The organism is Psychromonas algicola (genome assembly GCF_004378355.1).
Taxonomy (GTDB): Bacteria; Pseudomonadota; Gammaproteobacteria; order Enterobacterales; family Psychromonadaceae; genus Psychromonas.
In genome coordinates, this window is record NZ_SNUB01000006.1 from 1 (window position 1) to 57,671 (window position 57,671).

54 protein-coding genes (1 of these 54 running past the window's edge) are annotated in these 57,671 nt (G+C 37.2%); 22 read left to right on the forward strand and 32 right to left on the reverse strand.

Translation table 11 applies throughout. The annotated features are described in order from the left end of the window. Window positions 1-254 precede the first annotated feature (254 nt). The 5 genes from tkt to E2R67_RS04285 form a co-directional block, all read right to left on the reverse strand. Window positions 255-2,243: a transketolase gene (tkt, locus tag E2R67_RS04265; RefSeq protein WP_134289693.1), complete on the reverse strand. Its 1,989-nt coding sequence runs from the start codon at window positions 2,241-2,243 to the stop codon at window positions 255-257. A 328-nt stretch (window positions 2,244-2,571) separates the two neighbouring features. Continuing rightward, the gene (locus tag E2R67_RS04270; RefSeq protein ID WP_134289694.1) at window positions 2,572-2,922 is read right to left on the reverse strand and encodes a DUF6572 domain-containing protein; all 351 of its coding nucleotides are present in this window, start codon (window positions 2,920-2,922) and stop codon (window positions 2,572-2,574) included. 24 nt (window positions 2,923-2,946) lie between these two features. After that, the gene (gene glpE, locus E2R67_RS04275) at window positions 2,947-3,261 is read right to left on the reverse strand and encodes a thiosulfate sulfurtransferase GlpE (RefSeq protein WP_134289695.1); all 315 of its coding nucleotides are present in this window, start codon (window positions 3,259-3,261) and stop codon (window positions 2,947-2,949) included. Between the two features lie 50 nt (window positions 3,262-3,311). Next, window positions 3,312-4,106, reverse strand: coding sequence for a glycosyltransferase (locus E2R67_RS04280; protein WP_134289696.1), 795 nt, complete (start codon window positions 4,104-4,106; stop codon window positions 3,312-3,314). After that, window positions 4,096-5,391, reverse strand: a complete 1,296-nt coding sequence (locus E2R67_RS04285; protein ID WP_134289697.1) for an O-antigen ligase family protein — start codon at window positions 5,389-5,391, stop codon at window positions 4,096-4,098. Before E2R67_RS04285 ends, E2R67_RS04280 begins: the two co-directional genes overlap by 11 nt. Before the next feature lie 327 nt (window positions 5,392-5,718). Between E2R67_RS04285 and rfaD the strand changes: the two genes are divergently transcribed. Genes rfaD through waaA form a run of 3 tightly spaced genes read left to right on the forward strand, consistent with a single transcriptional unit; the run spans window position 5,719 to window position 8,970 of the window. After that, a complete protein-coding gene (gene rfaD / locus E2R67_RS04290; RefSeq protein ID WP_134289698.1) occupies window positions 5,719-6,654 on the forward strand; it encodes an ADP-glyceromanno-heptose 6-epimerase in 936 nt (311 codons plus the stop codon). Window position 6,655: 1 nt separating this feature from the next. Next, entirely contained in the window at window positions 6,656-7,711 is a 1,056-nt protein-coding gene (gene waaF / locus E2R67_RS04295) for a lipopolysaccharide heptosyltransferase II (RefSeq protein WP_134289699.1), read from the forward strand. Next, a complete protein-coding gene (waaA, locus tag E2R67_RS04300; protein WP_134289700.1) occupies window positions 7,705-8,970 on the forward strand; it encodes a lipid IV(A) 3-deoxy-D-manno-octulosonic acid transferase in 1,266 nt (421 codons plus the stop codon). Before waaF ends, waaA begins: the two co-directional genes overlap by 7 nt. A gap of 24 nt (window positions 8,971-8,994) precedes the next feature. Here the strand turns inward: waaA and E2R67_RS04305 are convergent, their stop codons facing one another. The 6 genes from E2R67_RS04305 to pgi form a co-directional block, all read right to left on the reverse strand. Continuing rightward, window positions 8,995-9,933 (reverse strand): glycosyl transferase family 90, encoded by a 939-nt coding sequence (locus E2R67_RS04305; RefSeq protein WP_134289701.1) that lies wholly within the window; start codon window positions 9,931-9,933, stop codon window positions 8,995-8,997. A 44-nt stretch (window positions 9,934-9,977) separates the two neighbouring features. Next, window positions 9,978-11,006 (reverse strand): glycosyltransferase family 4 protein, encoded by a 1,029-nt coding sequence (locus tag E2R67_RS04310; protein ID WP_134289702.1) that lies wholly within the window; start codon window positions 11,004-11,006, stop codon window positions 9,978-9,980. An 8-nt stretch (window positions 11,007-11,014) separates the two neighbouring features. Continuing rightward, window positions 11,015-11,794 (reverse strand): glycosyltransferase family 2 protein, encoded by a 780-nt coding sequence (locus tag E2R67_RS04315; RefSeq protein WP_134289703.1) that lies wholly within the window; start codon window positions 11,792-11,794, stop codon window positions 11,015-11,017. 10 nt (window positions 11,795-11,804) lie between these two features. Further along, entirely contained in the window at window positions 11,805-12,866 is a 1,062-nt protein-coding gene (locus E2R67_RS04320) for a glycosyltransferase family 9 protein (RefSeq protein WP_134289704.1), read from the reverse strand. Window positions 12,867-13,007: 141 nt separating this feature from the next. After that, window positions 13,008-13,718: a 3-deoxy-D-manno-octulosonic acid kinase gene (locus E2R67_RS04325; RefSeq protein ID WP_134289705.1), complete on the reverse strand. Its 711-nt coding sequence runs from the start codon at window positions 13,716-13,718 to the stop codon at window positions 13,008-13,010. 165 nt (window positions 13,719-13,883) lie between these two features. Further along, complete coding sequence (gene pgi / locus E2R67_RS04330) at window positions 13,884-15,536, reverse strand: glucose-6-phosphate isomerase (protein WP_134289706.1); 1,653 nt, start codon at window positions 15,534-15,536, stop codon at window positions 13,884-13,886. Between the two features lie 310 nt (window positions 15,537-15,846). Here pgi and ubiE point away from each other — a divergent pair, with 310 nt between their 5' ends. The 8 genes from ubiE (at window position 15,847) to hemB (ending at window position 22,377) form a co-directional block, all read left to right on the forward strand. Then, window positions 15,847-16,602 carry a bifunctional demethylmenaquinone methyltransferase/2-methoxy-6-polyprenyl-1,4-benzoquinol methylase UbiE gene (ubiE, locus tag E2R67_RS04335; RefSeq protein WP_134289707.1) on the forward strand — a complete coding sequence of 252 codons (756 nt, stop codon included), beginning with the start codon at window positions 15,847-15,849 and terminating at the stop codon, window positions 16,600-16,602. Window positions 16,603-16,630: 28 nt separating this feature from the next. Further along, on the forward strand, window positions 16,631-17,242 hold the full coding sequence (locus tag E2R67_RS04340) for a ubiquinone biosynthesis accessory factor UbiJ (RefSeq protein WP_134289708.1): 612 nt from the start codon (window positions 16,631-16,633) through the stop codon (window positions 17,240-17,242). 19 nt (window positions 17,243-17,261) lie between these two features. Then, window positions 17,262-18,902: a ubiquinone biosynthesis regulatory protein kinase UbiB gene (gene ubiB / locus E2R67_RS04345; RefSeq protein WP_134289709.1), complete on the forward strand. Its 1,641-nt coding sequence runs from the start codon at window positions 17,262-17,264 to the stop codon at window positions 18,900-18,902. A gap of 95 nt (window positions 18,903-18,997) precedes the next feature. Then, on the forward strand, window positions 18,998-19,228 hold the full coding sequence (gene tatA / locus E2R67_RS04350; protein ID WP_134289710.1) for a twin-arginine translocase TatA/TatE family subunit: 231 nt from the start codon (window positions 18,998-19,000) through the stop codon (window positions 19,226-19,228). Between the two features lie 64 nt (window positions 19,229-19,292). Next, window positions 19,293-19,727, forward strand: coding sequence for a Sec-independent protein translocase protein TatB (tatB, locus tag E2R67_RS04355; RefSeq protein ID WP_134289711.1), 435 nt, complete (start codon window positions 19,293-19,295; stop codon window positions 19,725-19,727). Window positions 19,728-19,730: 3 nt separating this feature from the next. Continuing rightward, window positions 19,731-20,501 (forward strand): twin-arginine translocase subunit TatC, encoded by a 771-nt coding sequence (tatC, locus tag E2R67_RS04360; protein WP_134289712.1) that lies wholly within the window; start codon window positions 19,731-19,733, stop codon window positions 20,499-20,501. Between the two features lie 2 nt (window positions 20,502-20,503). Further along, a complete protein-coding gene (locus E2R67_RS04365; protein WP_134289713.1) occupies window positions 20,504-21,286 on the forward strand; it encodes a TatD family hydrolase in 783 nt (260 codons plus the stop codon). Window positions 21,287-21,369: 83 nt separating this feature from the next. Continuing rightward, a complete protein-coding gene (gene hemB / locus E2R67_RS04370; protein WP_134289714.1) occupies window positions 21,370-22,377 on the forward strand; it encodes a porphobilinogen synthase in 1,008 nt (335 codons plus the stop codon). A 135-nt stretch (window positions 22,378-22,512) separates the two neighbouring features. Here the strand turns inward: hemB and E2R67_RS04375 are convergent, their stop codons facing one another. Further along, the gene (locus E2R67_RS04375; protein ID WP_208379459.1) at window positions 22,513-23,478 is read right to left on the reverse strand and encodes a helix-turn-helix domain-containing protein; all 966 of its coding nucleotides are present in this window, start codon (window positions 23,476-23,478) and stop codon (window positions 22,513-22,515) included. A 185-nt stretch (window positions 23,479-23,663) separates the two neighbouring features. Between E2R67_RS04375 and E2R67_RS04380 the strand changes: the two genes are divergently transcribed. From E2R67_RS04380 to E2R67_RS04390, 3 genes are all read left to right on the forward strand, one after another. Further along, complete coding sequence (locus tag E2R67_RS04380) at window positions 23,664-24,173, forward strand: TRAP transporter small permease subunit (protein ID WP_134289715.1); 510 nt, start codon at window positions 23,664-23,666, stop codon at window positions 24,171-24,173. Continuing rightward, window positions 24,170-25,489 (forward strand): TRAP transporter large permease, encoded by a 1,320-nt coding sequence (locus E2R67_RS04385; RefSeq protein ID WP_134289716.1) that lies wholly within the window; start codon window positions 24,170-24,172, stop codon window positions 25,487-25,489. The genes E2R67_RS04380 and E2R67_RS04385 overlap by 4 nt, the downstream gene beginning before the upstream one ends. A gap of 85 nt (window positions 25,490-25,574) precedes the next feature. Continuing rightward, the gene (locus tag E2R67_RS04390; RefSeq protein WP_134289717.1) at window positions 25,575-26,615 is read left to right on the forward strand and encodes a TRAP transporter substrate-binding protein; all 1,041 of its coding nucleotides are present in this window, start codon (window positions 25,575-25,577) and stop codon (window positions 26,613-26,615) included. A 64-nt stretch (window positions 26,616-26,679) separates the two neighbouring features. Here E2R67_RS04390 and E2R67_RS04395 read toward each other — a convergent pair whose 3' ends face one another. Beyond that, complete coding sequence (locus E2R67_RS04395; protein ID WP_134289718.1) at window positions 26,680-27,156, reverse strand: NYN domain-containing protein; 477 nt, start codon at window positions 27,154-27,156, stop codon at window positions 26,680-26,682. Window positions 27,157-27,397: 241 nt separating this feature from the next. Between E2R67_RS04395 and E2R67_RS04400 the strand changes: the two genes are divergently transcribed. Further along, window positions 27,398-27,709 (forward strand): SirB2 family protein, encoded by a 312-nt coding sequence (locus E2R67_RS04400; protein ID WP_445177029.1) that lies wholly within the window; start codon window positions 27,398-27,400, stop codon window positions 27,707-27,709. 10 nt (window positions 27,710-27,719) lie between these two features. Then, entirely contained in the window at window positions 27,720-27,992 is a 273-nt protein-coding gene (locus E2R67_RS04405; RefSeq protein ID WP_134289720.1) for an Rdx family protein, read from the forward strand. Window positions 27,993-28,042: 50 nt separating this feature from the next. Here E2R67_RS04405 and E2R67_RS04410 read toward each other — a convergent pair whose 3' ends face one another. After that, the gene (locus E2R67_RS04410; protein WP_243836952.1) at window positions 28,043-28,180 is read right to left on the reverse strand and encodes a siderophore-interacting protein; all 138 of its coding nucleotides are present in this window, start codon (window positions 28,178-28,180) and stop codon (window positions 28,043-28,045) included. A gap of 445 nt (window positions 28,181-28,625) precedes the next feature. Between E2R67_RS04410 and E2R67_RS04415 the strand changes: the two genes are divergently transcribed. After that, entirely contained in the window at window positions 28,626-30,503 is a 1,878-nt protein-coding gene (locus E2R67_RS04415; protein WP_134289721.1) for a methyl-accepting chemotaxis protein, read from the forward strand. 130 nt (window positions 30,504-30,633) lie between these two features. Here E2R67_RS04415 and E2R67_RS04420 read toward each other — a convergent pair whose 3' ends face one another. From E2R67_RS04420 to E2R67_RS04440, 5 genes are all read right to left on the reverse strand, one after another. Further along, window positions 30,634-31,413: a siderophore-interacting protein gene (locus E2R67_RS04420; RefSeq protein ID WP_134289722.1), complete on the reverse strand. Its 780-nt coding sequence runs from the start codon at window positions 31,411-31,413 to the stop codon at window positions 30,634-30,636. A gap of 148 nt (window positions 31,414-31,561) precedes the next feature. After that, the gene (locus E2R67_RS04425; RefSeq protein WP_134289723.1) at window positions 31,562-32,398 is read right to left on the reverse strand and encodes an energy-coupling factor transporter transmembrane component T family protein; all 837 of its coding nucleotides are present in this window, start codon (window positions 32,396-32,398) and stop codon (window positions 31,562-31,564) included. Beyond that, complete coding sequence (locus tag E2R67_RS04430) at window positions 32,395-34,095, reverse strand: ABC transporter ATP-binding protein (RefSeq protein ID WP_134289724.1); 1,701 nt, start codon at window positions 34,093-34,095, stop codon at window positions 32,395-32,397. The genes E2R67_RS04425 and E2R67_RS04430 overlap by 4 nt, the downstream gene beginning before the upstream one ends. 6 nt (window positions 34,096-34,101) lie before the next feature. Further along, on the reverse strand, window positions 34,102-34,650 hold the full coding sequence (locus tag E2R67_RS04435) for an ECF-type riboflavin transporter substrate-binding protein (RefSeq protein ID WP_134289725.1): 549 nt from the start codon (window positions 34,648-34,650) through the stop codon (window positions 34,102-34,104). Between the two features lie 282 nt (window positions 34,651-34,932). After that, window positions 34,933-35,661, reverse strand: coding sequence for an SDR family oxidoreductase (locus E2R67_RS04440; RefSeq protein ID WP_134289726.1), 729 nt, complete (start codon window positions 35,659-35,661; stop codon window positions 34,933-34,935). Between the two features lie 143 nt (window positions 35,662-35,804). On the opposite strand from E2R67_RS04440, the gene E2R67_RS04445 reads away from it, so the two are divergent. Then, window positions 35,805-36,719: a LysR family transcriptional regulator gene (locus tag E2R67_RS04445; protein ID WP_134289727.1), complete on the forward strand. Its 915-nt coding sequence runs from the start codon at window positions 35,805-35,807 to the stop codon at window positions 36,717-36,719. A 60-nt stretch (window positions 36,720-36,779) separates the two neighbouring features. Here the strand turns inward: E2R67_RS04445 and E2R67_RS04450 are convergent, their stop codons facing one another. From E2R67_RS04450 to E2R67_RS04460, 3 genes are all read right to left on the reverse strand, one after another. Further along, the gene (locus E2R67_RS04450) at window positions 36,780-37,346 is read right to left on the reverse strand and encodes a DNA-3-methyladenine glycosylase I (RefSeq protein WP_134289728.1); all 567 of its coding nucleotides are present in this window, start codon (window positions 37,344-37,346) and stop codon (window positions 36,780-36,782) included. A gap of 390 nt (window positions 37,347-37,736) precedes the next feature. Further along, on the reverse strand, window positions 37,737-40,634 hold the full coding sequence (locus E2R67_RS04455) for an insulinase family protein (protein WP_166739309.1): 2,898 nt from the start codon (window positions 40,632-40,634) through the stop codon (window positions 37,737-37,739). Between the two features lie 162 nt (window positions 40,635-40,796). Then, on the reverse strand, window positions 40,797-41,066 hold the full coding sequence (locus E2R67_RS04460; RefSeq protein ID WP_134289730.1) for a hypothetical protein: 270 nt from the start codon (window positions 41,064-41,066) through the stop codon (window positions 40,797-40,799). A gap of 768 nt (window positions 41,067-41,834) precedes the next feature. Between E2R67_RS04460 and E2R67_RS16590 the strand changes: the two genes are divergently transcribed. Further along, a complete protein-coding gene (locus tag E2R67_RS16590) occupies window positions 41,835-41,999 on the forward strand; it encodes a hypothetical protein (protein WP_166739310.1) in 165 nt (54 codons plus the stop codon). Next, window positions 41,999-42,592 carry a hypothetical protein gene (locus E2R67_RS04465; protein WP_134289731.1) on the forward strand — a complete coding sequence of 198 codons (594 nt, stop codon included), beginning with the start codon at window positions 41,999-42,001 and terminating at the stop codon, window positions 42,590-42,592. Before E2R67_RS16590 ends, E2R67_RS04465 begins: the two co-directional genes overlap by 1 nt. Window positions 42,593-42,898: 306 nt before the next feature. Here the strand turns inward: E2R67_RS04465 and E2R67_RS04470 are convergent, their stop codons facing one another. Next, window positions 42,899-44,182, reverse strand: a complete 1,284-nt coding sequence (locus tag E2R67_RS04470; protein WP_134289732.1) for a DEAD/DEAH box helicase — start codon at window positions 44,180-44,182, stop codon at window positions 42,899-42,901. A gap of 312 nt (window positions 44,183-44,494) precedes the next feature. Here E2R67_RS04470 and E2R67_RS04475 point away from each other — a divergent pair, with 312 nt between their 5' ends. Next, window positions 44,495-46,093 (forward strand): ABC-F family ATPase, encoded by a 1,599-nt coding sequence (locus tag E2R67_RS04475; RefSeq protein ID WP_134289733.1) that lies wholly within the window; start codon window positions 44,495-44,497, stop codon window positions 46,091-46,093. A gap of 54 nt (window positions 46,094-46,147) precedes the next feature. On the opposite strand, the gene chrA is transcribed toward E2R67_RS04475, so the two are convergent. The 3 genes from chrA to E2R67_RS04490 form a co-directional block, all read right to left on the reverse strand. Continuing rightward, complete coding sequence (chrA, locus tag E2R67_RS04480; protein WP_134289734.1) at window positions 46,148-47,323, reverse strand: chromate efflux transporter; 1,176 nt, start codon at window positions 47,321-47,323, stop codon at window positions 46,148-46,150. 101 nt (window positions 47,324-47,424) lie between these two features. Beyond that, window positions 47,425-48,402 (reverse strand): hypothetical protein, encoded by a 978-nt coding sequence (locus E2R67_RS04485; RefSeq protein WP_134289735.1) that lies wholly within the window; start codon window positions 48,400-48,402, stop codon window positions 47,425-47,427. Between the two features lie 12 nt (window positions 48,403-48,414). After that, on the reverse strand, window positions 48,415-50,835 hold the full coding sequence (locus E2R67_RS04490) for a tetratricopeptide repeat protein (RefSeq protein WP_134289736.1): 2,421 nt from the start codon (window positions 50,833-50,835) through the stop codon (window positions 48,415-48,417). Between the two features lie 201 nt (window positions 50,836-51,036). Here E2R67_RS04490 and E2R67_RS04495 point away from each other — a divergent pair, with 201 nt between their 5' ends. Next, entirely contained in the window at window positions 51,037-51,378 is a 342-nt protein-coding gene (locus tag E2R67_RS04495; protein ID WP_134289737.1) for an immunity protein YezG family protein, read from the forward strand. A gap of 22 nt (window positions 51,379-51,400) precedes the next feature. Here the strand turns inward: E2R67_RS04495 and E2R67_RS04500 are convergent, their stop codons facing one another. From E2R67_RS04500 to E2R67_RS04525, 6 genes are all read right to left on the reverse strand, one after another. After that, the gene (locus E2R67_RS04500; RefSeq protein WP_134289738.1) at window positions 51,401-52,627 is read right to left on the reverse strand and encodes a type II secretion system F family protein; all 1,227 of its coding nucleotides are present in this window, start codon (window positions 52,625-52,627) and stop codon (window positions 51,401-51,403) included. 49 nt (window positions 52,628-52,676) lie between these two features. Continuing rightward, window positions 52,677-54,359, reverse strand: a complete 1,683-nt coding sequence (gene pilB / locus E2R67_RS04505) for a type IV-A pilus assembly ATPase PilB (protein WP_134289739.1) — start codon at window positions 54,357-54,359, stop codon at window positions 52,677-52,679. A 6-nt stretch (window positions 54,360-54,365) separates the two neighbouring features. After that, window positions 54,366-54,779: a pilin gene (locus tag E2R67_RS16920; RefSeq protein ID WP_134289740.1), complete on the reverse strand. Its 414-nt coding sequence runs from the start codon at window positions 54,777-54,779 to the stop codon at window positions 54,366-54,368. A 517-nt stretch (window positions 54,780-55,296) separates the two neighbouring features. After that, window positions 55,297-56,739: a sodium:proton antiporter NhaD gene (gene nhaD, locus E2R67_RS04515; RefSeq protein ID WP_134289741.1), complete on the reverse strand. Its 1,443-nt coding sequence runs from the start codon at window positions 56,737-56,739 to the stop codon at window positions 55,297-55,299. Between the two features lie 195 nt (window positions 56,740-56,934). Next, window positions 56,935-57,618 (reverse strand): alpha-ribazole phosphatase family protein, encoded by a 684-nt coding sequence (gene cobC / locus E2R67_RS04520; protein ID WP_134289742.1) that lies wholly within the window; start codon window positions 57,616-57,618, stop codon window positions 56,935-56,937. A gap of 17 nt (window positions 57,619-57,635) precedes the next feature. Continuing rightward, window positions 57,636-57,671 carry the final stretch of an adenosylcobinamide-GDP ribazoletransferase gene (locus E2R67_RS04525; RefSeq protein WP_134289743.1) on the reverse strand. 762 nt of this gene lie beyond the right edge of the window, so the window shows 36 of its 798 coding nt (coding positions 763-798); its start codon lies beyond the right edge, outside the window; the stop codon is at window positions 57,636-57,638.

Consider the following 57,671-nt stretch of genomic DNA (forward strand, 5'->3'; position numbering starts at 1 on the left):
GGCACAATTTAAGTTGGAGGGAAAACGTGAGCGAAGTTATCCGAGGTGTTTAAAAGCGTCTAAAAATCGATATCCAGTGGCGAAAAGTAAATATGCCGTTCACCTTAAGTGAACGGCATTAGCATTGATAGCCGGTTTTTTAATGCCTAAAATTTATAGATAAAGGAAAATTCACACTTTCTTTTTGGCACAAAAAAGCCGCGTTAACTATTTAGAAGTCAATCGCGGCTTTCTAAACTAAGTAGTTTAACTAATTATAACGCGTTAGCTGTTTCTACTACGTTTTTAACAGTGAAGCCAAACATTTCAAATAGTTGATCTGCTGGAGCAGACTCACCAAATGTCGTCATACCAATCACAGCACCGTTTAGGCCAACGTATTTGTACCAGTAATCAGCAATACCCGCTTCAATAGCAACACGTTTAGTCACTGCTGCTGGTAATACAGACTCTTTGTATTCAGTTGATTGTAATTCAAACTGCTCTGTACATGGAATAGAAACAACACGAATCGCCTTGCCTGATGCTGTTAATTCAGCAGCAGCTTGAACCGCTAGCTCAACTTCAGAGCCCGTTGCGATTAAGATGATCTCAGGTGTTGTTGCTGAATCAATCAATACGTAACCGCCTTTTGCAACATCAGCCAATTGCTGTGCATCACGTGCTTGTGGTTTCAAGTTTTGACGGCTAAAGATCAGTGAACTTGGCGCATCAACAGATTCAATTGCAAACTTCCAAGCAACAGCAGATTCAACGCTGTCACATGGACGCCATGTGTTCATATTTGGCGTTAAGCGTAAGCTTGCAATTTGTTCTACAGGTTGGTGAGTTGGACCATCTTCACCTAAACCAATTGAGTCATGTGTAAATACTTGAATAGCACGTTGCTTCATTAATGCAGACATACGTAATGCATTACGTGCGTACTCCATAAACATTAAGAAAGTTGCGCCGTAAGGAACAAACCCTTTATGTAATGCAATACCGTTAATGATTGCTGCCATTGCAAACTCACGCACACCATAGTGTAAGTAGTTACCAGTTGCATCATCAGCAGTGATTGCTTTAGTGCCAGACCACATTGTTAAGTTAGAAGGTGCTAAATCGGCAGAGCCACCTAATAATTCAGGCAAGATTGCACCATAAGCTTCAATACAGTTTTGAGATGCTTTACGTGTTGCGATATTACCTTGGTTCGCTTGTAAGTCAGCAATGTAAGCAGAAGACTTAGCTTCCCAGTCAGCAGGTAATTCGTTGTTAACACGTCGCTTGTATTCACTTGCTAATTCGGGATAAGCCGCTGCGTATGCTGCGAATTTTTCATCCCAAGATTGTTCAGCCGCTTTACCTTGTTCTTTATTATCCCAACCAGCATAAACATCAGCAGGAATTTCAAATGGACCGTGGTTCCACCCCAATGCTTTACGTGTTGCAGCAATTTCATCGTGACCTAATGGTGCACCGTGACAATCATGCGTACCTTGCTTAGCAGGAGAACCAAAACCGATGATAGTTTTACAGCAGATAATCGTTGGTTTTTTAGTTTCAGCTTTTGCTGAGATAATCGCAGCTTTAATTTCTTCAGGATTATGTCCATCAACAGAAATAACTTGCCATCCGTAAGATTCAAAACGTTTAGGTGTATCGTCAGTAAACCAACCTTCAACTTCACCGTCGATAGAAATACCGTTGTCATCCCAGAATGCAATCAGTTTACCTAAACCTAACGTACCCGCTAAAGAGCAAGCTTCATGAGAAATACCTTCCATTAAACAACCATCACCTAAAAATACGTAAGTGTTATGGTCAACAATTTCATGGCCTTCTTTATTAAACTGCGCAGCTAATGACTTTTCAGCAATCGCCATACCAACAGCATTAGTAATACCTTGTCCTAATGGGCCAGTTGTTGTTTCGATACCAGGCGCATAACCGTATTCAGGATGACCAGGGGTTTTAGAATGTAATTGACGGAAGTTTTTTAGATCTTCAATTGAAAGTTCATAACCCGTTAAATGCAATAGAGAATAGATAAGCATTGAACCATGGCCGTTAGATAGAATAAAACGGTCACGATCTGCCCAGTTTGGATTAGTTGGGTTGTGCTTTAAAAAGTCTGTCCATAATACTTGTGCAATATCAGCCATTCCCATTGGTGCTCCTGGGTGACCTGAATTGGCTTGTTGGACAGCATCCATACTAAGGGCGCGTATTGCGTTAGCTAACTCTTGACGAGAAGGCATCTGTTTCTCCTGATTACATTTTGATTTAATAAGATTGGCGATTAACTAGGCTGCGGATTATCCCAAATAGGCGGTGCGGGGGCAATCGTTAAATTGCAATTTGGTCACATAATTGAATAAAAGCAAAGCATAATAGCAATCACAATAAATAGCTTATCTAAATTTGTTACAGATAAAAACTCAGCTAACTAGATTGACATTTACTTTAAAAGAAAAGCTTTGCATATAGAACAATAGGTTACAAAGCATTCTCTTAATAATCAGTATTAAAATACCCACCTACTCTGAAAGTGGTTAGGAAAATTAACTTAACAATGAACAACACTTATTAACTTTGCTGTTCAGCGTAGCCTGTATCTTTATTTGGACCAAACACAAATACGATACCTTTATCTAATAAAATTTGCGTGGTTTTATCAAAAAATGTAATCGCTTGATCCGTTGGCATATGCTTCAAAATCAATTCGATTGCAATATCAAAACCTTCCGCATCAGGCAATGCTTTCACTAGCTCACCAGATTCAATAAAGTACAAATACGTATTTATCTTCTCTTGCAAGGTAAATAAATGCACATTATCTTGATCCCATACTAGTGAATCAATAATACTTAAAAATACTCGACCAGCTTCTTTTTCCATGCCGATAGCATCAATGCTATCCGTATCAACTACACTCATAACGCCCCTTCTTCTTTACAACTATTAGGCATCAACAGGGAACAATTGGCGCCACATCGCCATGCCACCTTCAACACTATAAGTATCTTCATAACCCTGTTCAGCTAAATACTGAGCAACTCCCTTGCTGCTATTACCATGGTAACAAACCACAAAGACAGGAGTATCAAACTCCACTTTATCGGTAAATTCTTTTAGCGTTTCATTGGTTAAATGAAATGCTCCTTGTGCATGGTCTGCTGCATAAGATTGCGCATCACGAGTATCCACTAAAATAGCGTTTTCATTCTGCAGGCGTCGTTTTGTTTCTGCTATTTCTATTAATTTAAATGTGGACACAAATTTTCCTTTTTTTAAATCACTAAATTAAAAATTATTACCAACCATGTTTACTTCTTAATATAACCATTTTCACAAAATGATTTACCTTCAGTAACTTTTTTCTTATACAATTCACCACTAACAATCCAATCATTATCTCTGTCTTTCATTGCATGATGCAAATGATACTGAATTGTTTTAAACTTCGAACACTTTAGATTAACACCAATTAAACTTAATCTGCGAGCCACATCAGTATCCTCCCCATATAATGGACGAGTAAAATCCTCATCAAAACCATTAATGGCAATAAGAGTTTCTTTTAATACACTAAAATTGCATCCTAACATGCCACTTTTTCTGCGTGAAATGAGAAATGGCAAACGAATAGCACATTCCAAATGTTTGCTTTTAGTAAATAGTAGTTTGGAAAATGAAAGTAAGCTGAGATCTTTAGTTTCGATAATTTGGTTCGCGGTAGCTTCATCAAGCATAACCCTTCTACCAAAAAGACAAGTATTAGGTCTTGCTAGTGTAATATGATCTTTCATAAAGTCTTTATGAAGAATGCAATCTCCGTCAATAAATACAGTATGCTCACCTTCCGATACCGCTAGAGCTTTATTTAATAGCTTATTTTTTCTAAAGCCATCATCTTCTTGACTAATATGTTTTATGTCAAATGAACACTTATCTTTCCATCTCTTTATAAACTCTGCCACTTCGATTGAATTATCGTCTTCAGCTACAATAACTTCAAAATTTTTGAAGGTTTGTATCTCTATTGACCTAAATATCAATTCAAGAAAATCAACTCGCTTATAAACTGCGATAATTAAAGATGCTTTATACTTATGTTGCATTTTTCCTGCCTTTGTGAAACCAGATTGAAGGGTTATTTTGGTTTAATATATAACAGCCACTAAATAAAAGCAGATAAAAAATGGTTGAACCATAATGATATAAGTCACTATGGAATACTTGAGCGCACATAAAAGCAACTGAAGTTACAATGGTAGCAATTAAATATTTTTGATCTTCAAAGGGTATTTTATTAATGTTTTTTAACAGCATAAGCAAAAGATAACCAATACTCGAAAGGAAAATAATCAAGAATATAATGCCAGTTTCTACATGTATTTGCATGTAGCTATTGTGATATTCACCAGGGTAATTTATTGCAAAACGGTGATCTTTTTGATACTCAGGTGTCTGTTCATAGAAAAAAGTAATAAACATAGCTTCAGATTGTTTTGCCCCTGTTCCAAAAACAAAGTGTTCTTTAGAAAAATCCCACCCCGCTTTCCATAAATCAATTCTAGATTCGTTGGATTCGTTGTTATTAGTTTCAACAATCGATTCTATTTGGTTATTTATTCTATTTATATTGCTTTTTATCCCACCAATATCAGATAAATAAATAACACTAACAACACATAGAGAAAGTATAGATAAATTAAGCGCTATCAATTTTCTCTGAAACATCAATAGTAACAAAAGAAATAAAACACTCCCAATAGTAAGCCCTAACCAAGCCCCTCGAATTTCACTCATCATTACAGCCCAAGTAGAAAAAACGACGATAAACATCATTAATACTTTCAATAAAAGAGGCTTTATATTAGAAGAAAATCTCCCTAACATCAGGAAAGTTAATGCAGTAAGGCATACAACTATCATCATGTCAGATGTTCTTCCTATTTTATGAAAGCCTTTAAATCCACCATAAGGCTGCCCTGTATATATCCCATAAGCTATAGCGATACTGGCCGAAGCAAAAAACATAATAAATAAAATGTGTAAGTCTTTTCTTTCTTTAATAAATACAGCCAGCGGAATGACTAATAGCATGAATTTAAAACGCAATAGGAAGGCAAGCGCACCAGTAACACCTGATTCAGATAAAAAACCAAGTAAAAAACCAACCACATAAGGCACTATAAACAGCAATAAATAAGGGTTACTTTGTAAAAATTTTCTATCATAAAATCCTATATAGAAAAAAGACAAAAGTAGCGCAAGTGAAGCAAGTAAATTCATTAATGGTTTTGACTCAAATACAATCAAAAAGAACAAGGCAAGTATAATAAAACCAGCCTTACGCAGAATCCATTGGCTATCTTTTTTTTCGTTATTAATGAAGTTCATATAAAATTACTCAAGTTTATGTACAAAAAATTACTTATATTCAGTACCAAATAAGTGTTGATAGAAGTGTTTTTTCAATGATGTATATTGAATCTGAATCGAAGTGCGTTACCCTACTGTTTGCAAGTTACAATGTCAATATAACCTGATATTCTTGATACATTCATTCTGTTTATAAAATATATAAATTATTTTCTCTAAAAATTCGCTAGTATAGAATAAAAATAAGAATTGCCATTTTCGATCAGACTGATCGTATAATAGGGTGTAATAGAAAATAATAAGTAGTAAATTCGTTTTCAAAATCTAGTTTTAAGGGGTTAATTCATGTTTATAGTTACAGGCGGCGCAGGCTTTATTGGCAGTAATATCATCAAATCTTTAAATGAACGTGGAATTACTGACATTCTTGTCATAGATGACCTCACTGACGGGACTAAGTTTGTTAACCTTGTTGACCTACAAATTACTGATTATATGGATAAAGATGAATTTATTACGCAAATAGTTTCAGGACAAGATTTTGGTGACGTTGAGGCTATTTTCCATGAAGGAGCTTGCTCAGCAACCACTGAATGGAATGGTAAATTCATGATGGAAAACAATTATGAATACTCTAAAGACCTACTGCATTATTGTATCGAACGCGAAATTCCATTTTTATACGCTTCTTCTGCTGCGACTTATGGAGGCAATGAGACCTTTAAAGAAGAATTGAAATTTGAAAAGCCATTAAATGTTTACGGTTACTCAAAATTCCAATTTGATCAATACGTTCGCAACCTCTGGCAAGACGCTAAAGACCATGGCGAAGTACTCCCTCAAATCGTAGGTTTCCGTTATTTTAATGTTTATGGTCCTAGAGAACAACATAAAGGCAGTATGGCAAGTGTTGCATTTCACTTAAATAATCAATTAAATGCAGGTGAAAACGCGAAGCTTTTTGAAGGTGAACATAAGCGCGACTTTGTTTATGTTGGTGATGTTTGCAAAGTTAACTTATGGTTTTTTGATAATAAAGTATCAGGTATTTATAATCTAGGTACAGGCACTGCTGAATCCTTTTTAGAAGTGGGTAATGCGGTTGTTGATTTTCATAAAAAAGGAAAAATTGAGCGCATCCCATTCCCAGAACATTTAAAAGGTCGTTACCAAAGCTTTACAGAAGCAGATTTAACTAATTTACGTGCAGCTGGTTACGATGGTGAATTTAAAACCGTTGCAGAAGGTACAAAAGAATACATGGAATGGTTAAACCAATAAGATGAAAATATTAGTTATCGGACCTTCATGGGTCGGTGATATGGTAATGTCACAATCATTATATATCACACTAAAGCAACAGCACCCTGACGCTATTATTGATGTGATGGCACCAGCTTGGTGTAAACCTATTTTAGAACGCATGCCTGAAATCAACAAAGCGATTGAAATGCCGTTAACACACGGACAATTTGCTTTCTTCAAGCGTCGCCAACTTGGTAAAATGCTGCGTAAAGATAATTATGATCAAGCTTATATTTTACCCAATTCAGCTAAATCAGCCCTTATTCCGTTTTTTGCTAATATTCCAAAACGTACGGGATGGACAGGTGAAAGTCGTTATGGCTTATTGAGCGATATTCGCAGTAATAAAAAATCATTTCAATATATGGTTGAACGTTATGTTGCTCTAGCTTTTCCTAAAAAAGAAATGCTGGATTCAAGCAGCTTAGGCGGGCTTGATAAACTTCCAACACCTGCATTATTTATTGATGAAGAAAAACAACAACAAGCAATTGAAAAATTTTCTTTAACTCAAACGTTACCAACTATAGGTTTATGTCCTGGTGCTGAATTTGGCCCTTCCAAACGTTGGCCAGAAGAACATTATGCAGCAGTAGCGAATGAGATGATCAATCAAGGGCACCAAGTATTCTTATTTGGCTCGGCGAAAGATAAACCTGTTACAGAAAAAATTAAAGCACTTGTCGCAGCAGAAAATAAAAACAAAGTTTATAACCTAGCCGGCAATACTAATTTAATCGAAGCAGTTGATCTGCTGGCCTCATGCCAAACAGTTGTGAGCAATGACTCAGGTTTAATGCACATCGCAGCTGCCGTTGGTTGCCAAGTGGTTGCTGTTTATGGTTCGACATCACCTAAATATACTCCGCCATTAGCCAGAGCCGTTGAAATTATTCATACTGATATTGATTGTCGCCCATGCTTTAAAAGAACTTGTAAGTTTGAACATATGAAATGTTTAACGGAGTTAGCTCCTAAAAAAGTACTCGATAGCATTAAAATTCTTAACTCGATTCAAGTTGAATCATGCTAATACGGTTTATTTACTCTATTTTACTAATATTGGTTTCTCCTTTTTTTTTATATAGCTTATATAAGAAGAAGAAAGGAAAACCCAATGTGGGCAAACGTTGGAAAGAACATTTTGGGTTAACACCTAAGCTATCCAATATACATCCACTATGGATCCACGCAGTATCAGTAGGTGAAGTCATTGCTGTCTCTTCGTTAATAAAAGAGATCAAAAAACATTCTCCTGAACAAGCTATTTTATTAACGACGACGACAAGTACGGGTGCAGAACAAGCAGCTAAACTCAACGACTTAGTTGAGCATCGTTATATGCCGTTAGATTTTAGTTTTGCCATTAATTTTTTTTTAAAAAAAACACACCCTTCACAATTACTGATCATGGAAACTGAGTTGTGGCCAAACACATTACATTGTGTTGCTAAAGCGGGCTTAAATATCACAGTCATCAATGCGCGTTTATCACAACGTTCAGCAGATCGTTACAGCAAAGTCAGCGCTATATTTGATTTGTTAGCTAACAATATCAATAAAATTCTATGCCAACACCAAGATGACGCGCAACGCTTTATCGAATTAGGCATCGCCAAGAATAAGATTGAAGTAACTGGATCGGTTAAGTTTGATATTACAATTTCTCAGCAGGTAAAAAAACAAAGCCAACAGTTAAGAAGCACACTAGGCTCAACACGCCCTATTTGGATTGCTGCAAGTACGCATCAAGGTGAAGACGAGCAAATATTAGCGGCTCATAGAGAAGTATTAAAAGTAATTCCAAATACTCTATTAATACTTGTACCGCGTCATCCTGAGCGCTTTAATACGGTTTACTCATTAACAGAAGACGCTGGTTTTAATGTCATAAAGCGCAGCCAAAAAACTGAAATGAATAAAACGATTGAAGTTTATTTGGCAGACACTATGGGCGAAATGTTAGTGTTACTTGGTGCCGCGGATATATGTTTTATGGGAGGTAGTTTAGTTGGAAACAAAGTTGGTGGTCATAATTTACTTGAACCAGCAGCAATAGGCTTACCCACGATAATTGGACCAAGTTTTTTCAATTTTACCGACATAACAAAACAACTTTGCAAAGCGAGTGCAACAACAATAATCAACAACTCAACTGAGTTAGGCAACCAGGTGATTTACTTACTTACTAATAAAGAACAGCAAGAGCAGCAAGGGAAAGCCGCACTTAAAGTTGTTGAAGAAAACCAAGGTGCTATAACAAAAACATTGCACTATTTACAGCGACCTTAATCTGGATGAAATTGTTAAAAAGTATTACAACTGCCTAGACTGCTTAAAATATTTTTGAGCAACCAATAAAGAAATTAATTGCTCCCGTTTTTCATCTTTAAATTGATCTACATACTTATTTGCATTTTTAATAATAGTCAATGCTTCTTGCTCGTCAGCTAAATAATATTCCATCTTTTCAATTAAATCAGAATAATCATCTTTTAACTCAACGTAATGTACTCCAGCTTCTAAACTCCCTTCCATAAACCAAGTTTCAAATTTAGGCTTAGACATTAAACATAAAGAATTAGAGGACATTACCCACTTTAAGTTAGTTGCAACATCATTACCTTCTATACATAATAAAAACTTGTATTGAAGCTGTTCTTCAATAGACATGTAACCTTTTTCCCAAGGGTTTCCTTGGTAAGGTTTAGTTTGTCCTATATTGCACATTTTATGCTCATAAAACTGTTTAATGACCACTAAACGATGTGGCTGATACCCTACACCACGCCATGCGACTTGATCTTTCTTATCAGTATATGAAATCTCATCTTTTATGAAATTAAAATGGCGAATTTTATTAAGCTTTAACAAAACAGCATTTTCATTATCATGGGTAATCGGTCGACTTTTAACAAAGGTAGGAACCTCAGGGATACGAGTAACATCGCCAGGTATCATTGAAAATTTAAGATGGCGAGAAAAATATTTTATGACATTTCGCATATCAAAAAAATAAGTGGTCCCTTTTGTTTTTTTAAACGCGGCCACTGAATTATCAAACCGCCCCCTATTATCAACAACAGATAATTTATTGTAGTAGTTAACTCTATTTTGGATATAAGCTTGATCACTCGTATTTAATTTCGATATTTTTTTTTGTAATAAAAGTCGAAAAATAAAATTTGGAATACATAAACCTAAAGTATTAAAAAAATAATAGGAAAAACGCTTCGCTTGGCTTCGATGACTCATTGTAATGCCTTAATACAACTGAAAAATAACTAAAAAAACAAAAATTACTTAATGCTTCGATAAATTGCATCATAAAGAGAACATGTGTAAACAATATCAAACAACTTCAACTTTTCCTTTCCACCAGCCAATAAGCGAGTCTTCAAGGCTTCGTCTTCGGCCATAAGCGTAATAGCTTCGGCTAAAGACTTCCCATTACCAGCTTCAACCAATAAACCACTCACATTATTTTCAATAATATCAGGGATCCCACCAGCATTACTGCCAATAACAGGTAATCCTGCTTGAATAGCTTCTAAGATAACAGAACCTAAACCTTCGCTATGAGAAGGATGGATAAAAATATCAGCAGCAGCAAACCAATTTCCCATCTCAGTCTGTTTACCAGCAAAAGTAATATTACTCATGCCTTGCGATTGCTGTTTTAAATTTTCTTTTTCTGGACCATCACCAAGCAAAACAAGCTGCAATTCAGGGTGGCTACCTTGCAATAACTTAAAAGCCTCTATGCTGGTATTATGACCTTTATGCCTTAGTAAGTTCGATGCTTGCATAACAATAACTTTATCTTTAAATTGATTTTTTATGTTTGCAACAACTTCTGTATTAACAGGGTAATCAACGGGTGAACTTGGGATTTTATGTGTCATTGCATCAGGATGACGAACTTTAATCGCATCAACAATTGCTTCACTTAAACCAACCAGGCACGATGCTTTTTGATAAGCAAGATTAGATAAAAACTTATTTTTTAATGGGTTATCAATTCGACGTGTCACTATATATGGAACATGATATAAACGATTCTGTAACCAAGCCCAATAAATAGCCTGTCCTTCATGTACATGAATAAGATCACAGTCTGCTGTGATCGACTTTTTATGATTAAACAAAAAATGAGAGGTTGTCACCAATGTGCAATTAAGCTTTTTGATTTCATTCGCAAAAGGAGTATCAGGCTTAGCAACAACAACAAGTTGAGAACCTTCTTTAATTTGTTGCAATATGAGCTGCAGAGTTTGACGCTCACCGCCACTAAAACCTCTTGCTAAATTAACGTGACAAATCTTCATTTTAAATCCTATTGCTTATTTTTTTTAACGTAATCACGAAGCCAAAGGTCAGCATAGCGAGTAAAAACAACATTCGCACTCAGTATCGCTAGCAATAAGCCATGGCGACCATCTAAAAAGCCTTTTTTAATAAAATACATTTTGATAAAACGGAAAAAAGCATGTGAGATGGCTTTAGTGAAAGTAGATTTTTTCTTACCCTCTCTTTGCTCTACCCATGACGAAATATAAAGCGATGTTTTTTTCGTATATTGTGACAGGTCATCAAAGGTAAAATGAAGTAAGTCCCCTTTTAGTTTATTCACCGAATAATTATCTGGGACCTTAACTTGCTCATGTACTAACGAGTCATCATATTGCATTGCAGCTCTAGGATATAAACGTAAAACCCAATCAGGGCTCCATCCTGAATGTTTTATATAACGCCCAAATGCTTTACTTAAGCGGTTTATTTTATAGCAACATTCTCGATTATCACTTTTTACGGCATCTAAAATACTTTGCTTGAGTCGCTCTGTTACTCGCTCATCGGCATCCAAAGGTAAAACCCATGTTGAGTTCATATAAGACTGCGCTAATTGACGTTGTTTACCAAAACCAGGCCATTCCGTATTCGTATAAAATTTATCAGTATATAACTTAGCAATTTCAGCGGTATTATCTGTACTACCAGAATCCACAATAACGATTTCATCAACCCAATCTTTAACTGTATCTAAACATTCAGCTAAATGTGCCGATTCATTTTTTACAATCATTAGCACACCAATAGTTGGCTTATTCTCCATGTGACTTCCTTTAATTACTACTTTGAATTGACAATTCAGCTGATATTTTATCAACCATTTTGATAACGTCAGTTGCTTGAATACGTTGCATTGCCGTCTTATCTTTAACACGAGAACGCCATGACAAATCCGCTAACACCTTGCCAGTTTCAGCTTCAATAGCTTCTTGGTAAGCACTCACCACATAATCACGATATAGATAAGGTCCAGTGCGCTGTGGGTTATGATGCGCATATAAACCAACAACAGGCGTATTTACTGCAACCGCCATATGCGTAGGGCCTGTATCAGGCGCAATGACTAACTTGCTTTCTTTTAATAAAGCTAGCATTTGCTTTAAAGAACTATGACCTACCAAATTGATTACATCGACCTGGCAGTGTTTAACAACATCAGCAGCCAAATCAACTTCAACTTGCGCGGGGCTACCAGCTAAAATAACTTGGAAACCTTTAGCAACGACATATTCTATAACTTCTGCATAACCCTCTGCAGTCCAATTTTTATAACTTTTGCTGGCAGCAGGTACAATCACCACGGTTGGTTTATTGCTAATTTTTACCTTTGCCCACTCTTCATCTTGTTCACTCATCGGAATAACCCAATGTAGTGGCATTTTGATAATGCCTAGCTCTTTTGCAAATGCAATAAACCCATCTAAAACATGCGGGGAACTGGGTGATGGGACTTTATGATTGATAAAAAGTGACTGCATATCACTGCTACGCTGCGCATCAAAACCTAGTTTATATTTCGCTTTAATACCTAAGCTAACAATACTTGCACGTAATGCGGTTTGCATATGTAACAGCGCGTCGAACTTCCGCCTTTTTAATAAAGACCAAACTTCTAAATAACCTTTAAATCCTTTTTTCTTATCAAAGGAGATCACTTCTATATTATCTAAATCACCAAGTAACTGAGCTTCTAATTTACCCATTATCCAAGTGATTTTAGTACTTGGCCATTGCGCTTGAATCATTTGCACCACAGAGGTCGCATTACAGACATCGCCAATAGCGGACAAACGAAGAATACAAATAGAATTGGGGGCTTTGGAGAAAAGGGCCATAAAATACAGCTCACCTAAATAATTTAATATATGAATGAAAAGAAAGAGTTGAATTATGCAGTCTTCAAACAACAATGTAAAACATCTTACCATTGCTAGACAATTGAAAGATAATATATGTTAACTATTCAAATAAAAACATTAGGAAATGTTAGCTTTATACCCCGCAAATAAAGGTTCCCAATCATTCTCATCCCAGTGTATAGCTCTTTTCTTTACTTCTTTTCTAAAAGAACGTAATAAGCGATTAATATTAGCCTCTTTCCAACCTTCACCATCTTGTTGATAACACTTGTCAAAATCAATAATCCAAACTGTGGAGCTTGTATCGAGCAATATGTTATGGATATTAAGATCCGTATGATTGACTTGAGATTGGTGTAATTTTTTTATTTCCTTGCCTATTTCAAAATACTCTTGTTTTGTTAACCTTCTTTCTTGTAATAAGCCAACAAGATCCGATGCATTCGATATTTTTTCAGAGAGTAAATCGGCTTGATAGAAAATATGATTTCTAACCACTCTCGCAGCAATCGGCGTCGGAACATTAACACCTTCATCTTTCAAGTGATTTAATAAATGAAATTCAGCAATACTGCGAGTTTTATTATAACCAATGAAAAAATAACTATCCGATATTACTTTACCGAATAGTCCTCCTCGGCGATAATGACGTAATGCAGCTTGCAAAAGAGGAAGTTGAATAAACCAAGTAGTACCACGTCCTTGCGCACACCCTATTATTGCATTTTTCTTCTGCCAATAATTTTCATCAAAACAGCCAGAAACATCATCAATAAGCTCGCTATTATATATTATATAAATATTTGAGCTTTGAATGGTTTTGAACATTTAAAAAATCCTAGATTTATATTGATGAAGCGAGATAAAGTCATTCAGTAGTATTATTAATACAGAGCATAATCAATAAATAAAAAAACAAAATAGAAATAAGGCCAATTCAATCAATCAGCCTATTATATAAGAAAACAAAGAAGTTACTCTAAGCGCTTTCTTTTACTTCCAACCTTTCCAAGCATTAATCAACCCATTAGTTGAACAATCGTGGCTGTCAACATAGTCGCTGTTGTTCAGTTCGGGTAGGATTTGACCAGCAAGTTGTTTGCCTAACTCAACGCCCCATTGATCGAAGGTGAAGATATTCCAAATAACACCCTGTGTGAAAATCTTTTGCTCATACATTGCGATCAACTGCCCTAGCGCTTTAGGCGTTATCTTTTTCACTAAAATGGAATTCGTTGGTTTATTACCTTCAAACACTTTATAAGGGACTAGATTAGCCACTTCATCTAATGATTTTCCTGATGCCGTTAACTCTGATTCCACTTGCATTTTTGTTTTACCAAAGGCTAACGCTTCGGTTTGAGCAAAGAAGTTAGACAACAATTTAGCATGGTGATCACCCGCCGGATTATGGCTCACTGCAGGCGCAATAAAATCACAAGGAATTAATTTAGTTCCTTGATGGATCAATTGATAAAACGCATGTTGTCCGTTAGTACCTGGTTCGCCCCAAATGATAGGCCCTGTTTGATAATCTACAGGATCGCCATTGCGATCAGTGCACTTACCATTTGATTCCATATTGCCTTGCTGGAAATAAGCAGGGAAACGATGCATATATTGATCATAAGGCAAAATAGCTTCTGATTCCGCGCCATAAAAGTTGTTATACCAAATACCAATCACAGCTAATAAAACAGGAATATTATTTTCAAACTCAGTATTCGCAAAATGCTTATCCATTTCATGAGCACCAGTTAGTAACTCTTCGTAATTATCGAAACCAATAGATAAAGCAATAGATAATCCAATTGCAGACCAAATAGAGTAACGCCCCCCTACCCAATCCCAAAACTGGAACATATTATCGGCATCGATACCAAACTCAGTGACCGCTTCAGTATTGGTCGATAACGCAACAAAATGCTGAGCAACGAATTTTTCATCTTGTGCAAAATTCAAAAACCAATCACGGGCACTATGTGCATTAGTCATGGTTTCTTGTGTTGTGAAAGTTTTTGAAGCGACTAGAAATAAAGTCGTTTGCGGATCGACTTTGGTTAATGTCTCAACGATATGTGTCCCATCAACATTCGATACATAATGCGTTTCAATACCATCGACTTTATAAGGACGTAAGGCTTCAGTCACCATATAAGGACCTAAATCAGAACCACCAATGCCAATATTAACCACATCAGTAATACGCTTACCTGTATAACCCAACCATTCGCCAGAATGCACCTTGTCACAAAAAGACTTCATTTGCGCTAACACAGCATTGATTTTAGGCATCACATCTTCGCCATTAACCACCACAGGATTATTACTTCTATTACGCAAAGCACTATGTAATACAGCACGTTGTTCAGTAATATTAATTTTTTCACCTGAAAACTGCGCTTTAATTGCATTCTCTAAATCGACTTCTTTTGCAAGCTCAATCAAACTCGCTAGAATTTCTTCAGTAATTAAATTCTTAGAAAAATCTAACAAAAAATCATCATTAAATTGACGAGAAAAAGTATCAAAACGTGTCGCATCTTCAGCAAACAATTCTGAAATTTGCATATCAATATGCTCATCGAATAAGTCTTGAAGCTTGGTCCATGCAGCGGTCTTTGTAGGTTGGATATTTTTCAACATATAGCGTTCCCAAGTTTATGATATTAAAACTTTTTAAAGTGTTTAAAGTAGAAAATACAATCTAAATAAACAACACCGATTCCTTTATGTAACACCCTTAAAATAACCTAATGGGTTATTAAACTAGTTCCTATAGTATCGGCTAATAGAATATATTTCTATGATGTAGCGTAATATTCAAAAAAAAGACAAGAAACACGATTCAATCAATATCACCATAACAATAAAGATCCAACTATGGCTAAAAGATTGTTATCATAGATAAATTTAATCTACACAAATTTTTTATCCAGAAGGTAAAGAGATAATCATGAAAAAATCGCCTGACAATACAACTCATTTTGGCTTTAAAACCGTTGAAGAAGATAAAAAAGTAGAATTAGTGGCTGATGTTTTCCACTCTGTTGCTGCCAAATACGACATTATGAACGATGTATTATCTTTAGGTATTCACCGTATCTGGAAACGTTTCACCATTGATTGTTCAGGTGTTCGTAAAGGTCAAAAAGTCCTCGACTTAGCAGGCGGCACAGGCGATCTAACGGCTAAGTTTTCGCGTATAGTCGGTGAAGAAGGCCAAGTGGTTTTAGCCGATATCAATGATTCCATGCTTAAAGTCGGTCGTAGTAAGTTACGTGACAAAGGTATTGAAGGTAACGTGAGTTATGTTCAAGCCAACGCAGAAGAACTGCCTTTCCCTGATAACCATTTTGATTTAATTACCATTGCTTTCGGACTACGTAACGTAACCGATAAAGATAAAGCCCTCGCTTCTATCTATCGAGTCCTAAAACCAGGTGGTCGTTTACTCGTATTAGAATTCTCAACACCACTTTATTCGCCAGTTAAAAAGTTTTATGACTTCTATTCATTCAACATTTTACCTAAATTAGGCAAATTAATTGCGAACGATAGTGAAAGTTATCAATACCTTGCTGAAAGTATTCGAATGCATCCAGATCAAGAAACATTAAAAGAAATGATGAATCAGGTTGGTTTTGATAATACAGAGTACTTTAACTTAAGTGCAGGTATTGTTGCATTACATCGTGGCTATAAATACTAGTAACTCGCTCCTAACTCCGAGAATAAATATGTCATTAACAAATTTACTTTGTGGTTTATTAGAAACAGGTGTAAACCAATTACATCAATTAGATAGCAGCGCTGTCATAAAACGTAAACAACTTAATGGCACTATCATCGGCGTAAGTTTAAAAGAGCTGGATATTCCCCTGTATTTTGTCATCTCAGATCAACAAATAGATGTATTGAATAAATTTGAAGGGCAAACGGATTGTACTATTCGAGTGAGTTTTAGTGCCTTAAAACAATTACAAGATAACCACCAATTAACCAATTTAATTAAAAGTGGTGAGCTTGAAGTGGAAGGTGATATCCAACTTGTCCAACAATTTGCGAATTTATTAACAGATATGAAAATTGATTGGGAAGAACATTTATCACAAAAAGTCGGTGATGTAGTGGCTCATAAGTTTTGCTACCACACAAAACAGCTTTTTAAAGGTGCAGTAACTCAATCCAAAGCAATTGAAAAACAAGCCGCTCTTTATATAACAGAAGAAGCTAAACTTGCACCTAGCGGATTAGAAGTTGCTTACTTCTGCGACCAAGTTAACACACTAGAAACTGAAACAGACAAACTGCTGCTTAAGTTAGATGAGAAATTGAATCAACAAAGCTAACTAAATAGCCGGAAGAATAATGATAAAAATTAAAGAGTTATCGCGTTTATATCAAATTAACAAAACCTTTATTGAATATGGTTTAATTGAGTTAATTCCGAAAACTCAAATACCTAAAAGCTATTGGCTAATGCGCATTGTGTTGTTTTGGTTGCACAACAAACACAAAAAATTAAGCTCAGCAGAGCGCTTGCGTTTAAGCTTACAATCACTAGGTCCTATCTATATAAAATTAGGACAAATGCTTTCTACTCGTCGAGATCTACTCGCTCCAATTTATGCAGATCAACTCGCTCATTTACAAGACAACGTGCCACCATTTTGTGGTGATCTAGCCATCAAACAAATCGAAGAAGCTTTCCAGCGTCCTATCGATGAAATCTTTGATGACTTTGATAAAACCGCCCTTGCTTCAGCTTCCATCGCACAAGTTCATACCGCAATATTAAAAGAGGATGGACGAGAAGTTGTGGTAAAGGTCACCCGTCCTGATATTGAAAAAACAATTACCGCTGATATTCAATTAATGAAATGGCTCGCGGCATTAATGCAACGCTTTGTGAAAGATGCAAAACGATTACGTCCCGTAGAAGTGATTAATGAATACGAAAAAACCATACTCGACGAACTAGACTTAATGCGAGAAGGCGCCAATGCTATTCAATTACGCCGCAACTTCTTAGATTCAAAATTATTATACGTCCCTGAAATCTATTCTGATTATTGCACTAAAAATGCACTCGTCATGGAGCGAATCTACGGTATTCCAGTTTCTGATATAAATGCCTTAAAAGCGCAAAATACAAACTTAAAATTGTTGGCAGAGCGCGGTGTTGAAGCCTTTTTTACCCAAGTCTTTCGCGATAGCTTCTTCCATGCGGATATGCATCCAGGTAATGTATTTGTTTCCTACGAACACCCTGAAGATCCACTTTGGATTGGCATCGACTGTGGTATTGTTGGTACTTTAACCAATGAAGATAAACGTTATCTAGCAGAAAACTTTTTAGCCTTCTTCAATCGTGATTACAGACAAGTAGCACAACTGCATATTGATTCAGGCTGGGTACCAGAAGACACGCCTGTTGAAGAGTTTGAGTTTGCGATCCGCGCTGTTTGCGAGCCTATTTTTGAAAAGCCTTTATCTGAAATATCCTTTGCTCAAGTGCTCATTAATCTGTTTAACACTGCTCGCCGCTTCGATATGCAAGTGCAGCCACAGCTAGTATTATTACAAAAAACATTACTTTATATCGAAGGCTTAGGTCGTCAGTTATACCCACAGTTAGACTTATGGGATACAGCAAAACCTTTCTTAGAAAACTGGATGTTAGAGCAAGTCAGCCCTAAAACCTTACTTAAGAAATTAAAATTAAAAGCGCCTTTCTGGTTAGAAAAGTTACCTGATATTCCAGAGTTGGTTTATCACAACCTAGCGCAAACAAAACAAATTCAGCAACAGCAGCAACTATTAATACAACGACTGAATGAGCAACAACAAAAAAACAGTAAAAGCCAAGTCATTACGGCCTTGGCAATTACCTTCAGTATCATTGCAACTTTATTCTATTTACAGTCTAACGATAAGTTTAGCTTGTATTTTGGTATACCAGCAGTAATATCTTGGGTACTTGCTTGGCGCTTTACTAACAAAAAGTAACCTTTACACCTTTGATTTTATATCCCTAACAATCGGTGTATAAAACATTAACTTAATTTTTTTAATAACATTATTTAAACTACGAGGAATATATTATGGGCGGCATCGGAATTTGGCAGTTAGTTATCATTGCAGTCATTGTGATTGTTTTATTTGGTACTAAAAAATTACGCGGCGTAGGCAGTGATCTTGGTGGCGCAATCAAAGGCTTCAAAAAAGCGATAAAAGATGAAGAGCCAACGAGCGAATTAGAAAAGAAACCAAGCGCAAGTTTAAATGCAGAGCAACAAGTGGCTGATGCAGAAAAAAGCCAACAAAAAGACTAAGCATTAAATTGCAGTCATCAATGAAAGCTCTTCGATTTAGATTATTAAATAAAGGCATTAATTAATGTTTGATATTGGTTTTTGGGAGATCATGCTGATCTCCATTATTGGATTAGTCGTATTAGGCCCTCAACGCCTACCTATCGCTATTAAAAGCGTTATGAAGTGGGTTAATACTGCAAAAAACATGGCCAATTCAGTTAAAAATGAAATATCGCAAGAGCTTGAATTACATGAGATGAATGAAAATATGATCAAGGCAACAAAGCAAGGCCTTGATACAATGGATCCTAACTTAAAGGCTTCCATTGATGAAATGAAGAACACAGTAAAAGACTTAACTCGCCCTTACGAATATGATGGAGATGAAGCGATCCAGCCTCATCATAAAGAACCAATTCAAAGCGAAGTAAGCACTACTGAGCAAGATCAAAGCACTAAAACTGAAGCAAATAATTTACAATCATCTTCAGCACCAACCACGCCACAGGACAAATAATTAATGAGTGAGCAAACGCCAGATCAAGAGCAACATAGCCTGCCATTAATCACTCACCTTTTAGAGCTAAGAGACAGGCTATTAAAAGTGGTTGTTGTTGTCTTCTTGGTATTTTTACCCTTAGTTTATTTTGCTAACGACATTTATCATTACATCGCTATCCCACTGACTAGCCAATTACCTATCGGCTCCAGTATGATTGCAACAGGTGTTGCGACGCCCTTTTTTACGCCGATTAAATTAGCCATAGTATTAGCTATTTTTATTGCTATTCCGGTGATCCTATACCAATTATGGGCTTTTATTGCGCCCGGCTTATACAAACATGAACGACGTTTAATCGCACCTTTAGTGGTGAGTAGCGCATTACTTTTTTATGCAGGCATGGCCTTCGCTTATTATGTTGTTTTCCCGTTAGCCTTTGCTTTCTTCACCACGACAGCTCCTGAAGGCGTTACCATTGCAACCGATATCAGTAGCTATTTAGATTTTGTTTTAAAACTATTTTTTGCCTTTGGCTTAGCCTTTGAAATTCCAGTGGCGACATTGTTATTATGCTGGACAGGTGCAACCACACCAACGCAACTCAGAGCAAAACGTCCTTATATCGTTGTCGCAGCTTTCATTTTTGGGATGTTATTAACACCACCAGATGTTATTTCACAAACACTACTTGCCGTTCCTATGCTGATCCTCTTTGAACTGGGTTTATTATTTGCACGCTTTTATGTGAAAGAAGAAGTAGAAAATACGATTCACCAAGAGTCAGAATAAACATGATCGATATTGGTGTTAACTTAACCAACAAGCGTTTCGATAAAGACTTAATCTCAGTCATTGATAACGCAAAACAAGCAGGTTTAAGCAAACTTATCGTCACAGGCACCAGCTTGAAAGAAAGTGAGCAAGCTCTGTTATTAGCTAATGCTCACCCAGAGTTTATTGTTTCTACTGCCGGCGTGCATCCTCACGATGCAAGCTCGTTTACAACCGACACTTACAAGGCATTAAAGCAACTCGCTTCACAAGCTCAAGTAAAAGCCATCGGTGAATGTGGCCTAGACTTTAATCGCAATTTCTCAACGCCTACCGAGCAAGAACATGCTTTTATTCAGCAACTTGAATTAGCCGTAGAATGTCAATTGCCCGTGTTTATGCATGAACGTGATGCTAATGAACGTTTTATCGAATTATTAACGCCTTACATCAAACAACTGCCAAATGCCGTTGTACATTGCTTTACCGGTGATCAAGCTGCATTAGAACGCTGTTTAGCATTAGATTTACATATTGGTATAACAGGTTGGATATGCGATGAACGTAGAGGTTCACATCTACTTGAGCTAGTCAAAATGATCCCAGATGGTCGTTTAATGATTGAAACCGATAGCCCGTATTTATTACCCCGTTCAATGCGCCCTAAGCCGAAGTCTAGTCGCAATGAACCTAAGTATCTGCCTTATATCGCACAAACGATTGCAGATGCTCGTGAGCAAGAACTGCAAGCCTTCCTGTTCGCAACAGAAAAAACAACCAACACCTTTTTTAACCTAACTTAATCACAGCACTAGTCTGCTTTACCGCTTCCCTTTTAGGATGGCAAGCACGTGATCCAAACTAGTAAATGATAAAGGAAAATATTATGACAGTTTCTCAAGCCTTTCCCGCTCGTCGCTTACGTCGTGTACGTAAACATGATTTCTCTCGCCGTTTGGTTCAAGAAAACAATTTAACTGTGAATGATTTAATTTACCCAATGTTTGTCATTGAAGGTGAAAATCGTCGAGAGAAGATCGCGTCAATGCCAGGAATTGAGCGTCTATCATTAGATTTGTTAGCCATTGAAGTGAAAGAGCTTGAAGCGTTAGGTATTCCAGCCGTTGCCCTATTTCCAGTGACACCTAGTGACATTAAAACAGAAATGGCAGAAGAAGCTTATAACGAAAATGGGTTAGCACAACGCGCGGTAAGAGTAATCAAAGAAACCTGCCCTGAACTAGGTGTAATTACTGATGTAGCTTTAGACCCATTTACCACTCATGGACAAGATGGCATTATCGATGACGAAGGGTATGTACTCAATGACATCACCACCGAAATATTAGTTAAACAAGCGCTTTCGCATGCACAAGCAGGAGCAGATATTGTTGCACCATCAGATATGATGGATGGACGCATTGGCGCAATTCGTGAAGCTTTAGAAAACGCAGGTTATATCAACACGCAAATTATGGCTTACAGCGCAAAATATGCTTCAAACTACTACGGCCCTTTCCGCGATGCAGTGGGTAGCGCAAGTAACCTAAAAGGAGCCAATAAATCCACTTACCAAATGGATCCAGCAAACAGTGATGAAGCAATTCATGAAGTGGCCTTAGATATTCAAGAAGGTGCAGATATGGTGATGGTAAAACCGGGTATGCCTTATTTAGACATTGTTCGTCGTGTTAAAAGCGAGCTACAAGTACCCACTTTCGCTTATCAAGTGAGTGGCGAATATGCGATGCATAAAGCAGCCATTGATAACGGTTGGTTAAAAGAAAGAGAATGTGTTTTAGAATCGTTATTATGTTTTAAACGAGCAGGTGCAGATGGCATTTTGACTTACTTTGCAAAACAAGTTGCCACTTGGTTGAAAGAAGATAAGTAACCTTTGAACCACAGACAAAAGTCAGCGATGGCTTTTGTCTCTCGCTTTACTCAGAGCTGACAATCAAATCAGTCATGTTCACTCCCCCAAAAAAAGAACAACAACCATAACAATCAATTAGATCTCACTTAAACACTAACCATTTAAGCGACTTTGTTGTTGCAATGTTTGCCTTGGTGTTTCGCCGAATAGGCGTTTATAACTTTGGCAAAACTGACCTAAATGGAAAAAACCATAGTTAAATGCCACCTCGGAAATTGTTTGAAACTCCTCATTACTTTGTAACATGCGTCTTGCCTGATTAAGCCGAATAACTTGAATATACTGTTTAGGTGAAATTCCGTAGCATTGAGCAAAAGTATATTGCAGCGTACGGCGACTAACATGTACCGCAGAGCAAATTTCACTCATGGTTATAGGTGATTTCATGCGTGATTCAGTCAAGTACTCTTGAACTCGCGCCATAATACGTTTACGTTGCGGCGAGGTAACATGCGCAGCGCTAGTTTGCTGTGCTTTACTCAATAGTTCTAAAACCGCATCTTGAATAATAGACTCGTGAGTTTTACTACTCCAATTATTGCCTTTTGGCTGTAATAATAAAGAAAGATATTGTCTGAACTTATTGAGTTCCTCTGGCGACACGTTATCTAGCCATAAACCATCACTCGCATTATCATAAAGCTCTTCTTTTGTTTGCTCTGTCAGCTCGGTAAAAAAACTACGATGCAGCACTAATCCATAAATAGAAAAATCATCGGGCGTTAATAACTCGAAGTCTTGATTGCCTGGTCTGCATAAAAATTGATTCGCAGTGGTTTGCTCATTATTAATACGACAGCTTTTATTATTGGCACTAAACCCTAGCCAAAACCCACCGTTTTCTACTCGACACTGCTGTCGTAAGCTGTGACTAGTCTCTTCTCGAAATGTGTGAATATGCGGAAAATGAAGTTCATTAATAACGCCAACAAAGTGCCCTTGACTAAGCTGATCGAATTCCTGCTGCCAATTTATTAAATTCGCTGCCTGATGATTTGCATCATTAGAGTGAATCGTGCTCATCATTAGTGCGTTACTTTTTAATGTCAGTTCATCCATCTTTATTTCCTTGTTTTTTCATATGAACCAATATAGTGCTTACATTTTCTATCTTATTGTTAAATAGGCTTTTTTTATCTTTGCCGATTTTTGATACTGGTTAGGTATGAATATCGCTACTACTTATTAAATAGCTGCTGATTCTAAGTCAGCAAAAACTGAACCAATTCGCATAAGGACACTAGATGCCTGGTTTTATTCTTTCTTATATTAAATATGTCGATAAATTTAATTACCTTATTGGCCGCATGGCTATGTATGGCATCTTCGTAATGGTTGGCATACTTTTATGGTCTTCTATTTCTAAGACTTTTTTCTTTCCATCTCTTTGGACATTGGAATCTGCACAGTTTGTAATGGCCGCTTATTACATCCTCGGTGGTGCTTACGCAATCCAACTAAAGGCGAATGTTCGCATGGACCTTTTTTATGGGGAATGGTCGATAAAAAAACGCGCTTGGATGGATTTATTTACCGTCTTTTTCCTGATCTTTTTCTTGTGTGTGCTGCTATACGGTGGTTTAGAAAGCATGCTTTATTCATTGCAATATGGACAACGCACTAACACCGCTTGGCGTCCATTGATATGGCCAATCAAAGCCGTAATGTGCGTGGGCTTCACTATGATGATCTTACAATCCATTTCACAGTTTTTTAAAGATGTTGCGATTATTCGCGGAGTAGAAATTAAATGAGTTATGAACTGATCGCAATCGCGATGTTTGCCTCAATGGCATTATTAATGGCAACTGGCCAACGTGTATTTGCAGCAATAGGCGCAGTCGCATCAATCGCCGCAATTATGTTGTGGGGTACAGGCGGAGCAGAGATCCCTTTTACCGCAGCAATGAAGGTAATGAACTGGTATCCAATGTTAACGTTACCTATGTTTATTTTTATGGGTTATGTGTTATCTGAATCTAAGATTGCCGATGACTTATATAAAATGTTCCATGTTTGGATGGGACCGATGCCAGGCGGGCTTGCTATCGGTACGATAGGTCTGATGGTACTGGTATCAGCAATGAACGGGCTTTCTGTTGCAGGTATGGCTATCGGCGCTACCATTGCCTTACCTGAATTGCTAAAACGTGGCTACAACAAAAAAATGGTAACAGGCGTTATTCAAGCAGGTTCTTCATTGGGTATTTTAGTACCACCTTCTGTCGTACTGGTTCTGTATGCAATGATTGCACGCCAACCAGTGGGTCAACTTTGGCTCGCGGGTATTATCCCCGGTCTAATAATGGCAACGTTATTTATTATTTATATTGTTATTTGTTGTCGCATTAACCCTTCTTGGGGACCTGCGTTAAGCAAAGAAGAAAGAGACATTCCTCGCGCTGAAAAATTAAGCTTACTTAAGGCTGGGCTACTACCGCTTGGTATTTTTGCCGTCATGATGGTGCCTTTTGTCAATGGTTGGACAAGTTTGGTAGAAAGCTCTGCAATTGGCGCAATTGCAGCCTTTGTCGCTGCTGTTTTTAAAAAGCGCATGACCAAAGTCGTATTTGAAAACTCCGTACGTAATACATTAGCGATCTCTTGTATGTTTATGTGGATCATTCTCGCCGCATTAGGTTTTGGTGCCATATTTGATGGACTGGGCGCAGTGAAAGCGATCGCTGACTTATTCACTGAGCAGCTTGGGTTAAGCCCATGGACCATACTTATTTTAATGCAGCTTTCTTTTCTGATCATGGGGACTTTCCTTGATGATACGGCGATGTTAGTGATTGTTGCACCACTGTTTGTTCCGCTAGTGCATGCCCTTGGCTTTGACTTAATTTGGTACGGCGTTCTATACACAATTACCTGTCAAATTGCTTATATGACACCGCCATTTGGTTACAACTTATTTTTAATGCGAGCAATGGCTCCACCTGAAATTTCACTGCGTGATATTTACGGCTCTATCGGCCCTTTTGTCGGCATTATGGTGTTCGCACTTATTCTTATCATGGCCTTTCCACAACTTGCTTTGTGGCTGCCAAATTACGTTTACGGATAGTAGAACAATTAATATTTCAATTTAGAGCACTATTTACTTCAAGCGGGCAGGTGTCCGTGATCAATTAATCAACAGGAGAAATTTTATGAACTCAAGACGTAAATTTTTAACAACGGCAGCCGCACTGACTGCTGGTACCGTGTTGGCACCAGCAAAAACCTTTGCTGCTTCACCTAAGATAAAATGGCGTATGCAAACTTACGCAGGTCCAGCACTTGCAGAGCATGTTGTAAAACCTGCTATCGAAGCCTTTAACCGTATTGCCGGTGAAGAAATGCAAATAGAACTTTATTTTGCAGATCAATTAGTCCCAACGGGCGAGCTATTCCGCGCACTACAAAAAGGCATCATTGATGCGGTTCAGTCTGATGATGACTCAATGGCTTCACCAACTGAAGTAACAACATTTGGTGGTTACTTTCCTTTTGGTAGCCGTTACTCATTAGATGTACCGGTTTTATTCAACCAATACGGTTTAGATAAGATCTGGAAAGAAGAATACGCAAAATTCGGTATTAAACATATTTCTGCTGGTGCATGGGATCCATGTCATTTTGCAACTAAAAAGCCTATTAACAGCTTAGCTGACTTGAAAGGCTTAAGAGTATTTACCTTCCCAACTGCGGGTCGTTTCATGGCTAAATATGGCGTCGTGCCAGTGTCTATTCCATGGGAAGACGTGGAAGTGGCTCTACAAACAGGTGAATTAGATGGAATCGCTTGGTCTGGTATTACCGAAGATTACACTGTGGGTTGGTCAAAAGTAACAGATTACTTCTTAACGAATAATATTTCTGGCGCTTGGATTGGTCACTTCTTTGCCAATATGGATCGTTACAACGAACTACCAGAGCATTTGAAAGAGTTATTAGCCTTATGTATGGAAACATCACACTACTACCGTCAATGGTGGTACTGGGGTGGTGAAGCGCAATTACGCGTTAACGGTCCAGATATGAAATTAACAACGATTCCTGATGAAGAATGGGCACAAGTTGAATCGGATGCTCGTGATTTCTGGGATGAAATCGCAAAAGAATCGCCAACAAAAGCCAAAATTGTTGAGATCTTTAAGCAATACAATGCGGATATGGAAAAAGCAGGTCGCCCTTACCGTTACAGCTAAACTTTAGCTTAGAGAACAGCAACCGTACTGGCTGCTGTTCTTTTCTTCAAAACAAATAAATCAATTATCCTAACAATAACTCACCATCGATAGCATTAAACACAGTACAACTATCAATCAAAGCTTTTGCTGTTAATTTAGGCACTCCATAAGCTTCTGTTGTCACTTGATAAACATCTTTTACTTTATCCAATAAAATCGCAAAATCACCATCACCGGTTAATAAAATTACAGTATCAACAGATGCCGCTACTTCCATCACGTCAATGGTAATGCCCACGTCCCAATCGCCCTTTGCGGTGCCATCGCTACGTTGAATAAAAGGTTTTAGCTTTACATCAAACCCAACGTGTTTAAGCATCTCTTGAAACTTCTGTTGTTGGTTATCACCGCGATCAATCGCGTAAGCATAAGCGCAAACAATCTCACCTTGCGCTGCTATCTTTTGCCATAACTTACGGTAGTTAAACTGTTTTCCATAAGCCTGACGCGTGGTGTAATAAATATTTTGAACGTCAGCAAAAATTGCAATTTTTTTCATTAAAGATGACCTAGATTCGATAAGTTAATGAATAGAATATGAGGCTTTTAAAGCTTTTCAGCAAGCTTATTGTTTGATTAAGTAAAAAACGATAACGTTAAATGAAATTAACATTCTTAAATAAAACGCGTAAAGTACATTACCCTCTTATTTCGGATAGATTTCATGGAAAATTTTTACCTCCCCATTAAACACCTGCACATCACGCTAGTCACTTTTAGTGTGTTATTTTTTATCATTCGTGCTGCCTTTAATGTTTATCAATAAACCAATCCATCAACAAAAATGGGCTAAAATGTTAGCAAGGATTGTTGATACCTTCCTATTAATCTCAGCCATTATGCTTTGCTTTATCATTCATCAATCACCATTATTTGATAACTGGTTAACTGAAAAAGTATTCTGTCTTATCGCCTATATCATTTTGGCTTACATTGCCCTTTATCGCGCGTCGACTTTAGCAACGCAGTTACTCAGCACTTTTTTCGCCTTAGGTTGGGTAGTTATTGCAGTCAAAATCGCCATACTAAAGCAACCCTTTTTATTAGGATGAAAACCATCATATGAATAAAGTAGAGATTAAATATTGCAAGAAATGCCGTTGGTTACTGCGTTCAAGTTGGATGGCGCAAGAGATCTTAAACACCTTTGAAGAAGAAGTTGATGAACTCTCATTACTACCGGGAACAGGCGGCATTTTTGAAATCACGGTAAACGACCAGCTTATCTGGTCGCGTAAAGAAATGGGCGGATTTCCCGAAATAGCCGAACTTAAAAAATTGGTGAGAGATATTGTCGCGCCCGATAGAAACTTAGGCTGTATCGATAGAAAGTAGCAGTAATCACATCTAGCCGTTATTACTGCATAATAAAGTGATTGATAGGATTAGTTTGCCTCAGCATCTTCTCTTTTCATCACTTTATGCCCATCTTCAGTGACACCTGATTTCCAATAACTGCTGATATAGACATTGTCTTTCTCAACTTCTTTTTCATTACGGAAATAACCACGTAATGCACACATTGTTCGAACTCACAAGCATCCTATTCTCACTAGACAGTTAACGAATCTGCAAGTAAAGCCCCCATATCAGCAAAACTTCCATTTACAACATACAAAGAAACTGAACAGGATATGCAAAACTGAATTCATTTTAAACGTACCATTTCGGACGTGTACTATACCGATCCGAAGCTAAACCAAAGATCCTATTCAGCTTTACTGAAATCAATTATTAGACAAAGTTTAACTTGATATTAAACAAGGTTTTATCATTAGCCATTTGATAGTGTCAAATTAGTGGTTCGCTATCTAATTTTTTTGCATCAGACTATTTTGATAAAAACATTGTAATTATCACCGTTCTACAATATCTAAAATAGCGCTCTTTAGCCCAATAAGCTTAAAAGAGACTTGTATAAATCACATTATATAGCGCGGTATATTTTAATACTTTAGTGAGCAATATATGAGAACTTTTAAAATTCAAGTCATTGGTGCAATTGCAATGTTTATCGTTGTAACAGTTTTAGGCTTAACTATAACCAGCTACTATTCATTTCAAAATGAAAGCATTAGTTTAACTAAGAAAATATTACAAGAGCGTAATGCTAGTGTGAAGTCAGAATTATCACAAAAGTTTAGCCACTACAAATCACTTTTATCTTCAATCACTATTAATGAATCAGACTTTTTAGAGGATTCATTGTCGAACAGTGCAGTTTTTCGACTAGAATCGGCTTCAAAAATGCAGAGCTCAATTAGCACTGGTGTGTATGTTATTAGAAGTAATGGTGAAATTTATCAAGATGGTAAGAAGCTTAATTTTAATGTTAAGGAGCTAAATAGAGCCTATTACGTTGCTATCTTTGTAGAGGGAAAATCATCTTATTTTTCGGAACCCTATATTTCAAAGACCACAGGAAAACAAGTAGTTGGTGTTATTGTTAAAATAAATCCAACTACAGCGATACTTTCTAGTGTATTTTTAGATTCAATACTTGGTTCAGCTAAAACACGGAAAGATCTATTTATCTACACAAGTAAAGGAATGATAATACAAGCTCCTTACCCTGAGTTAATAGGAGAAGATATTTTTGAAAAACGCCCGTTATATAAAGAGTTTAATAGTGATAACCCTGAATTATCTTATACTAGTGAGCTGAATGGTATCGACACTGACTTTACTGCATTTTGGGGAGAATTTGATATTAATGGCTGGGCATTCGTTAGCTTTGTTCATGATAGTGAAATTGAGCACAATGCTAATACTCAACTATTTATATCCCTACTTATCGGTTTAATTGCTTTGCTTATATCCTGTGGAGGTATATTTTTGCTTATCAATAAATTAGTGATTAAACCTGTTGGGGGAGCACCTAAAGAAATAGCTGCAATAATGGAAACAATGGCTGAAGGAGATTTTACCCATTCTATCGTATCATCACGAAAAGAAACCGGAATTTATAAATCTCTGGTAAAACTATCAACCCAGCTGACAGACCTAATAAAAAATACTCATAGCATCTCAGAAAGTGTCTCTTCAGCATCCTCTGAGCTTAATACAGTGATGAGCAATACTAAATCAAATGCTCAAGAAGAACTGGCTCAAATGGATCAAATTGCAACAGCCATTACCGAATTATCTTCAACATCTCAAGAAGTCAGCGGTAAAGCGATGATGGCAGAAGAAGAAGCAAAAGGGGCAAAAGCCAGTGTAACCGATGGTAACTTGAAGTTAGAAGAAAATATCGAATTAACTAATACGATTAGTCTATCAGTGAATGAAAGTGCAAATATTGTTAATGAGCTAAGACAATTTGCAATTGAAATTGGCAGTGTTACTGAAGTCATTAATTCTATTTCAGAGCAAACCAATTTATTAGCATTAAATGCAGCAATAGAAGCAGCAAGGGCGGGTGAGCACGGTAGAGGCTTTGCTGTTGTAGCCGATGAGGTTCGTAGCTTGGCATCAAAAACTCAAGATTCGACAGTAAGCATACAAAAAATTATAGAAAAACTTCAGACTCAGTCTGAAAAAGCTCAGAATAATATGCAACAAAATGTAGAGCTTATAAAAGATTCAGTTCAGTTAGCCGATAATGTTAAAGCATCTTTTGAGAATATTAATCGAGCGGTAGAATCTATATCGGAAATAAATTCATTAGTTGCGACATCATCTCAAGAACAGTTTCATGTAACTGAAGAAATTGCAGAAATAACAACAAAGGCACATGACTTAGTTCACCAAAATGTATCCGGCATTAATGATACTCTACAAGCTTCAGTAGAACTTTCGAAGTTAGCCGAACATCAAAAAAGTGAGTTGGACTTTTTCAAAATATAGTTGCCGTGAAATGAGTTTGAGTTTTGAGTCTCTGTCATCGAGCGCCCGATAGAAACTTAGGCTGTATCGATAGAAAATAGCAGTAATCACATCTAGCCGTTATTACTGCATAATAAAGTGATTGATAAGATTAGTTTGCCTCAGCATCTTCTCTTTTCATCACTTTATGTCCATCTTCAGTGACACCTGATTTCCAATAACTGCTGATATAGATATTGTCTTTCTCAACTTCTTTTTCATTACGGAAATAACCACGTAATGCACGCATATCGTCAAATTCACAAGCAACCCAAACCGACACTTTGCCCGGTAACCAAGGTAACACTTGTACTTTTTCAATAAGCGACTCTCCCCCTAACAACCACAAAACTTGAATATTTTCAGGCGCATCAATTGATCGAATATCATCAGGTTCAATCACTTTGATCACCGCATACCCTTTGGCGTCTTTAGGTAAATTGCGAATTTTTGCAGATAGCGCAGGTAACGCCGTCATATCTGCCACCGCAAAGAACCAATCGGCATCGCTATTGATATCGAGAATAAGCCCAGGGCCGCCAACATAAATACTATCGCCAACCACCGCATTCATCGCCCAACGCGCAGCAAACCCACAGCCAGAGTCGGACGTTTCATGGCGAACAAAGTCTACATCAATGGTACATTCACTTCGAGAAAACTCAGCAATGGTATAAGTACGCATAACAGGTCGCTCGCCTTCTGCAAGCGCGCTTGGATCCGTACTTCCCTGCGCATTAAAAAGCAGCTTTATATAACTACCTTCACAGTGCTCTGGGAAATCAGCAAACTCATCGGCATGGAGTGTCACACGCTGCATATTGGCAGATGTTTTTTCTGTTTTAATCACGGTCGCTTTTTTAGGTTGAGGTTTAGCTTGGGATTTTGCCATTAGACTACTCGATAATAGTTGTTATTTAGATTTAAGGTTAGACTATCACTATAAAGAAAAGTTTGGCAACCTTATAAATTATTATTACGCGGTTAGATAGTAGGCTACACATCATGAATGAATGACTTCAATAATCAAATAAAATGAATTAAAAAGGATACCAAAATAACTGCGTTTCAAACACGCGTTTAAAAATAGCTAATGAAACACACACCAAAATCCCCAATAAACACAACCAATCTCTTACGGCTAACGGTTTTAAACTATACCAAGTGCGATATTGATGACGTCCAAAACCACGTAATGTCATGGCATTTGAAATCTCTTCTGTTTTATCCAAACTACTAAAAATCAACGGTCCTAAAATACTGGCTAGACTTTTCAAACGTGCAAAAAAAGAAGCCTTCTTAGACAGCTCAATCCCACGCGCTTGTTGCGCATGCATAATATTCACGTAATCTTTCTTAATTTCAGGTAAATAACGCAAGGTTAAACTCACTGCATAAGCAATTTTATAAGGCACGCCCAATCGATTTAAACTCGCTGAAAATTCAGTAGGATGCGTGGTAAACACAAACACTAACGCGATAGGAAACATACTGAAATACTTTAACGTGATGGTCACCAAATAGAACAAGGTTTCTTGCGTGATGGAATAAAAGCCTAACGGTAGCAAGATAGTTTCAGAGCCGATATAGGCCGTACCCTGTTGCGGCGCTAATAAAAACATAAACAACGCATTTAATGACAACACACTGGCAGTGGCAATCAATAAAGTACGATAAGCCTTTACAGGCACTCGCGTCATTTTAAGCAATAACAAGCCGACACAAACCAATCCGCCAATCAAGCGCAAATCAAAGGTGGTCAGTACAACAGTGACCCACGCCATAAACAAAACAAACTTGGTGATCCCATTTAATTGATGCAACGCTGAGCCTGTATCAATATAACTTATCCCAAAGGCTATTTTTTCAGCTTTCATGCATTATGCCTCGTTTGTTCCGCTTCAATAAAGTGTTGCATAAAAGCACTGCTATCAGCGAGCTCTAAATTGACCGCTAGCTCATATAAGCTGGTTGTTACGAGGTTAGCTTTAGCTAACAAATCAGGTTGGCTAAACACTTGCGTCATTGGCGCATCGGCAATCAGTTGGCTATCGGCTAATACAATCGAACGCGTTGTATATTCTAAAACCAAATGTAAATCATGAGAGATGATCACGACAGTGATCCCTAAGCTTGCATTTAAGGTTTTGATGAAACTTAACATGGCAGTATAACTGCGGTGATCCTGCCCGGCTGTTGGTTCATCCAATATTAATAATTCTGGCTCTAACACTAGAATAGAAGCAATAGTGACGCGTTTTTTTTGACCATAACTTAATGCATCAATGGGCCAGTTACGGTATTTTTTTAACCCACAAAGCGTTAATACATCGAGAACTTTCTCGTTAATAAGCGTTTCATCCAATCCGCGATTACGCAGACCAAAAGCCACTTCATCAAAGATCATATGATGAGAAATCATATGATTAGGATTTTGCATTACCACACCAACACGTTGGCTACGCTCAAAAATACTCAGTTCAGCAAGATCTTGGTCGTTAAGGAATATACTCCCCAAGTCAGGCTCAACCACGCCCATAATGAGTTTGGTTAAGGTTGATTTACCGGAGCCATTTTTCCCTAAAATAGAAACAAACTCGCCTTTATTTACTGTAAAACTAACATCATCAACCGCATTCACTTCGCCATTGTAGGAATAAGTTAATCCAGACAAGGTTAATAAAGGCGTTTGTTTTTCTGCTTGAACCGCTATGTAGGAAGCATTAAACCAATCTAATACTTTACCTTTGTATTTTTCTAAGGGCATTGTGTTTAGATTTGATGGTTTATCTTGCGCATCGATAACACAACCCGCTGATTTTAATGCTGATAAATAAAGTGGTTCGCGTATACCGTGCGTTTCAAGTAGTGAAGAAGCGAGTAATTTATCGGGTGTCATATCGGCAACGATAGCCCCATCAGCCATCAAAATAATACGGTCAACATCACGATGTAATACATCTTCCAAACGATGCTCAATCATAATAATGGTTTTGTTTGCGTCTCGATGTAATTGGTCGATGATCTCAATGGTCTTTTTACTTGTTTTTGGATCCAGTGCCGCAAGCGGCTCGTCAAAAAGTAAAATATCAACATCATCCACTAGGATCCCAGCTAACGACACACGCTGCTTTTGTCCGCCAGACAACTCTTGTGGTGAGCGGTCGAGCAATGATTCCAACTCCACCATCTGCGCAGTCGATTTAACCACAGGATACATTTCAGCCGTTGGCGTACATTGGTTTTCCAAGGCAAAAGCAATATCTTCACCGACGGTTAAACCAACAAACTGACTGTCCGTATCCTGTAAAACTGTCCCGACGAGCTCGGTATAATGATGCATCTCGAATTGACTACTATCTTTCCCCGCAATATGCAATTGGCCAGAGCACTGCCCTTTTATCGCATGAGGAATAAGGCCGTTAAGACAACGACCTACCGTAGATTTGCCACTACCACTTGCGCCGATAATAACAATTTTTTCGCCTTTTTCTATTTTCAAATTAATATTGTTAAGCGTGGGTTTATCCAACGATTTATATTGAAAAGAAAAATTCGAAAACTCAATCTGCATTATTGATTATTCCTCGCTTAGGTTACTACTTTGTTGATTACGCTTTGCAGCAGATTTCAAGATAAAGTAACCAACAACCGCGATTAATACAGTGTTACCCGAAGCAATAATGGTTAATTGTGTAAACACTTTCGCAAAGGGTTCGGCATATAAAACAGTATCTAAGAAAGCAGAAACGCCATAACCAATCACATTACCGACCAATGCAAGTACAATAAATAAAGCAAAGTCTTTCATTGCAAAAATACCAGATTGAATACGACGATTAGTCAGTCGAGGGAATAAACCAATCACTAAACCAACAATCCCAGAGCCTAATACCCAAGTAAACCAAACACCCCAACCAGCAAATAAATCAGTCACCCAGTGACCAATAAAGCCCACTAAGAACCCAACGAATGGGCCAAATAATACAGAAAATAGCGCAAGGATCGCCATCGCAGGTTTTAAGGTTGTGTTAGCAAATACAGGTACGCCAAACATGGGTAAGCCACCGATGCCATAAAGCGCAGCGCCAATCGCAATAACAACAACGGTTTTAGTAGATAATTTCATAGTTACCTCGTTAATGATAATAGTTTCTGGGATTATACGGGTTATCAAAAACAATAAGAAGTCTAACGGTCTAGATGTCTAGAAATAAAATATTTACGAATTGATAAGGTGAAAGCTCGATGAGGTTTTAGTAGAAAATTTGAATGATGAATATATTTGTATCTAATTTTTCACAGCCATTAAAAGTGAAATTAACAGAACATAAATGAAGGTAATAAAAAGGAGGCTATATTTTCAGTAAAAAATAGCCTCCTTAAATATTTAGAAAGTAGGTATTTCCATTTAAACTAAGTAACCGCCATCCACTTCAATGGTTACATTACGTAAAGGTGTTGACGCATCATCAAGAAGATATTGAATTGAACCAAGATGATCTTCTGCTCTTAATTCACGACCTAATGGTGTTGCTTTCAAACTTTCAAACACGGCAGTTTGCTGCTCTGTGCTCATGCCTGCTTTTGAATGAATTTCAGTTGCCGTGATACCCGGTCTAATTGAATTAACACGAACTCCCAAATCAGCCAACTCTACGTTTAAGACATGAATAACAGCTTCAAAAGCCGCTTTACTTGCAGAATAAACAGCAGAACCAGGGAAACCTTTTTGTACCACAATAGAAGAAACAAACACCACGCTTGAAGGATTTGCCAAACAAGGTTGTAGAGCTTGCAAAGTAAAAAACGGCCCTTTGGTATTCACTGCAATCATTTCATCAAAATGCGCTGGTGTAGCATTCATAAAAGGACTTGGATGAAAAATACCTGCATTTAATACCACACCATCTAACTTAACGCCTTCCTCTTCTAACGACTTTCCAAGTGAGGCTAATTGATCAAGGTTAGCGCTATCAGCTAAGTACGCTTTAACGCCTAGATCTGCAACAACTGCATCTAACTTCTCTTGATTTCTACCTGTGATGATTACGTTATTACCTAATGCGACATTATGTTTTGCTAACGCTAAACCAATACCAGACGTTGCGCCTGTAATTAAAATCGTTTTTATTTGCATATTATTGTTCCCACTATTTTATGATGACTTATATGTACTTTTATATAGCCATAAAGCTTAACCTCTTTTATAGTTCCTTATTAGCTACCAATTGGTTAACTATAAGTTTCTATTTTAGAAACAATCAATAATAAGAGGACGCGATGAACAAACTACATAATCACCTTTCTCATCTATATTTATTTTATAACGTAGCGCGTTTAGGTAGCTTTCAAGCAGTAGCAACAAAATACAATTTACCTCGTTCTTCTGTCAGTAAAAAAATACAACAACTTGAAGAACAAGTGGGTCAACGGCTTATTCAAAGAAGTACGCGCAAACTGAGTTTAACCGATGCAGGGCGAGATTTATTAGCTGCGTCAGCATCATTAAGTAAAGTCGTAGAGTCCTCTCAACGTGTTATCGAAAAACATGAATCCACACTATCAGGTACGGTTAAAATAAGTTGCACCGTGATCATTGGAGAAAAATACCTACTGCCTTTAATGCATTCATTACGTGAAGAATATCCAGCCATTTCACTAGAGCTTTATTTTAACGACGATCCTGTCGATTTATTAGCGCAAGAAATTGATATTGCCATTCGCATTGGTCATTTACCTGATTCCTCTTTAATGGCGAGAAAAATCTGCGATAAACGTTTAGGTTGGTTCGCCAGTCCAGGCTATTTAGAAAAACATGGCACACCAGCCACTCCAGATGATTTAACCGAACACCAATGCGTTATTTTTAAGAATCAAAGCATTACTCTGGATCATTGGTCATTCAAACAAACCAATGGCGATATCATCAAAGTCCGAGCGCAAAACAATATAGCAACGGATAATGGACACGCGTTAGTTGAAATGGCACGCATGGGATTAGGCGTGATCATGATTGATGCGATCTTAATTAAAGACGATATTGAAAATGGCACTTTAGTACCTATTTTAACGGATTGGCAACACCCAGACACCTTACCAATCAATCTTGTTTGCTTAGGAAGAAACTACAGAAGCCGCGCTTCCACTACCATTTGGGAAGCTTTATTTGAACATTTACAAAAAGTATTGTCTTGATATTGTAAAATGGATCAGCGTTAACATCACCCTAGTAAACGCTTTATTTTATTAGTATTGCTAATACGCATCAAAGCGAAAACAATCCGTTGTATGGTCATTGACCAAACCGACAGATTGCATAAACGCATAGACAGTGGTTGGCCCTAAGAACTTAAAGCCTTTCTTCTTCAACGCTTTACTGATCAGAATCGATAACTCAGTGGAAGCAGGTACTTCTTCACTTGATTGCCAATGGCCAACAAGGGTTTTGTTGTCAGTAAACTGCCAGATGTAATCAGAAAAACTGCCGTACTCTTGTTGCACATTCAAAATACATTGTGCGTTATTAATAATCGCTGAGATTTTTGCTCGGTGTCGAACAATACCCGCATCTAACACTAATTCTTCAATTTTAGCCTCATCAAATGCCGCCACACTTTTCAAATCAAACTGATGAAACGCCGCGCGATACCCTTCGCGTTTATTTAAGATGGTATGCCAGCTAAGTCCCGACTGACACAGTTCTAAAGACAATGCTTCAAATAACTTGCTGTCATCATAAACAGGAACGCCCCATTCGGCATCATGGTAGGCTTCTTCCAATTTGGTTTTTAAAGCCCACAGGCATTTGTTTGTTTGGTTCATTGGCAATGATGGCCTTTTGAATGTGTTGTTTTTGTTGAATTGGTTTGTATACAGTAATGAAAAGGAGGAAGTTTGGCTAGTTGTTGTTGGTTTTTGTCTTTGAGGGGTTATTGGTATTAGCTCGTCTGCGCTCGTCCGTTCATTTGGATGTTGTAAGCAGTGGTTTCCCCTTGTCGGCGACTAATTTTCTTTTCATAGTCAAAGAAACAGTACCTACAAAAACAAAAAAAGACGCTCCGAATCACTTTTCAGCTTTAATTTTTAAGCCAAAAAATAAAGCTAAATAGGTAATTTCCTCATTAAATTACTCAGTGCTAATAGTCAATAAAAACCTAAAGCTGTAAGGTAAATGAGTGAAGAATCAAATCCTGAATTTATAATTATTGTACTTTAATATTTAAGAAATGCTTTTAATTCGCCTTTAAAACACTGATCTACATGGCAAATACTTTTATCTAACTGGGATTTTTTATAATCATCACTTGATTGATGCGCTTTACCAAAACTACGTACAACAATTGGGTGAACCGTTGTTATAAATGAGTTATAAAATTCAAGCATATCAGCCTTTGTGAGCTTTTTAAGTTCAGCAGCAAGTTTGGCTTTGCTATCAAAATTAAATTCTTTATTTTTGATCTCTGATAAATAATAATTAGTGTGTGTAATTAAATTATAATTGTTAACCTGTAATTGTTTAATTAAACCTTGTTGATATTCCCCAAACTGCTTATGACTCATATTCTTCAAGATAAATTGATAGTTATTGATAAATTCATCTATTCGCCGTGTTAACTCTACAGGACCAACAACAGCTGACTGAACATAAAAATACATGCCAGGGAATCCCCCTATTCGAATATTTTTCGCTCCAACTTTATAACCTAGCTGTTGTTCTGTACGGATAGAATTATAAAAAGGTGTGCTGATCATATTACCTAATAACTCATATTTAGCTCGATTTGCTAATGAATTATCTTGGCTGATATAAGAAGCAACCAATACTGAATCATTGTGGTCTATCTCAAGTTCTCTAATCAGCGCATGTTGTGTATTATTAAGGTTAACTATGATAGGTGAGCGTTTTTTAACGCTCACATCAGACATATAGAATGTATATAACTTATCAGCTAGCTTTATTGACTCTGATTTTGATATATTTCCGAGGGCTAATATTTCAACTTCAATATGTTGATGGAAACTTTTTATATACTGCGTTAACTCTTCAATAGTGACATTTTCCACAGCCTCTGAAATCTCTTTATTAGAATATAATCCTACAACTTGTATTTGCTTTAAAATGGCTTCTGCTTGTATATAGGGATACTTTCTTTTAGACTTCTTCTCACTGTATTTTATATTTTTTTTGTACCTCGTAAATTCATCTTTATCAATACTTAAGTTCCGTAACGCCTGATTGATCAATGACAATAGCTCAGGCGTTTTTTCGTTATAACCACTGACTGAAAGAGTAACTCCCTCGTGCGAGTAATCAATTTTGTAATCGAGTCCTGCTTTTTTTGCAGGATAAACCATTTCATTTAAACTACTTTTTAATAAAGCAATATAAAGTCTGTTTTTTGCCCATGACAATGCATCTTTACCGGCATATGGAGAATAAATTTTTACAGTTAATGTCGATTTAGGAACCCGAAGTTCTGTCTCTTGTTTAAACCAGAATTTAAAACCAGGCTCTTCAAAGATAACAACAGGATTTTTGTTCACTTGTTCAACTTTTTTTAAAGTGAAATCTGTTGCTATAAAAGTGTTGACGTGGGGGTATGTTAAGGATTTGATCACTGGAGGAGTTTGATAACGTTGCAGCTCTTTAGCGGATAGCTTAGCTATAGCATAAGAAGTATTGTATTCAGGTTGTACAAGGTTAGTTGATAAGCCTTTCCCCAGTAAAATTAAGCGCATATTTTGTGGTGTAAAATATGACAAATAATCCATATGTAATTGATGAGAATAGTTACCATATAAGTAAGTCGAACTCCAAACATTCGCTGGTAATACTGTCTGTAGTTTACTAGATAAAAAAATCGCAGTTGCTTGTGAAGAGGAGTTTTCTTTAAAGTTAAATTTTGTTTTCGCAATAAGTGACTTTTCGTTAAAATATTGCTGGTTATATTGTTCGTTGGTTAATAATTTCAGGTAAGAAAAAACAGCTTCAATAATTTTTTTATATTGCTTTGTCCCTTTAAATGTTAAGTTAAACTTTAAGTTGAAAAGATCAAAATCATCAGGTCCACTGTAACTTGTATTTAACGCAGTAATTAATCCTTTTTTCTTTAACAGACTATACAAGCTGCCACGGCTTTCATCGCCTAACAAATATACAAGAATAGCCAATGGTTTTTCAGAAAAATAAGGTGTAGATTTAGGGACAGGAAAAGATAAAATCAATTGCTTCTTTGAGCTTAGTGGTTGAATTTTAATTTTAACGGCTAATTGCTCTGCTAAGTAAGGATTGACTGTGTTCTTGGTGACTTTTGAGCCGCTATTAGGAATTTCAGAAAACTTTTCGCGCGCCCAATGCTCTAATGTATCTAGATCTTCATGGCCAACAATCGCTAGTGACATGCGATTTGCTGAATAGTTATGAGCATAATGTGCTTTTACTGCATCAATCAATAAATCTCCATCTCTATCGACTAACGTGTCTAAATTACCGACCGAAAATTGGCTAAAGGGGTGTGCTGGATTACTTGTATCTTTAAGTACTTCTCTTATACGACGGTCTTCATCTTTAATTTTTAGACGGTATTCCGAATCAACCGCATTTTTTTCACGTTCAACGTAATGTGAGTCAAAATTAGGGGTGATGAAAAATTGTGCAAACCTATCAATAGCTTCCTCAAACGCATTTTGATTTATTTGAAAATAATAAAGCGTCTCTTGTTGAGAGGTCCTCGCATTCCCTCTTCCACCATTAGACGTAAGAAACTCTCTATACTCTCCTGCTTTAGGATATTTAACGGTACCTAAAAAAAGCATATGCTCAAGAAAATGTGACAATCCTTCACGATCTTTAGGATCATCCATATGCCCGACATGAACATTCATCGATACGGCTGATTGGCTCGCCGTACTATCAGAAACTAACACAACCTTTAAACCATTATCTAGCTCAAGATAACGGTAATTACGTTGATCATTTGGAGCTTTTATAATAGTGTTTTTATTACTTAATGAAAGCGAAATTTCTGGTTCGGTACTAGCTGCCTGGACACAATTAAAAACACTAAAAAGTAGAGTAAATATATATATATTTAAGAGAGATATTTTCACTGTCACAACTCATATAAAACAAAAAATCGAACTTCTATTATATTACATTAAAAAGAGGTACACATCTGGAGCCAGATCTTGATTTCTGCCTTTAAGCTAATAATAAAACGAGGCTCAATATAAAGAAAATTGTTGAGCAGCCACTCATTAAAATAAATAATATCAACAAGTTAATAAATAACAATACTCAATACGACACCCCCACCGTTGAGCTTTCCCAAACGATGGATAACTTTCAGCAACAGCAAACAGGACGTTTGCTGTAAGTTCATCCGACACACGGACGTGTCGTATGAACTGGTGCGTTAAGAAACTGAATTTAAAGGTATAGCCATCGATTGGATTAGAAAGCGATTCGGTGTCAGTCTTTTTGCTTACTTTTTCTTCTGACCAAGAAAAAGTAGAGTCACCGACAGGGCGAAACCACTGCAACTAGCAATCAACATGATCCAACGAGCGCAGACGAGCCTTAAAAGTAATTGGTTATGAGTAAAGCAAGGTAGGATGAATCCTATATCCCTAAAAAATGTTGGACGCCATTCACTGAAACAACAATACCAATAAGTTCATAAAACGAAAATCAATGTGGATACGTCACCCCCACCGTTGAGCTTTCCCAAACGATGGATAACTTTCAGCAACAGCAAACAGGACGTTTGCTGTAAGTTCATCCCGCGCATGGACGCGCGGTATGAACTGGTGCGTTAAGAAACTGAATTTAAAGGTATAGCCATCGTTTGGATTAGAAAGCGACTCGGTGTCAGTCTTTTTGCTTACTTTTTCTTCTGACCAAGAAAAAGTAGAGTCGCCGACAGGGCGAAACCACTGCAACTAATAATCAAAATGCCCCGACGAGCGCTGACGAGCCTTAAAAGTAATTGGCTATGAGTAAAGCAAGGTAGGATAAATCCTACATCCCAATGAAAACGATTCAGGATCAATCTTTTTGCGTGTTGTGGATAAAAAGTTTCTTCTGACCAAGAAAAAGTAGAGTCGCCGACAGGGCGAAAACACTGCAACTAACAATCAAAATGATCCGCCTAGCGCAGACGAGCTAACTTTAACTTTACGAATCAGATAGTTAAATTGACAACCTTTTATTACAGCAAAATATATATAACGCACTATAATCAAGTTTTACTAACGTTTGCATTTTATAACGTATATATAGATAATTAGGCTAAAAATTTAGGAGGAATTATGTCTATTACTGAATTAACAGCACGAGTTCAAAATGCAGGAAAGCAAAGAGACCATACTCAACGTATGCAATTATTAAAAAAAGCACATGTATTAAATGAACAAGGAAAAATGGATTCTCGTTTTTTTTCTAATGAAAAAAAAGCATCCACTTCTAATACCTAATGTACTCTTCAAAACCTTCTATTATCTATGGCTTTCATGGAATAGATAAATCATCCGCTCTTAAAATACTTACTCAAGAAGATAATTTTCGTCATAGTAATAATAACTATGATTGGCTGGGTAACGGTATTTATTTTTGGGAAAACAATTTAGAAAGAGCTAAACAATACGCAATTCAAGATAGTAAACGCATCAATAGTTCAATAACAGCTCCTTTTGTTTTAGGTGCAGTATTAGAACTCGGCAATTGTTTAGATTTACTTGATCAAAAATTCAATGACTTTCTAAAAACTGCGTATCAACAATTAAAACAAGATTTAAACGCAGAAGGTATTGAGCTTCCTAAAAATAAAAAGTTTTATGCTACTGATTTTGATTTTAAGACTCGTGAGCTTGATTGTGCTGTAATTCGTTATGCATGTGCGCTTGCAGAAGAGGCAGGAGAACCATTTGATTCAATTAGAGCTGCTTTTATTGAAGGTGATGCATTATACGAAGGAGCCAAATTCTATTCAGAGAATCACATTCAGCTAGCAATAATCAACCCGAACTGCATCAAAGGTATTTTCTTACCACGAGAGAAGCAGAGCTAAACTGATAACTACATTTTAAAAGAATATCTAAGAACCACTCCCATTCGATTTTTAATCGTAAAGCATCACTCCAAGGTGAATTTACTGCAACTAACAATCAACATGATCCGACGAGCGCAGACGAGCTAAAACTCAATCAAGATAATGAAATATGCATTCCCACAGAGACAATGGGAACGAGCCCAAACTAAAAAACTCAAACAACACATACAAAAAAGCCCCTATTATCATTCCAGTAATCCTCTACTGAAAAATAACAAGGGCTTAGATCACGCTAAATTTTTGCGTAACTAAAAATCCTACCTACTAACCACCTACAAAATTACTTCTTGGGCTGCGTTGTTTCTTCGCACTCCCCGTTCTTGCGCCAGAACGATTACCATCTCTGTGTTGTGGTTTTGGAGACTTCGGTTTCTTAGGCGCATTATCATTACCTAACGATGAAGCTTGTAATGGTTCACCCGGTTCAAACCCTGCGAAGATTTTACGTGGGATCACTTTCTTAATAAAACGCTCGATATCTCTTAATAACTTGAATTCTTCTTGGCAAACTAATGAAACCGCTTGACCTTCATTACCCGCTCGACCTGTACGACCGATACGATGTACATAATCTTCACTTACATGCGGTAAGTCGAAGTTAACGACGTTAGGTAGTTGATCAATATCGATACCACGTGCTGCGATATCGGTTGCTACTAATACTTTAATTTGGCTTTCTTTAAATTGCGCTAATGCTTTAGTACGTGCGCCTTGGCTCTTGTTACCATGAATCGCTGCACTACGAATACCACGCGCTTCTAGGTTTTTAACTAGGCGGTTGGCACCATGTTTTGTTTTTACAAAGACAAGCACTTGTTTCCAATCATTTTGAGTGATCAATTCACCTAATAGCGCTGTTTTTTTGGTTTTATCCACTTCGTATAGTGACTGCTCTATTTTCTCTACCGTTGTGTTGCGTGGTGTTACCGACACTTCAACGGGATTATTCACTAAGCCTTTTGCTAATGCGCGAATGTCATTAGAAAAGGTTGCTGAGAATAATAAGTTTTGACGTTTAGGCGGTAAGGCTTTTAAGATCTTTTTAATGTCGTGAATAAAGCCCATATCTAACATACGGTCTGCTTCATCTAAGACTAATACTTCTAATTGCTGAAAACGGACTGCGTTTTGTTGGTAAAGATCTAATAAACGACCCGGTGTTGCCACTAAGATATCGACACCACTGCGTAATTTTTGCATTTGTAGGTTAATTTTAACGCCACCGTAAACAACCATGCTGCGTAATGGCATGTTCTGGCCATATTTTTCTACGCTTGCTTGCACTTGTGCTGCCAGTTCGCGTGTTGGCGTTAGTATTAATGCGCGTACTTGATTTGGTTTTGCTCGCTCACCCTTTTCTAACAGTGCTAAAAGAGGCAAAGTAAACCCAGCTGTCTTCCCTGTGCCTGTTTGCGCAGCGGCCATCACATCTTTTCCAGCTAATACTGCTGGAATCGCTTGTTCTTGGATTGGGGAAGGTGTGTCGTAGCCAGCTTTTTTAACAGCTTCTACTAACGATGCGGGTAAACCTAGGGAATCAAAACTCATAGTTAATCTCATTAAAGTACGGCACTTGCCATTAGACGCGTAGCTTACCCTAAGCAACAGCATCATGCATGCGATAGTTTGATTAGTTGATCGAATAAATTTAATGAACTCACTTTTGCGTTTATACAAATCTGAAGCACTGAATTTCAGCATCTTCACTGCTATTTTTAAGATTTTAAATGCTTATACCAATCATAGTAAGTAACTTGGCTTTTATCCGTCTGAATTTTGCACCTTGAATGATAACGGGTATACTACGCACCATTAAATAGACGTATAAAAGCAATACTCAAACAATTTTAGGAATAAGCCGTGTTAAGTACAAATAACATCACCATGCAGTTTGGTGCAAAACCACTTTTTGAAAATATCTCTGTGAAATTTGGTACTGGAAACCGTTACGGTTTAATCGGTGCGAATGGCTGTGGTAAATCAACCTTCATGAAGATTTTAACAGGTGACCTTGAGCCAAGTGCAGGTAACGTTACTAAAGATCCTAATGAGCGTATTGCAAAATTGCATCAAGACCAGTTCGCTTTTGAAGAAAATACGGTAATGGATACGGTATTGATGGGCCACAAAGAAATGTGGGAAGTCATGAACGAACGTAACCGCATTTACGGCTTAGCTGAAATGAGCGAAGAAGACGGCATGAAAGTGGCGGATTTAGAAACTGAATTTGCTGAAATGGATGGTTACACTGCCGATTCACGCGCCGGAGAAATCCTATTAAGCGTTGGTATCCCACTTGAACAGCATTACGGTCCTATGTCTGAAGTGGCACCGGGTTGGAAACTGCGTGTTTTACTGGCACAGGTTTTATTCTCAAACCCAGACATCATGCTACTTGATGAGCCAACCAATAACTTGGATATCGATACTATCCGTTGGTTAGAAACTGAATTAAATGCACGTCAATGTACTATGGTTATCATCTCGCATGACCGTCACTTCTTAAACTCTGTTTGTACGCATATGGCCGATATCGATTACGGTGAATTACGTTTATACCCAGGTAACTACGACGAATACATGACGGCGGCAACGCAAGCTCGTGAACGTTTACTCTCTGAAAATGCTAAGAAAAAAGCACAGTTATCTGAATTACAAGAATTTGTAAGTCGTTTCTCTGCAAACGCATCTAAAGCAAAACAAGCAACCTCTCGTGCGAAACAAATGGATAAGATTCAACTTGATGAAGTTAAAGCATCAAGCCGTGTGAATCCTTACATTATCTTTAAACAAGAGAAGAAGTTATTCCGTAACGCATTAGAAACCGTTTCAATGACCAAAAGCTTTGAAAACACATTATTCAAAGACTTGAACTTGATGATTGAAGTCGGTGAGCGTGTTGCTATCATAGGTCAAAATGGCGTGGGTAAAACAACGCTATTACGTACGTTGATGGGACAAGTTGAATTAGATTCAGGTGAATACAAATGGTCTGAAAACGCACAACTTGGTTACTACGCACAGGATCATTCATCTGACTTTGAAAAAGACCAAAACTTAATGGATTGGATGGGACAATGGATGCAAGAAGGTGATGACGAGCAAGCTGTTCGCGGCACCTTAGGGCGTTTATTATTCGGTGCAAACGATATTACTAAATCAGTTAAGATCATCTCTGGTGGTGAACAAGGTCGTATGTTATTCGGTAAGCTAATGATGACTAAGCCTAATATTCTATTAATGGATGAGCCAACCAATCACTTGGATATGGAATCGATTGAATCATTAAACTTAGCATTAGAGAACTATGAAGGTACGTTATTGTTCGTGAGTCATGACCGTGAGTTTGTATCGTCATTAGCAACACGTATTATCGAAATCAAAGAAGATAAAGTGGTTGATTTCCATGGTACTTATGAAGAATACCTAAAAAGCCAAGGTCTTTTAGAGCAACAATAAGCTGCTCTATATTCATTGCTTATAAAAAGGGCTTCGGCCCTTTTTTTGTTTGCTTTAATAAAGCAGGCTAAATGCTCCACCAGCTAATGCAAATAATGCGACTAACGCCACAATCGGTAATTGCTTACATTTCAACAAATACACGCCAACTAATACCGTCGCCATATCAACACCATTAAATACAGCACTACTGAATACAGGCTGATACAAGGCACTAATTAATAATCCCACCACAGCAGCATTCACACCATTTATTGCAGCAGCTAAGTTAGGCAAAGCGGATAGCTTCTTCCAATTTTTCAAACAACTCAGTAACAATAAAAAACCCGGTAAAAACACAGCGACAGTCGCGATCAAGGCTCCCAATATAGGTGTGTTTGGTAAAATAAAGTAACCAATATAAGTGGCAAAGGTAAACATCGGGCCCGGTACTGCTTGTGCAATTGCGTACCCAGTTAAAAACTGATCTGGCGCGATTTGTCCAGACACAATATTTTCTAACAGAGGTAATACAACATGCCCTCCTCCAAACACTAAACTACCCGCTTGAAAGAAATCAGAAAAGGTCTGAACAATAGGTGAGATATGCGTTAGGAAAGGCAATGAAAAGAGTAACAATAAAAAGACAGTTAAAGGCACATAATTAATTGAATTGACGAGTTCTTTGCTTAGGATAGATGTTTGTTTGTCTACAACATCATTGTGTTTTTCTTTCAACAGTAAAACGCCTATTGTAGCGGCACCAATCAGCACTAACAATTGGCTGAATATGCCCGGCCAAATAAGCAATACGCAAGCAGTTAATAGGCACAAAAAAATACGAACATTATCTTTACAGAAATTTTTGTACATACCTAACACAGCATCAAAAACCACCACAACTGCGAGTAACTTAAGACCGTGTATCACAGAAAGAAACAATGAGTTGTCCGTTAATTGAGCGGTAGTGACCACCAGCAATAGCATTAAAGCAATAGAAGGTAAGGTAAACCCTAAAAAAGCGAACAATGCGCCCGCTAAACCTGCACGATGGTAGCCAACAGCAAAACCGACTTGGCTTGATCCAGGACCGGGCAAAAATTGGCTTAAGGCAACGATATCTGCATATTGTTTTTCATTTAACCAAGCTAATCGCTGAACAAATGTGGATCGAAAATAACCGATATGTGCTGCAGGACCGCCGAAGCTAATGCAACCTAAGATAAAGAAAGTTTTAAATATTTCCCACATGCAGACTCAACCCACCTATTAATTTAATAAAATGATATCGAGAATACATGGTGAATATGACAGAAAAATGAAAGTGAATATTTTTAATTCTTTTAATACAATCAGTTCGTTTTTAAAACAAGATGCAAATACTGAAGGTCGTTGCTCCATAATTGCAGGAATTTTCGGGACTTGTCTTTATTGGCTAAACATTTAGCAAATAGAATAATGTTCGCACCTTTTAAGTCACTACTGCTTTCTAATGCATATTTATCGACTAATTTTTGTTGGAAAAGTTTAAGTGGGATAGCTACATTTTTAGCTCCCTCTACGTTTAACCACATCATCTCTTTATCGGCGTAACTAATACTGCCCCAATACATTCTTGGTGCGAAATTATCTAAGACTTCTGCATCTTCAAGTTTCACAAATAAGTTCTTTGCTCGCCATTTGTGCATTTCACTGGTATGCACCCACACATCAGAAGTGGCTAACGAACTACCTCTTAACAAACTGGTTAATAGTTTTGCTAGGCTTTGTTTGATTGAGCTAGCTTGTTCTTTCTCAATTTCATTGCTTAATTGTTTTGATTCAAGCGTTATTGGAGTGTTATTTGATGAGCGATAATTTTTTGTTTTAGAGGACTCATTAGCCACTTTACGAGTTACTGTCTTGGCTGAAAAGTCGATAACAAAACCTTGGTCTTCCTTCACTGATTTTTCAATTAATTGATGATTTTGATTGTCGGCCTTTTGTATTTCTTGTTGCTCTGCTTTGATCTTCTGCTCAAGCAACTTCTGTGATTCATCGGTTAATTGATACTCTTCACTTAAGCCATCTGTTTTATTAACTGTATTTCTTAAATGGGAGTTTAATTCAGAGCAATCAGGTAAATGATGACGCGATCCAAAGCACGCTTGTTTCCCATCAATAGATGCTCGCCTAAAGTACGCCGGCTGCAAACAAACGGGACAAAATAATGAATGACGATATAGTGCTATTTGTTGTGCTGGTAGCGCTTTGAATTCAAAAATAGAGAAGGTGATTTTTTCACTCTCACTATGTGTCTCAATGGGCTTTATATAAATAGCATCTAACATCTTAATCTCGCTTTAATTACATTCAGTATAATTTGAAGATTGGCATTGTGTAGCCATTGCTTTTGCTTGTTGTAATTCTTGCTCTGTCATTTTGGCCGCAATAACCGAAAGAGCTTTTTGTGTTTGTTTATTATCGCCCGACAACTTTATCCACATATAAGATTTTAAGTAATCGCGAGCAGTGCCTCTGCCATAAAAATAGAGTGAACCTAATGAATACTGCGCATCTGAGTGCGCCTGTTTTGCTGATTTTAGATACCAGCCAAATGCTTTTTTATAGTCTTTAGCAATGCCTTTGCCTTTTTCATACAAACCACCTAAATTATTCTCAGCATCAGCGCTTCCCTGCAAAGCAGCTTCTTTGTACCAGTAGATCGCTTTTTCAGTATCTTTTTTTGTACCGAAACCATTAGCATACATATAACCTAAGTTATTCTGTGCACCAACAAATCCTTGAGCAGCGGATTTTTGATACCAATACACCGCTTTTTTAAAATCCCTAAACACGCTTTTTTTGTCACTATACAGATAAGCTAAGTTGAATTGTGCTGAGGTGTGACCTTGTTCTGCTGCTTGTTGATACCAATACAAGGCTTGTTTGACATCCTTGGGGCTATCGTTATTATAATTTAATGCTAAATGAAACTGTGCGAGAGACATGCCTTTCTTAGCCGCTTTTTCGTACCAAGCTCTTGCCAACTCATTATCTTTGTTAACACCGTTACCTTCACTATATGCATCACCTAAATAATTCATGGCTTTGGCATAATCTTGTTTTACTGCCTTACGAAACCAAATAACGGCTTGCTTTGGATCCTTTTCCCCCCCTCTTCCAACGTTATACATTAACCCTAAATTGCTTTGTGCAACGGCAAGTCCTGCTTCAGCCGCTTTTTGATACCAGTAGAATGCTTGCTTTTGATCTTTTTCGACCCCGTCTCCAGTTTCATATATAACACCCAGATTATTTTGAGCAGAAAGGTGACCTTGCTCAGCTGCTTTTTGGTACCACTCTAATGCCAACGGTTTATTTTTAGTGGTACCTGCGCCATTTTGATACATCCAAGCAGTAGAGTATTGAGCACCATCATGCCCTTGTAATGCTGCTTTTTGATACCAATAAAATGCTTGTTTAAGATCTTTAGATAAACCGAGAGATCCATTGTCATAGCTTACAGCAAGATTATATTGAGAGTATTGATGACCTTGTTCTGCCGCTTTTTGATACCAGTAAATAGCTTGTTTAGCACTTTTATCTAAGCCACTACTTCCTTCTTCATACCTTACTGCAAGGTTATATTGTGCGTATTGGTCACCTGCATCCGCTGCTTTTTGATACCAGTAAATAGCTTTTTCGGGATCTTTTTTAACACCTCTACCTACCGCATAAATAACCCCTAACTGATATTGAGAATCGACATGACCGTTTTCAGCAGCTTTTTGATACCAAGACAGCGATAACAGATCATTCTGCTCAACACCTAGACCTTTATGATAACGGTATGCAAGGTTATATTGTGCACTTGAACTATTTAAAGCCGCTGCTTTTTGATACCAATAAACGGCAAGCTCACCATCTTTTGTTACCCCCTGCCCGTTGGCATACATCACACCAATATTTAATTGTGCACTTGCATGCTCTTTTCTTGCTGCTTTTCTAAACCAGTGTATCGCTTTGCTATAATTTTTTTCGACACCTTCGCCATTAAGATAATTTAATGCTAATAAATATTGTGCAAATTTATCGCCTTGCTCAGCCGACTGTCGGTACCAGTAATTTGCTTTCTGTAAGTCTTTGGCAACGCCTTTAGCGTAAGTGTAACTGTCAGCCAAATAATATTGAGCTAATGAATCACCTTGTTCAGCAGACTTTTTAAACCATTGATAAGCTTGTTTACTATCTTTAGAGACCCCTTCCCCATTAGCGTATTTAGAGCCTAGATTGTATTGTGCATAAATTTCACCTTGTAATGCAGCCCTGTGATACCAATAAGCTGCTTGCTTATGATCTTTATCAACGCCTTCGCCACTCGCGTACATCACGCCTAAATTATTTTGAGCAGAAGCATAATCTAACTCAGCCGATCTTTGATACCAATAGGCCGCCTCTTTATCATCTCGTGTCACACCTTTGCCATGGTTATAAAGATAACCTAACCGATATTGGGCAGATACATTGTCATTTTTAGCAGAGAGTTTGTACCAATAAGCTGCTTTTTTATAATGCTCATCGGACTCAGTATTTTTTCGGTTGTAATAAAAGTCACCTAATCGACCTGGGTATAGGTGGTTATCATCTACGGCAATAATAGAAAAGTCTTCGTAAGTGGTTTCAAAGTCAACATCGTAAACTTTGCTAACGTGGAGAGAGAACTCATTTGCATAAAGAAACGATGTAAACAGCAGAAAAAAAGCAGAAGCAATACTTCTCATAATGAATAACTCAACTTAATATATTGGAAAGATGGATATAAAAACAACAATGTTAGCACACCTCCTTAATAATAATCTTTCCGATATAAGATAAAGTGTTGATGATAAAATATTAAAATTGAAATGATTAAAGTACTCCTTGATAGCAAAATGATGGCTATTTCAACTTATTAAAATCAACAACCAACGAAAGGTCTCATCATGACAATAGAAGAAATATACCAAAATATTGCTAAAAATATGTTTAATAATTTACCAGAAAAATGGAAAGAGTCTTATTTGGAAGTGGAGCGTGATGATAGTGACGCAATAGGTTTTAAAGGAGGATATATCAATGAAGTCAGTGAATTTACTTCTTTCAAGTTCAGAGAGTTTACTAACAGACAGGATTTGAGTCGTGATTTTCACTTGCTATATGAGATGACGAGCGAAGGTGGTAATAGCAAATGGAACAAAGCAAAGTTTACTTTATACCCCTCTGGAAAATTCAGTTTAGATTTTACATGGAATCAAGAAATGGCTGATGAACTATCGAATGGCTAAAGCAGTGTTTGAATGCCATGAATCACCCAATGACACTCCCTAATTTAAAGATAGGTAAATACATCGCGATGATTAATGACCCCACAACAATTCCCAAGACCACCATAATAATTGGCTCTAATAAACTGGTTAGTCCATCAACTGTGTTATCAACTTGCCCTTCGTAAATATCGGCAACTTTACTTAACATACTATCTAACGTACCTGATTCTTCACCGATCATCACCATCTGTGACACCATATTAGGAAACAAGTGTGTGGCATTCATGGCATGATGAATTTGCATACCTTCCATCACTTCAGCACGCATCATTTTAATTGCAGAACGATAGACATAATTGCCCGAAGCATCGGCGGCGGAAACTAACGCATCGATTAAAGGAATACCTGCAGTAAAAGTGGTCGCTAAAGTTCTAGCAAAACGGGCAATCGCCGCTTTATGTAAGAGTGAATTAATCACGGGAATAGTTAACATACATTTATCGGTATAATTTTTTACTTTTTGACTCTTTCTATGCGCCCTTTTAAACAGCAAAACTAGTGCTAAACAACTCACAAAAATCAATAAGCAATTATTTTTTACGAACTCCGAAACACTTAATACAAATAGTGTGAAGCTGGGTAATTCTGCCCCAAAGCTTTGATAAATATCTTTAAACTGAGGAATAACAAAGAGAAGCAATAACAGAGTAACGCCTCCCGCGACAAATAAAATAGCAGCAGGATATAACATGGCTTTTTTGATTTTAGATTTTAAAACTTGGGATTTTTCTTGGTAGGTTGCGATGCGATCATAGATGATATCCAAAGTACCGGATTGTTCCCCTACTTCCACTAGATCACAATATAAATTATCAAAATACTTAGGGTAGCTTGCTAATACTTGAGACAAAGCAATACCAGTTGAAACATCATGACTAATGGCTGTAATGAGTTGTCTTAATAACGGTTTTTCACTACCTTTAGCAATTAAGTCCAGGCTCTGTACTAGTGGAACACTTGCGTTTAACATGGTCGCAACTTGCCTAGAAAAGATTGCAATATCCATGGTTGTAATTGCTTGGTTAAATGAAAATAGAGACTTGGGTTTCTTTTTAATACGCGTAACATTAATACTTTGTTTTCTTAATTCACTTTTTGCTTCAGTAATACTGCTTGCCTGTAATTCACCAGAAAGCGTTAATCCTTTGCGACTAATTCCCTTCCAATAAAAAAGTTGCAGCGTAGGAGCTTCGGTTTTTATTTCCATAAAAACCCCCTTAAATTCAGATTTTAACAATATAAGAAAACGATAATCGCTAAGTCACTCGTGTGACTTCATTCAAGCTAATCACACCTGCTAAGGCCTGTTTAATTGCGGATTGACGTAATGACAACATACCTTCTTTTTGCGCCGTATTATAAAGTTGCATGGCATTACCCGTATTTAAAATGACACTTTCTAATGCTTCTGACATTGCCATCATTTCATAAACCCCAATACGACCTTTATAACCATCAGTGCATTTATCACAACCCACAGGTTTATAGAGGCGATGCTTCTGAGTTAACTGTTGTTCAGTAAAACCAATTTCAAGTAATTCATGGTCACTGATTTTCAATGGCGCTTTACATTCTACGCATAAACGACGAGGTAAACGTTGTGCAATAATCAGTGAAACTGACGAAGCAACATTAAAAGCAGGTACGCCCATATTTAATAGCCTTGTGACGGTATCGGCTGCGGAATTGGTATGTAATGTCGATAAAACTAAGTGACCTGTTTGTGCGGCTTTTATGGCTATTTCAGCGGTTTCTAAATCACGAATTTCTCCGACCATAACGACATCGGGATCCTGACGTAAAAAAGAACGCAATGCAGATGCAAAAGTAAGCCCAACCTTGTTATTGATTTGTACCTGATTAATGCCAGTTAAGTTGATTTCCACAGGATCTTCAGCCGTTGATATATTCCGTTCAACGGTGTTGAGAATATTTAACCCTGTATATAAAGAAACCGTCTTACCACTTCCTGTCGGCCCTGTGATTAAAATAAGCCCTTGCGGCTTGGCTAATGCGCTTAGATATTTACTCTTTTGCTCTTCACTATAACCCAGCGCATCAATGTCTAGATTGGCTGCAGAGGAATCCAAAATCCGCATCACTATTTTTTCGCCCCACATAGTAGGCAAGGTACTTACACGAAGATCGACATTGCGTTTATTGGATATTTTTAATTTAATTCGCCCATCTTGAGGCAAGCGCCGTTCGGCAATATCTAATTTAGACATGACCTTTAGCCGAGCAGAAAAGCGATTCGCTAAATTGACAGGAGGAGAAGCGACTTCATAAAGAATCCCATCGACACGAAAGCGAATGCGATATTTACTTTCATAGGGTTCAAAGTGAAGATCTGAAGCGCCTTTCTTCACAGCATCAATCAATATCCCGTTAATATATTTAACAATAGGCGCATCATCATCAACCACTTGCATTTCATCTAATCGCGATTGTGAATCATCAATTTCTATATCATCGATATCCCCCACATCGTTTAATACACCAATGCCATCATTAAGTTTATTTTCAATGGCTTTATTAAGCTTCGCCTCTTCCACTAACAAAACTTCTGTGTGCATGCCTAAACTGAAACTAAACTCATCTAAAGCAGTTAAGTTAGTAGGGTCGGACATTGCGATATAAAGTGTTTTTTGTTTTGAATAAATAGGTAAAGCATGATGTTTTTCTATCAATTTATGGTCGATAAATTCTTCAGGAATTTCATCTAACATAAGATGTTCAAACTCCACCAAAGGTATGTCGTATTCTTTTGCGCAGAATTTGGCTAATGCCAAACTATCAATAAGATTATTTTCAACAAGGTAGTGCACTAAGGTTTTATTTTCAGATAATGCTGATGCAAGAATCACCTGTAAGTTAGCAACAGGCAGCAAGTTTGCAGCGGTAAGGTTAGCGATAAGACCGTTAATGGGTAATGGCATAATCAATTACTCGGTTGCGAGTTCATTACATCCTTTTAGGATGCTATTACAGCTATCAATATCACTGGTAATTTTCCAAGTAATCATTCCACTATCAGCGTCACCTTGGTATTGAATGATTTTATCTTCGTTAGCGTAAATAACATTAACTTTAATAGCACCATTGATAACACTTTCTACATGCCCAGCTACATCTGGAATATCATTCGTCCCTGCATCACAACCAGCGAAGGTGCCGAGTAGGTTATAACAAACTGCAACACCGAGTTTATAAGGATCAATGCCCGACAAATCGGCCATAACTTGTGCTTTATTGGTGTAGTTTTTATATTGTGGAAAAGCCGCCGTTGCAAGAATAGCGATGATTGCAATAACAATTAATAACTCAATGAGACTAAAACCCGCTACTGTCTTTTTCATCCTACTTAATCCTTCTTTTGCTTAATTAATGCTAAGCAATTTCAAATCGTCACACGTAAACTTTTTGAATTAAAGGTTAAATGAAGCATAAAAACATTACCGATCACATTAAATATGTCATCTGAATTTCACGCTGAAAAACAGTTCCACTCGACGCATAAATTAACGTAAATGGCTGTTATCTTTACGCAATTTATAACAAAAAAGTGAGCTGTGTTAGCCAGGAAAATAAATAAACTATTTATCGTGATTGGTATAATGAATATCCCAAGATCGAAATAGCTCCAAAGCAACCTTATTATTGATGAATTATAATCATAGTTAATTTGTACAAAAAAAGAACAGAAAGCGTAAATAAAAATTAAGCTGATTTTATAAAAACGACTTATTTAATTGTTTTTACAAACAAAATCAGAAAACAATCTTTTTAAAAGAAGAATGATTAAGCATCAGATAAAAAAAGAGCGACTTAATCATATTAAGTCGCTCAGAATGAATGAAAAAAGAACGCGATTCCCTAGAAGTAAGAGGCGTTAATCCAAAGATGTGCAAAGATGCTCGCAATGTAACCTAATGCAATCACAGGCGTCCATTTTAGGTGAGCACCGAAGGTATAAATACCACGGGCTTGCCCCATTAAAGCCACACCCGCAGCACTACCAATAGAGAACAAACTACCACCAACACCGGCAGTCAATGTCACTAATAACCACTGTCCAATGCTCATATCTGGATGCATACTCAATACAGCAAACATAACAGGGATATTATCAACAACCGCAGATAACACACCGACAGTGACATTAGCATAAGTAGGATCCCAGTTTGTGTACATCGCTTCTGAAACCATGCTTAGGTAACCCATAAAGCCCAAACCACCTACACACAAGACAACGCCGTAGAAGAAGAATAAGGTATCCCATTCTGCTTTCGCAACTTTATTGAAAATATCAAAAGGCGTTTCTTTACTTAATAGTGAAAGTCTTTGATGCTGCTCGCCTTCAGTTTTAGCCAATGCAGTTTGATAGTAGCTTTTTTGAGTTTTACGTAAAAAGAAAGCAAAGAACTGCAATAAACCTAAACCTGTCATCATGCCTAAAACAGGTGGCATTCCTAATACAGAATGCCCCATAACAGCAAAGAAGATAGTTGTTAGAAACAAGGCAACAATACGACGAGCACCACGTTTCATATGCACAACTTCACCATCACCTTTCGCCGCTTCGTTGGAAATAAAGAAACTGATGATAATCGCAGGCACTAAGAAGTTAACAGCGGCTGGAATAAATAGTGCGAAGAAGGTACCAAATTGAACCATACCTTTTTGCCAAACCATTAAGGTTGTAATGTCACCAAATGGACTAAACGCACCACCAGCATTGGCTGCAACAACAATATTAATACAGGCTAAGGTAATGAATTTTTTATTGTCTCCCCCAACTTTCATTACAATGGCACACATCAACAGTGCTGTTGTTAGATTGTCCGCAACAGGTGAGATAAAGAAAGCTAATAACCCCGTTAACCAAAAAATCAGTCTTAAGGTAAAACCTTTATTAACCATCCAAGCACGTAAGGCATCAAACAGTTGGCGTTCTTCCATGGAATTAATGTAAGTCATTGCAACTAATAAAAAGAAAAACAGCTCTGCATATTCTAATAAATTATGACGGAACGCAGCTTCCGATTCATGGGACATACCATGCTGAGAATAATAGTAACCAATCATTCCCCAAATAATACCCGCAGCAATAAGTACAGGTTTTGATTTACGTAAATGGGTAACGTCTTCTAACATAACTAAACAATAAGCAATGCCAAAAAATAAAAGTGCAGCATAGCCGATACCATGTGAGGTTAAGTCAATAATATCCCCTGTTCCATTAGCAAACAAAGAGGGAGAAAAGAAAACGATAAAGATGGCCGAAATGATATTAAAAATTTTCAACGAATTGAACATGACACTTTCCTTCAGATAATAAATATATTGAAACGAGAAGATTTAAGTGAAATTTTAACAAACAGAAAGTGAACACAACGTGATTTACAACAAGTAAAAGCGGAGAATCATCACATAAACTCATATAAAACCGCTTTACATAAATAACAAATAAGAGTATTTAGCTCATTGATAAATAATCGTATTTTTTAAGTATTAAAGTTTTTTATTAACAAACATGCAACGTGATAAGGTTTCAAATTGAGGATAGAGATTAAGATGAGAAATACTTAGTTTATCAATATTAAGCAACAAACTGTGTTGTAATGGAATATGCAAAAAATGAGATAAAATAGAACGAATAACACCTGCGTGAGTAATAATAATAATTGTTTTTGAGCTTGTTTCACGTGCTAATTGAGCCTTTAATTCATCCCATGCATTAATCACTCGAGCATCAAAGCTACGTGCACTTTCACCATTCGGAAATGTGTAATCAATTAAGTCATTATTCCAGCTTTCAATTTTATCTTGTCCAATATTTTGCCAAGACTGCCCTTCCCAATCTCCAAAGTTAATCTCCTTAAAAGCGTCATTGCAATGTAGTTGAGCCTGCAATGTGGGATCTGCTTGAGATTCCAATGCTTGGTTTAAAGTTTGTGCGAGTTGAACACAACGTTTTAGCGGGCTACTTATAATGATTGGCGAAGAGTAAGCCAAGCTTTCTAGCTGAGAGGTATTGGTGAAATAGTCAATAAGACGAGCTTGTTCAGCCTCAAATCCAGCAGAGACTTCACAATTTAATTGCCCATAACAAACACCGACAGGCACATTAACTTCCCCATGACGAACAAGATAAATTTGATGGGTTATCAGTGTGTTGCTTTCAGACTGGCTCATAAAAGGATATCGTTATATTAAGAAAAAATAGCAGGATTTGATTCAAATAAAGG

Bases quoted from the DNA above. Each gene is read 5' to 3' on its own strand.
- tkt (WP_134289693.1), bottom strand. From the start codon at position 2,243: ATGCCTTCTCGTCAAGAGTTAGCTAACGCAATACGCGCCCTTAGTATG.
- E2R67_RS04270 (WP_134289694.1), bottom strand. From the start codon at position 2,922: ATGAGTGTAGTTGATACGGATAGCATTGATGCTATCGGCATGGAAAAA.
- E2R67_RS04280 (WP_134289696.1), bottom strand. From the start codon at position 4,106: ATGCAACATAAGTATAAAGCATCTTTAATTATCGCAGTTTATAAGCGA.
- E2R67_RS04285 (WP_134289697.1), bottom strand. From the start codon at position 5,391: ATGAACTTCATTAATAACGAAAAAAAAGATAGCCAATGGATTCTGCGT.
- rfaD (WP_134289698.1), top strand. From the start codon at position 5,719: ATGTTTATAGTTACAGGCGGCGCAGGCTTTATTGGCAGTAATATCATC.
- waaF (WP_134289699.1), top strand. From the start codon at position 6,656: ATGAAAATATTAGTTATCGGACCTTCATGGGTCGGTGATATGGTAATG.
- waaA (WP_134289700.1), top strand. From the start codon at position 7,705: ATGCTAATACGGTTTATTTACTCTATTTTACTAATATTGGTTTCTCCT.
- E2R67_RS04305 (WP_134289701.1), bottom strand. From the start codon at position 9,933: ATGAGTCATCGAAGCCAAGCGAAGCGTTTTTCCTATTATTTTTTTAAT.
- E2R67_RS04310 (WP_134289702.1), bottom strand. From the start codon at position 11,006: ATGAAGATTTGTCACGTTAATTTAGCAAGAGGTTTTAGTGGCGGTGAG.
- E2R67_RS04315 (WP_134289703.1), bottom strand. From the start codon at position 11,794: ATGGAGAATAAGCCAACTATTGGTGTGCTAATGATTGTAAAAAATGAA.
- E2R67_RS04320 (WP_134289704.1), bottom strand. From the start codon at position 12,866: ATGGCCCTTTTCTCCAAAGCCCCCAATTCTATTTGTATTCTTCGTTTG.
- E2R67_RS04325 (WP_134289705.1), bottom strand. From the start codon at position 13,718: ATGTTCAAAACCATTCAAAGCTCAAATATTTATATAATATATAATAGC.
- pgi (WP_134289706.1), bottom strand. From the start codon at position 15,536: ATGTTGAAAAATATCCAACCTACAAAGACCGCTGCATGGACCAAGCTT.
- ubiE (WP_134289707.1), top strand. From the start codon at position 15,847: ATGAAAAAATCGCCTGACAATACAACTCATTTTGGCTTTAAAACCGTT.
- E2R67_RS04340 (WP_134289708.1), top strand. From the start codon at position 16,631: ATGTCATTAACAAATTTACTTTGTGGTTTATTAGAAACAGGTGTAAAC.
- ubiB (WP_134289709.1), top strand. From the start codon at position 17,262: ATGATAAAAATTAAAGAGTTATCGCGTTTATATCAAATTAACAAAACC.
- tatA (WP_134289710.1), top strand. From the start codon at position 18,998: ATGGGCGGCATCGGAATTTGGCAGTTAGTTATCATTGCAGTCATTGTG.
- tatB (WP_134289711.1), top strand. From the start codon at position 19,293: ATGTTTGATATTGGTTTTTGGGAGATCATGCTGATCTCCATTATTGGA.
- tatC (WP_134289712.1), top strand. From the start codon at position 19,731: ATGAGTGAGCAAACGCCAGATCAAGAGCAACATAGCCTGCCATTAATC.
- E2R67_RS04365 (WP_134289713.1), top strand. From the start codon at position 20,504: ATGATCGATATTGGTGTTAACTTAACCAACAAGCGTTTCGATAAAGAC.
- hemB (WP_134289714.1), top strand. From the start codon at position 21,370: ATGACAGTTTCTCAAGCCTTTCCCGCTCGTCGCTTACGTCGTGTACGT.
- E2R67_RS04375 (WP_208379459.1), bottom strand. From the start codon at position 23,478: ATGGATGAACTGACATTAAAAAGTAACGCACTAATGATGAGCACGATT.
- E2R67_RS04380 (WP_134289715.1), top strand. From the start codon at position 23,664: ATGCCTGGTTTTATTCTTTCTTATATTAAATATGTCGATAAATTTAAT.
- E2R67_RS04385 (WP_134289716.1), top strand. From the start codon at position 24,170: ATGAGTTATGAACTGATCGCAATCGCGATGTTTGCCTCAATGGCATTA.
- E2R67_RS04390 (WP_134289717.1), top strand. From the start codon at position 25,575: ATGAACTCAAGACGTAAATTTTTAACAACGGCAGCCGCACTGACTGCT.
- E2R67_RS04395 (WP_134289718.1), bottom strand. From the start codon at position 27,156: ATGAAAAAAATTGCAATTTTTGCTGACGTTCAAAATATTTATTACACC.
- E2R67_RS04405 (WP_134289720.1), top strand. From the start codon at position 27,720: ATGAATAAAGTAGAGATTAAATATTGCAAGAAATGCCGTTGGTTACTG.
- E2R67_RS04410 (WP_243836952.1), bottom strand. From the start codon at position 28,180: ATGTGTGCATTACGTGGTTATTTCCGTAATGAAAAAGAAGTTGAGAAA.
- E2R67_RS04415 (WP_134289721.1), top strand. From the start codon at position 28,626: ATGAGAACTTTTAAAATTCAAGTCATTGGTGCAATTGCAATGTTTATC.
- E2R67_RS04420 (WP_134289722.1), bottom strand. From the start codon at position 31,413: ATGGCAAAATCCCAAGCTAAACCTCAACCTAAAAAAGCGACCGTGATT.
- E2R67_RS04425 (WP_134289723.1), bottom strand. From the start codon at position 32,398: ATGAAAGCTGAAAAAATAGCCTTTGGGATAAGTTATATTGATACAGGC.
- E2R67_RS04430 (WP_134289724.1), bottom strand. From the start codon at position 34,095: ATGCAGATTGAGTTTTCGAATTTTTCTTTTCAATATAAATCGTTGGAT.
- E2R67_RS04435 (WP_134289725.1), bottom strand. From the start codon at position 34,650: ATGAAATTATCTACTAAAACCGTTGTTGTTATTGCGATTGGCGCTGCG.
- E2R67_RS04440 (WP_134289726.1), bottom strand. From the start codon at position 35,661: ATGCAAATAAAAACGATTTTAATTACAGGCGCAACGTCTGGTATTGGT.
- E2R67_RS04445 (WP_134289727.1), top strand. From the start codon at position 35,805: ATGAACAAACTACATAATCACCTTTCTCATCTATATTTATTTTATAAC.
- E2R67_RS04450 (WP_134289728.1), bottom strand. From the start codon at position 37,346: ATGAACCAAACAAACAAATGCCTGTGGGCTTTAAAAACCAAATTGGAA.
- E2R67_RS16590 (WP_166739310.1), top strand. From the start codon at position 41,835: ATGTCTATTACTGAATTAACAGCACGAGTTCAAAATGCAGGAAAGCAA.
- E2R67_RS04465 (WP_134289731.1), top strand. From the start codon at position 41,999: ATGTACTCTTCAAAACCTTCTATTATCTATGGCTTTCATGGAATAGAT.
- E2R67_RS04470 (WP_134289732.1), bottom strand. From the start codon at position 44,182: ATGAGTTTTGATTCCCTAGGTTTACCCGCATCGTTAGTAGAAGCTGTT.
- chrA (WP_134289734.1), bottom strand. From the start codon at position 47,323: ATGTGGGAAATATTTAAAACTTTCTTTATCTTAGGTTGCATTAGCTTC.
- E2R67_RS04485 (WP_134289735.1), bottom strand. From the start codon at position 48,402: ATGTTAGATGCTATTTATATAAAGCCCATTGAGACACATAGTGAGAGT.
- E2R67_RS04490 (WP_134289736.1), bottom strand. From the start codon at position 50,835: ATGAGAAGTATTGCTTCTGCTTTTTTTCTGCTGTTTACATCGTTTCTT.
- E2R67_RS04495 (WP_134289737.1), top strand. From the start codon at position 51,037: ATGACAATAGAAGAAATATACCAAAATATTGCTAAAAATATGTTTAAT.
- E2R67_RS04500 (WP_134289738.1), bottom strand. From the start codon at position 52,627: ATGGAAATAAAAACCGAAGCTCCTACGCTGCAACTTTTTTATTGGAAG.
- pilB (WP_134289739.1), bottom strand. From the start codon at position 54,359: ATGCCATTACCCATTAACGGTCTTATCGCTAACCTTACCGCTGCAAAC.
- E2R67_RS16920 (WP_134289740.1), bottom strand. From the start codon at position 54,779: ATGAAAAAGACAGTAGCGGGTTTTAGTCTCATTGAGTTATTAATTGTT.
- nhaD (WP_134289741.1), bottom strand. From the start codon at position 56,739: ATGTTCAATTCGTTGAAAATTTTTAATATCATTTCGGCCATCTTTATC.
- cobC (WP_134289742.1), bottom strand. From the start codon at position 57,618: ATGAGCCAGTCTGAAAGCAACACACTGATAACCCATCAAATTTATCTT.